The 57,063-nt window shown below is 39.0% G+C and carries 73 protein-coding genes and 2 other annotated features (1 of these 75 only partly in view); of the genes, 2 read left to right on the top strand and 71 right to left on the bottom strand.

Features of this window, described 5'->3' with window-relative positions; translation table 11 throughout:
- Positions 1-117, top strand: partial view of a polysaccharide deacetylase family sporulation protein PdaB gene (gene pdaB / locus DT250_RS25305; protein WP_000464700.1) — the 3' end only. The gene continues 648 nt to the left of window position 1, outside the view; 117 of the gene's 765 nt are visible here — the last part of the coding sequence; its start codon lies off the left edge, out of view; its stop codon occupies positions 115-117.
- A 127-nt stretch (positions 118-244) separates the two neighbouring features.
- Here pdaB and kbaA read toward each other — a convergent pair whose 3' ends face one another.
- Positions 245-856 carry a KinB signaling pathway activation protein KbaA gene (kbaA, locus tag DT250_RS25300; protein ID WP_149213885.1) on the bottom strand — a complete coding sequence of 204 codons (612 nt, stop codon included), beginning with the start codon at positions 854-856 and terminating at the stop codon, positions 245-247.
- A 139-nt stretch (positions 857-995) separates the two neighbouring features.
- Between kbaA and gerD the strand changes: the two genes are divergently transcribed.
- Positions 996-1,613, top strand: coding sequence for a spore germination protein GerD (gene gerD / locus DT250_RS25295; RefSeq protein WP_087983920.1), 618 nt, complete (start codon positions 996-998; stop codon positions 1,611-1,613).
- A 56-nt stretch (positions 1,614-1,669) separates the two neighbouring features.
- Here the strand turns inward: gerD and DT250_RS25290 are convergent, their stop codons facing one another.
- The 70 genes from DT250_RS25290 to ctsR all read right to left on the bottom strand — a co-directional run bounded on the left by DT250_RS25290 (position 1,670) and on the right by ctsR (position 56,842).
- Entirely contained in the window at positions 1,670-2,737 is a 1,068-nt protein-coding gene (locus DT250_RS25290; RefSeq protein WP_000256609.1) for an Mrp/NBP35 family ATP-binding protein, read from the bottom strand.
- Between the two features lie 143 nt (positions 2,738-2,880).
- Complete coding sequence (gene cwlD, locus DT250_RS25285; protein WP_000822446.1) at positions 2,881-3,594, bottom strand: N-acetylmuramoyl-L-alanine amidase CwlD; 714 nt, start codon at positions 3,592-3,594, stop codon at positions 2,881-2,883.
- 66 nt (positions 3,595-3,660) lie between these two features.
- Positions 3,661-4,089: a YbaK family protein gene (locus tag DT250_RS25280; RefSeq protein WP_001101006.1), complete on the bottom strand. Its 429-nt coding sequence runs from the start codon at positions 4,087-4,089 to the stop codon at positions 3,661-3,663.
- Between the two features lie 162 nt (positions 4,090-4,251).
- Positions 4,252-4,644 carry a 30S ribosomal protein S9 gene (gene rpsI / locus DT250_RS25275; RefSeq protein WP_000079986.1) on the bottom strand — a complete coding sequence of 131 codons (393 nt, stop codon included), beginning with the start codon at positions 4,642-4,644 and terminating at the stop codon, positions 4,252-4,254.
- Between the two features lie 21 nt (positions 4,645-4,665).
- Positions 4,666-5,103 carry a 50S ribosomal protein L13 gene (gene rplM, locus DT250_RS25270; protein WP_001260795.1) on the bottom strand — a complete coding sequence of 146 codons (438 nt, stop codon included), beginning with the start codon at positions 5,101-5,103 and terminating at the stop codon, positions 4,666-4,668.
- A gap of 152 nt (positions 5,104-5,255) precedes the next feature.
- Positions 5,256-5,999: a tRNA pseudouridine(38-40) synthase TruA gene (gene truA / locus DT250_RS25265; RefSeq protein WP_088061486.1), complete on the bottom strand. Its 744-nt coding sequence runs from the start codon at positions 5,997-5,999 to the stop codon at positions 5,256-5,258.
- A 14-nt stretch (positions 6,000-6,013) separates the two neighbouring features.
- The gene (locus DT250_RS25260) at positions 6,014-6,808 is read right to left on the bottom strand and encodes an energy-coupling factor transporter transmembrane component T family protein (RefSeq protein WP_087983922.1); all 795 of its coding nucleotides are present in this window, start codon (positions 6,806-6,808) and stop codon (positions 6,014-6,016) included.
- The gene (locus DT250_RS25255) at positions 6,796-7,677 is read right to left on the bottom strand and encodes an energy-coupling factor ABC transporter ATP-binding protein (RefSeq protein WP_149213884.1); all 882 of its coding nucleotides are present in this window, start codon (positions 7,675-7,677) and stop codon (positions 6,796-6,798) included. The genes DT250_RS25260 and DT250_RS25255 overlap by 13 nt, the downstream gene beginning before the upstream one ends.
- Entirely contained in the window at positions 7,653-8,495 is an 843-nt protein-coding gene (locus tag DT250_RS25250) for an energy-coupling factor ABC transporter ATP-binding protein (protein WP_137035281.1), read from the bottom strand. The genes DT250_RS25255 and DT250_RS25250 overlap by 25 nt, the downstream gene beginning before the upstream one ends.
- Positions 8,496-8,598: 103 nt before the next feature.
- Entirely contained in the window at positions 8,599-8,961 is a 363-nt protein-coding gene (rplQ, locus tag DT250_RS25245; protein ID WP_000331490.1) for a 50S ribosomal protein L17, read from the bottom strand.
- Between the two features lie 35 nt (positions 8,962-8,996).
- Positions 8,997-9,941 (bottom strand): DNA-directed RNA polymerase subunit alpha, encoded by a 945-nt coding sequence (locus DT250_RS25240; RefSeq protein WP_000569644.1) that lies wholly within the window; start codon positions 9,939-9,941, stop codon positions 8,997-8,999.
- Between the two features lie 180 nt (positions 9,942-10,121).
- Positions 10,122-10,511: a 30S ribosomal protein S11 gene (gene rpsK / locus DT250_RS25235; RefSeq protein ID WP_000101797.1), complete on the bottom strand. Its 390-nt coding sequence runs from the start codon at positions 10,509-10,511 to the stop codon at positions 10,122-10,124.
- A gap of 24 nt (positions 10,512-10,535) precedes the next feature.
- The gene (gene rpsM, locus DT250_RS25230; RefSeq protein WP_000090790.1) at positions 10,536-10,901 is read right to left on the bottom strand and encodes a 30S ribosomal protein S13; all 366 of its coding nucleotides are present in this window, start codon (positions 10,899-10,901) and stop codon (positions 10,536-10,538) included.
- 21 nt (positions 10,902-10,922) lie between these two features.
- Positions 10,923-11,036: a 50S ribosomal protein L36 gene (gene rpmJ / locus DT250_RS25225; protein WP_000868344.1), complete on the bottom strand. Its 114-nt coding sequence runs from the start codon at positions 11,034-11,036 to the stop codon at positions 10,923-10,925.
- Between the two features lie 35 nt (positions 11,037-11,071).
- A complete protein-coding gene (gene infA / locus DT250_RS25220) occupies positions 11,072-11,290 on the bottom strand; it encodes a translation initiation factor IF-1 (RefSeq protein ID WP_001029884.1) in 219 nt (72 codons plus the stop codon).
- Positions 11,291-11,358: 68 nt separating this feature from the next.
- Positions 11,359-12,105: a type I methionyl aminopeptidase gene (gene map / locus DT250_RS25215; protein WP_000582542.1), complete on the bottom strand. Its 747-nt coding sequence runs from the start codon at positions 12,103-12,105 to the stop codon at positions 11,359-11,361.
- Positions 12,105-12,755: an adenylate kinase gene (locus DT250_RS25210; protein ID WP_149213883.1), complete on the bottom strand. Its 651-nt coding sequence runs from the start codon at positions 12,753-12,755 to the stop codon at positions 12,105-12,107. The genes map and DT250_RS25210 overlap by 1 nt, the downstream gene beginning before the upstream one ends.
- A gap of 56 nt (positions 12,756-12,811) precedes the next feature.
- Entirely contained in the window at positions 12,812-14,113 is a 1,302-nt protein-coding gene (gene secY, locus DT250_RS25205; RefSeq protein ID WP_000490119.1) for a preprotein translocase subunit SecY, read from the bottom strand.
- Positions 14,113-14,553 (bottom strand): 50S ribosomal protein L15, encoded by a 441-nt coding sequence (gene rplO / locus DT250_RS25200; RefSeq protein WP_000766083.1) that lies wholly within the window; start codon positions 14,551-14,553, stop codon positions 14,113-14,115. Before rplO ends, secY begins: the two co-directional genes overlap by 1 nt.
- 33 nt (positions 14,554-14,586) lie before the next feature.
- Positions 14,587-14,769 (bottom strand): 50S ribosomal protein L30, encoded by a 183-nt coding sequence (gene rpmD / locus DT250_RS25195; protein ID WP_001085232.1) that lies wholly within the window; start codon positions 14,767-14,769, stop codon positions 14,587-14,589.
- A gap of 13 nt (positions 14,770-14,782) precedes the next feature.
- Complete coding sequence (gene rpsE / locus DT250_RS25190) at positions 14,783-15,283, bottom strand: 30S ribosomal protein S5 (protein WP_000554646.1); 501 nt, start codon at positions 15,281-15,283, stop codon at positions 14,783-14,785.
- A gap of 21 nt (positions 15,284-15,304) precedes the next feature.
- Positions 15,305-15,667: a 50S ribosomal protein L18 gene (gene rplR, locus DT250_RS25185; RefSeq protein WP_000628818.1), complete on the bottom strand. Its 363-nt coding sequence runs from the start codon at positions 15,665-15,667 to the stop codon at positions 15,305-15,307.
- A 31-nt stretch (positions 15,668-15,698) separates the two neighbouring features.
- Positions 15,699-16,238, bottom strand: a complete 540-nt coding sequence (gene rplF / locus DT250_RS25180) for a 50S ribosomal protein L6 (RefSeq protein ID WP_149213882.1) — start codon at positions 16,236-16,238, stop codon at positions 15,699-15,701.
- 32 nt (positions 16,239-16,270) lie between these two features.
- Entirely contained in the window at positions 16,271-16,669 is a 399-nt protein-coding gene (rpsH, locus tag DT250_RS25175) for a 30S ribosomal protein S8 (RefSeq protein ID WP_000245511.1), read from the bottom strand.
- Between the two features lie 29 nt (positions 16,670-16,698).
- Positions 16,699-16,884: a 30S ribosomal protein S14 gene (gene rpsN, locus DT250_RS25170; RefSeq protein ID WP_001085700.1), complete on the bottom strand. Its 186-nt coding sequence runs from the start codon at positions 16,882-16,884 to the stop codon at positions 16,699-16,701.
- 33 nt (positions 16,885-16,917) lie between these two features.
- Entirely contained in the window at positions 16,918-17,457 is a 540-nt protein-coding gene (gene rplE / locus DT250_RS25165; RefSeq protein WP_001080829.1) for a 50S ribosomal protein L5, read from the bottom strand.
- A 26-nt stretch (positions 17,458-17,483) separates the two neighbouring features.
- Positions 17,484-17,795 carry a 50S ribosomal protein L24 gene (gene rplX / locus DT250_RS25160; RefSeq protein ID WP_000558201.1) on the bottom strand — a complete coding sequence of 104 codons (312 nt, stop codon included), beginning with the start codon at positions 17,793-17,795 and terminating at the stop codon, positions 17,484-17,486.
- A 38-nt stretch (positions 17,796-17,833) separates the two neighbouring features.
- Entirely contained in the window at positions 17,834-18,202 is a 369-nt protein-coding gene (rplN, locus tag DT250_RS25155; protein WP_000615912.1) for a 50S ribosomal protein L14, read from the bottom strand.
- Between the two features lie 43 nt (positions 18,203-18,245).
- Positions 18,246-18,509, bottom strand: a complete 264-nt coding sequence (gene rpsQ / locus DT250_RS25150; RefSeq protein ID WP_000004106.1) for a 30S ribosomal protein S17 — start codon at positions 18,507-18,509, stop codon at positions 18,246-18,248.
- 20 nt (positions 18,510-18,529) lie between these two features.
- Positions 18,530-18,730, bottom strand: a complete 201-nt coding sequence (gene rpmC / locus DT250_RS25145; protein WP_000855718.1) for a 50S ribosomal protein L29 — start codon at positions 18,728-18,730, stop codon at positions 18,530-18,532.
- The gene (gene rplP / locus DT250_RS25140) at positions 18,720-19,154 is read right to left on the bottom strand and encodes a 50S ribosomal protein L16 (RefSeq protein ID WP_000928969.1); all 435 of its coding nucleotides are present in this window, start codon (positions 19,152-19,154) and stop codon (positions 18,720-18,722) included. Before rplP ends, rpmC begins: the two co-directional genes overlap by 11 nt.
- Before the next feature lies 1 nt (position 19,155).
- The gene (rpsC, locus tag DT250_RS25135; RefSeq protein ID WP_000529958.1) at positions 19,156-19,815 is read right to left on the bottom strand and encodes a 30S ribosomal protein S3; all 660 of its coding nucleotides are present in this window, start codon (positions 19,813-19,815) and stop codon (positions 19,156-19,158) included.
- Positions 19,816-19,818: 3 nt separating this feature from the next.
- Positions 19,819-20,160, bottom strand: a complete 342-nt coding sequence (gene rplV, locus DT250_RS25130) for a 50S ribosomal protein L22 (protein WP_001148024.1) — start codon at positions 20,158-20,160, stop codon at positions 19,819-19,821.
- Between the two features lie 17 nt (positions 20,161-20,177).
- Entirely contained in the window at positions 20,178-20,456 is a 279-nt protein-coding gene (gene rpsS / locus DT250_RS25125) for a 30S ribosomal protein S19 (protein WP_000124454.1), read from the bottom strand.
- A 60-nt stretch (positions 20,457-20,516) separates the two neighbouring features.
- Positions 20,517-21,347, bottom strand: a complete 831-nt coding sequence (gene rplB / locus DT250_RS25120; RefSeq protein ID WP_000511583.1) for a 50S ribosomal protein L2 — start codon at positions 21,345-21,347, stop codon at positions 20,517-20,519.
- A 28-nt stretch (positions 21,348-21,375) separates the two neighbouring features.
- On the bottom strand, positions 21,376-21,666 hold the full coding sequence (gene rplW, locus DT250_RS25115; RefSeq protein WP_001205558.1) for a 50S ribosomal protein L23: 291 nt from the start codon (positions 21,664-21,666) through the stop codon (positions 21,376-21,378).
- On the bottom strand, positions 21,666-22,289 hold the full coding sequence (rplD, locus tag DT250_RS25110) for a 50S ribosomal protein L4 (protein WP_001127258.1): 624 nt from the start codon (positions 22,287-22,289) through the stop codon (positions 21,666-21,668). Before rplD ends, rplW begins: the two co-directional genes overlap by 1 nt.
- A 25-nt stretch (positions 22,290-22,314) precedes the next feature.
- Positions 22,315-22,947: a 50S ribosomal protein L3 gene (gene rplC, locus DT250_RS25105; RefSeq protein WP_000160209.1), complete on the bottom strand. Its 633-nt coding sequence runs from the start codon at positions 22,945-22,947 to the stop codon at positions 22,315-22,317.
- A gap of 34 nt (positions 22,948-22,981) precedes the next feature.
- Positions 22,982-23,290: a 30S ribosomal protein S10 gene (rpsJ, locus tag DT250_RS25100; RefSeq protein ID WP_001040595.1), complete on the bottom strand. Its 309-nt coding sequence runs from the start codon at positions 23,288-23,290 to the stop codon at positions 22,982-22,984.
- 397 nt (positions 23,291-23,687) lie between these two features.
- Positions 23,688-24,875: an elongation factor Tu gene (gene tuf / locus DT250_RS25095; RefSeq protein WP_001029617.1), complete on the bottom strand. Its 1,188-nt coding sequence runs from the start codon at positions 24,873-24,875 to the stop codon at positions 23,688-23,690.
- A gap of 117 nt (positions 24,876-24,992) precedes the next feature.
- Complete coding sequence (gene fusA / locus DT250_RS25090; RefSeq protein ID WP_000196381.1) at positions 24,993-27,071, bottom strand: elongation factor G; 2,079 nt, start codon at positions 27,069-27,071, stop codon at positions 24,993-24,995.
- A 208-nt stretch (positions 27,072-27,279) separates the two neighbouring features.
- A complete protein-coding gene (gene rpsG, locus DT250_RS25085; RefSeq protein ID WP_001137489.1) occupies positions 27,280-27,750 on the bottom strand; it encodes a 30S ribosomal protein S7 in 471 nt (156 codons plus the stop codon).
- A gap of 29 nt (positions 27,751-27,779) precedes the next feature.
- Positions 27,780-28,202, bottom strand: coding sequence for a 30S ribosomal protein S12 (gene rpsL, locus DT250_RS25080; RefSeq protein WP_001142341.1), 423 nt, complete (start codon positions 28,200-28,202; stop codon positions 27,780-27,782).
- A gap of 114 nt (positions 28,203-28,316) precedes the next feature.
- On the bottom strand, positions 28,317-28,565 hold the full coding sequence (locus tag DT250_RS25075; RefSeq protein WP_000121828.1) for a 50S ribosomal protein L7ae-like protein: 249 nt from the start codon (positions 28,563-28,565) through the stop codon (positions 28,317-28,319).
- Positions 28,566-28,678: 113 nt separating this feature from the next.
- Positions 28,679-32,290, bottom strand: a complete 3,612-nt coding sequence (gene rpoC / locus DT250_RS25070) for a DNA-directed RNA polymerase subunit beta' (protein WP_000567950.1) — start codon at positions 32,288-32,290, stop codon at positions 28,679-28,681.
- 37 nt (positions 32,291-32,327) lie between these two features.
- On the bottom strand, positions 32,328-35,861 hold the full coding sequence (gene rpoB / locus DT250_RS25065; protein ID WP_000147550.1) for a DNA-directed RNA polymerase subunit beta: 3,534 nt from the start codon (positions 35,859-35,861) through the stop codon (positions 32,328-32,330).
- Between the two features lie 290 nt (positions 35,862-36,151).
- Positions 36,152-36,751, bottom strand: a complete 600-nt coding sequence (locus DT250_RS25060; RefSeq protein WP_048543031.1) for a class I SAM-dependent methyltransferase — start codon at positions 36,749-36,751, stop codon at positions 36,152-36,154.
- Positions 36,752-36,827: 76 nt separating this feature from the next.
- On the bottom strand, positions 36,828-37,187 hold the full coding sequence (gene rplL, locus DT250_RS25055; RefSeq protein ID WP_000159737.1) for a 50S ribosomal protein L7/L12: 360 nt from the start codon (positions 37,185-37,187) through the stop codon (positions 36,828-36,830).
- A gap of 67 nt (positions 37,188-37,254) precedes the next feature.
- Positions 37,255-37,755: a 50S ribosomal protein L10 gene (gene rplJ / locus DT250_RS25050; RefSeq protein WP_000048721.1), complete on the bottom strand. Its 501-nt coding sequence runs from the start codon at positions 37,753-37,755 to the stop codon at positions 37,255-37,257.
- A gap of 39 nt (positions 37,756-37,794) precedes the next feature.
- Positions 37,795-37,938: a sequence feature (ribosomal protein L10 leader region), on the bottom strand.
- A 49-nt stretch (positions 37,939-37,987) separates the two neighbouring features.
- On the bottom strand, positions 37,988-38,680 hold the full coding sequence (gene rplA, locus DT250_RS25045; protein WP_002096939.1) for a 50S ribosomal protein L1: 693 nt from the start codon (positions 38,678-38,680) through the stop codon (positions 37,988-37,990).
- A gap of 178 nt (positions 38,681-38,858) precedes the next feature.
- Complete coding sequence (gene rplK / locus DT250_RS25040; protein ID WP_001085872.1) at positions 38,859-39,284, bottom strand: 50S ribosomal protein L11; 426 nt, start codon at positions 39,282-39,284, stop codon at positions 38,859-38,861.
- Positions 39,285-39,451: 167 nt separating this feature from the next.
- Complete coding sequence (nusG, locus tag DT250_RS25035) at positions 39,452-39,985, bottom strand: transcription termination/antitermination protein NusG (RefSeq protein WP_000415794.1); 534 nt, start codon at positions 39,983-39,985, stop codon at positions 39,452-39,454.
- Between the two features lie 131 nt (positions 39,986-40,116).
- Positions 40,117-40,296: a preprotein translocase subunit SecE gene (gene secE, locus DT250_RS25030; protein ID WP_001241321.1), complete on the bottom strand. Its 180-nt coding sequence runs from the start codon at positions 40,294-40,296 to the stop codon at positions 40,117-40,119.
- A 32-nt stretch (positions 40,297-40,328) separates the two neighbouring features.
- Positions 40,329-40,475 (bottom strand): 50S ribosomal protein L33, encoded by a 147-nt coding sequence (gene rpmG, locus DT250_RS25025; protein WP_002070160.1) that lies wholly within the window; start codon positions 40,473-40,475, stop codon positions 40,329-40,331.
- A gap of 128 nt (positions 40,476-40,603) precedes the next feature.
- Positions 40,604-41,263: an RNA polymerase factor sigma-70 gene (locus tag DT250_RS25020; RefSeq protein WP_000387198.1), complete on the bottom strand. Its 660-nt coding sequence runs from the start codon at positions 41,261-41,263 to the stop codon at positions 40,604-40,606.
- A 67-nt stretch (positions 41,264-41,330) separates the two neighbouring features.
- Positions 41,331-41,843, bottom strand: a complete 513-nt coding sequence (locus tag DT250_RS25015; protein ID WP_000997888.1) for an NYN domain-containing protein — start codon at positions 41,841-41,843, stop codon at positions 41,331-41,333.
- A 3-nt stretch (positions 41,844-41,846) separates the two neighbouring features.
- On the bottom strand, positions 41,847-42,590 hold the full coding sequence (gene rlmB, locus DT250_RS25010) for a 23S rRNA (guanosine(2251)-2'-O)-methyltransferase RlmB (RefSeq protein ID WP_000093757.1): 744 nt from the start codon (positions 42,588-42,590) through the stop codon (positions 41,847-41,849).
- A complete protein-coding gene (locus DT250_RS25005; RefSeq protein WP_000564263.1) occupies positions 42,587-42,994 on the bottom strand; it encodes a Mini-ribonuclease 3 in 408 nt (135 codons plus the stop codon). The genes rlmB and DT250_RS25005 overlap by 4 nt, the downstream gene beginning before the upstream one ends.
- Positions 42,995-42,996: 2 nt before the next feature.
- Entirely contained in the window at positions 42,997-44,394 is a 1,398-nt protein-coding gene (gene cysS / locus DT250_RS25000; protein WP_000152265.1) for a cysteine--tRNA ligase, read from the bottom strand.
- Positions 44,375-45,040: a serine O-acetyltransferase gene (gene cysE / locus DT250_RS24995; RefSeq protein WP_088061478.1), complete on the bottom strand. Its 666-nt coding sequence runs from the start codon at positions 45,038-45,040 to the stop codon at positions 44,375-44,377. Before cysE ends, cysS begins: the two co-directional genes overlap by 20 nt.
- A 146-nt stretch (positions 45,041-45,186) precedes the next feature.
- Positions 45,187-45,433, bottom strand: a binding site (T-box leader).
- Between the two features lie 47 nt (positions 45,434-45,480).
- Positions 45,481-46,938: a glutamate--tRNA ligase gene (gene gltX, locus DT250_RS24990; RefSeq protein ID WP_088061476.1), complete on the bottom strand. Its 1,458-nt coding sequence runs from the start codon at positions 46,936-46,938 to the stop codon at positions 45,481-45,483.
- Positions 46,939-47,027: 89 nt separating this feature from the next.
- On the bottom strand, positions 47,028-47,504 hold the full coding sequence (gene ispF, locus DT250_RS24985) for a 2-C-methyl-D-erythritol 2,4-cyclodiphosphate synthase (protein ID WP_000488386.1): 477 nt from the start codon (positions 47,502-47,504) through the stop codon (positions 47,028-47,030).
- A 115-nt stretch (positions 47,505-47,619) separates the two neighbouring features.
- A complete protein-coding gene (ispD, locus tag DT250_RS24980) occupies positions 47,620-48,300 on the bottom strand; it encodes a 2-C-methyl-D-erythritol 4-phosphate cytidylyltransferase (protein ID WP_048562648.1) in 681 nt (226 codons plus the stop codon).
- Positions 48,301-48,316: 16 nt separating this feature from the next.
- Complete coding sequence (locus DT250_RS24975) at positions 48,317-49,420, bottom strand: PIN/TRAM domain-containing protein (protein WP_000919686.1); 1,104 nt, start codon at positions 49,418-49,420, stop codon at positions 48,317-48,319.
- Positions 49,421-49,581: 161 nt separating this feature from the next.
- Positions 49,582-50,655: a DNA integrity scanning diadenylate cyclase DisA gene (gene disA / locus DT250_RS24970; RefSeq protein WP_000392165.1), complete on the bottom strand. Its 1,074-nt coding sequence runs from the start codon at positions 50,653-50,655 to the stop codon at positions 49,582-49,584.
- Positions 50,656-50,658: 3 nt separating this feature from the next.
- Entirely contained in the window at positions 50,659-52,035 is a 1,377-nt protein-coding gene (radA, locus tag DT250_RS24965) for a DNA repair protein RadA (RefSeq protein WP_001085205.1), read from the bottom strand.
- A gap of 96 nt (positions 52,036-52,131) precedes the next feature.
- Positions 52,132-54,567, bottom strand: a complete 2,436-nt coding sequence (gene clpC / locus DT250_RS24960) for an ATP-dependent protease ATP-binding subunit ClpC (protein WP_149213881.1) — start codon at positions 54,565-54,567, stop codon at positions 52,132-52,134.
- A gap of 22 nt (positions 54,568-54,589) precedes the next feature.
- A complete protein-coding gene (locus tag DT250_RS24955; RefSeq protein WP_088061474.1) occupies positions 54,590-55,654 on the bottom strand; it encodes a protein-arginine kinase McsB in 1,065 nt (354 codons plus the stop codon).
- Positions 55,655-55,658: 4 nt separating this feature from the next.
- Positions 55,659-56,207: a protein-arginine kinase activator protein McsA gene (locus DT250_RS24950; RefSeq protein ID WP_088061472.1), complete on the bottom strand. Its 549-nt coding sequence runs from the start codon at positions 56,205-56,207 to the stop codon at positions 55,659-55,661.
- A gap of 173 nt (positions 56,208-56,380) precedes the next feature.
- The gene (gene ctsR / locus DT250_RS24945; protein ID WP_001244556.1) at positions 56,381-56,842 is read right to left on the bottom strand and encodes a transcriptional regulator CtsR; all 462 of its coding nucleotides are present in this window, start codon (positions 56,840-56,842) and stop codon (positions 56,381-56,383) included.
- Positions 56,843-57,063: the final 221 nt, after the last annotated feature.

The following is a 57,063-nucleotide window of genomic DNA, read 5'->3' as shown; positions in this document are numbered from 1 at the left end:
CAAACAAATAAAGCTTTACCACTGCTTCTGCAAAAATTAAAGAGTGACGGATATGAGCAAATATCGGTATCACAACTTATTTCTAACACAAGTACAAAAAGTAAAGATGTAAGGTAATTCTTTTCCCTCGTGCCTTCACACATAAAAAGCTCTACTACCTATCATTAAGGTAGTAGAGCTTTTTTCACCCCGATATTTATATTCGTACAACCACCCTGCATAAAAACTCAAAAATCTCTCTTACTTAAGCCGACTTACTCGCCTTTCCAATTAAACGATGTAATATAAGTAACTGATATGCATTACATAATAAAAGTGGTATCACCATTAAATACAACCAATCTGTGTCATTAATACGAAGCGCTGGTACCCACTCAAGAATTGTTACAACAACCATAAAGAACAAAGCGGGCACAAATGCCTTTCTATTCGTTTCTTTACTTTTTATGTAAGCAACAATCGCCCCAAACACAAATAATACACCTGCAACAAGTATATTATTCCCTAACGAAACTTCCCCATTTGCAATCAATACAGATCTTAAATACACGAAATCAAATAAAACGAATGCAATAAAGAAGAGCTGGACTGCATTCCATAAAGAAGGTGACCTGAACATCCCCAGTCCAAAACGATGGATTGTTAAATAGGCAAAGAACCCCATTTGACTTATAACACTAAAAATAAATCCTACACCCATCAACCAGAAGGAAACTGCTAAAATCTCCTCTCCGTCGAAATTTTGAAAAAATTTAGCGTACTTGTCCCACTCCAAAACAAACCCAATAATGACCGTGCTAATCCCACCTAGAAACAACGTCGTAAAAAACAGGCGTACCCACTTGCGGCTATTCACAACACATCCCCCATTATCCTTATATTTCTAATTAAATTGTATCAATGACAATTTCAAAAAGCTAGCCATGTTCATGTATAAATTCCTTAAAGATATTTATATTAAAAAGAGAGAACTGTGTTGAAAGGAGTTCCAACTTATGAAACGGATGCTGCTCGTTTTGACTTCTTCTTTTCTATTTCTTGTACTTGTAGCATGTGCACAAGGAAAAGAAGCAAAGTCCGAACTTGATTATGATCAAACGAAGAAAATGATTGTTGATATTTTAAAAACCGATCAAGGTAAGAAAGCCATTCAAGATGTGTTAACTGATGAAAAAATGAAACAAGCACTCATACTAGATGAAACAGTAGTAAAGAAAACGATTGAAGATGCAATGGTATCCGACAAAGGGCAACAATTCTGGGAAAAGCTCTTTAAAGACCCTGAGTTCTCATCGAAATTCGCTAAAAGTATGGGGAAAGAACAAACAACCTTAATGAAAACATTACTAAAAGACCCTGAATACCAAGCAGGCGTTATAGAAATTATGAAAAACCCTGAAGTAGAAAAAATAATGTTACAAACAATGAAGAGCAAAGAATACCGCCAATATTTACAACAAGTACTAACAGAAACTGCCGAAAGCCCACTCTTCCAAGCTAAGATGATTGATATTATTAGTAAAGGTGTACAAAAGGCCGAGAAAAGTGGATCTGATAAAAAAGAAGCAGGCGGTGAAGGTGGTTCCCAAGACGGTAAAAAGGAGCAACAGTAAAAATAATAATTATAATAATGAGTGGACAATATATGTATCGTCCACTCATTATTATTTTATTTTTGCGCGACAGCTATTTTATCAATTACTGTCTCAGCTATCGTACGATAAATAAGACCCGTCGTATGTGTATCTTCATATACTGAAGGCGCAAAGTCATCTTTATTCCAATCAGGTTGTTGAAGCGGGATTCGGCCAAGTACTTCTGTTTGAAGTTCTGTAGCTAATTTATCTCCTCCACCTCTTCCAAACACATATTCTTTTTCACCAGTTGTTTTACTTTCAAAATACGCCATATTTTCAACAACACCAAGAATACTATGTTCTGTACGTAAAGCCATGGCTCCAGCACGCGCTGCCACAAATGCCGCTGTTGGATGTGGCGTTGTTACAATAATCTCTTTACAAGCTGGCAACATTGAATGTAAGTCTAGCGCAACATCACCTGTACCCGGTGGTAAATCTAAAACTAAATAGTCTAAATCGCCCCACTCTACTTCTGTAAAGAAGTGATTTAACATTTTCCCAAGCATAGGGCCTCTCCAAATAACCGGTGCATTATCTTCTACAAAGAATCCCATTGAAATTACCTTTACACCTAGACGCTCCACTGGAATGATTCTATCTCCTCTTACAACAGGACGTTTTTCTATCCCCATCATATCCGGTACGCTAAAACCATAAATATCAGCATCAATGATACCAACCTTTTTACCTAGACGAGCTAAAGCAATAGCAAGGTTAACAGAAACTGTTGATTTTCCGACTCCACCTTTTCCACTCGCCACTGCTAAAAATGTTGTTTTTGAATTTGGTGACAATAAAGATTCAGTTTGCTCTTCTTCCTGTTCCGGTGCAAACTGAGCTAATTCCTCTTCTGTAAATTCTGCAAAGCGAAGCCCTACTGTTGCTGCTCCTAGTTCTTTTACTAACTTTACAATTCCAGATTGCAATTGCATTTGTTCCGCTGTACCGGTTTTTACAATTGCAATTTTAACACTTACATGTTCCTTCTCAGGCTTAACTGTTACCTCTTTAATTGCACCTGTTTCTTTTAACGTTTTATGTAAAAACGGATCTACAATCCCTTCTAACGCTTCCACTACTTGCTCTTTCGTTACCATAGTTAGCCCAGCCCCCTGTATGAAAAATAACGTAATGTTAATTAAATTTATCTCTCTTTATTTTTGAAATAAATGCGTTTACATTTCCAGTATAACATATTTTCGGAAAACTTCGTTAACGAGAGAAACTCAAAAAATCCTCCTTATTCTGGAGGATTCCCTTTTTCCGTGAAATAACGTAATATACCACGATATACTGCAGCCGCTACCTTTTGCTGATATTTCTCCGAATTTAACATATACCTTTCGTTTACATTCGATAAAAAGCCAGCTTCAATTAGAGCACCTGGTGTTTTCGCATACTTCAATAAATACACATGAGAAATTGTTTTAGCAGAACGATTCGTATTCTCTAAACTCGTTCTCAATTCAGCTTGTATAAATTTCGCTGCACGTTCATTTTCAACCGAAGAACGATAGTAGAACGTTTGTGCGCCTTTCGATCCACTACTAGTTAAAGCATTTAAATGAATGCTCGCAAAAAAGTCTACATCAGGCTTATTAATAATCTCTACACGCTTTTTTAAATCCTCTGCTTTACGTCTACTATATGATTTTGTATCTTTCTGAGCTAAATCATAATCTCCCTCACGTGTTAAAATAACTAGTGCACCTTGTTCTTGTAAATAATCTTGTACCTTCTTTGTAATTTCAAGCGTAATATCTTTTTCTATAATATCTTTTCCACCAACAGCCCCTCCGTCTGGCCCACCATGCCCAGCATCTAATACAATCACTTTCCCTGATAAGGGTAAATTCCAAGCTCGCCACGATTTTGTAATTTGAAATTCTTGTTTGACTAAAAAAAACAAAACAACCGCAGCGAGTGCAAAAGAGATAATTCGAATTCTCTTCATACCTTTCCTCCTCCAGCTAGTCCCTCTAATTACTTATATGGGACAAGAGGAAAGTTTATGCTTGTCTTAATGAAGCTTTAATCGATATCTTCTTTCACCTTTTTCATATCCTTCCTGCCACCATAAGCCGATAAACTGCTGGCAAGATTCAAAAAGTAATTCCTCATCTTGTAACTTAATTTCCCGCATAGTCATGCTCGTTAAAAATTGGAATAGTGTTTCCGTTAATTGTTGCTCTTCTTCTAAGGCTCTATATTTCACATCAAAGAATGATTCACCATAATAACCAAACTTACTGTATCTCGCTCCTAATAAATACGATTCTATCCCTAATTCAATACAGTAATCTTCATACTGACGATGAAGTTCCTGCATCTGAAAGGCATCCCTAATATTTGAACGTAATGTTTTTAATGATAATTCTCGCAGCATCTTCCGTTCATATTTCAACTGCTTTTCTTTTTGTTTTTCTTGTAAGCTGACAATGACATTCATAGTACTTATAAACCTCCCTAATACGTATTAGTCTAAACTTCTAAAGAAGAAGCATACGCGAGAGAATAGAACTAAAATATTCCAAACTACAAAAATTACAAAAGAGGAATGAAACATAAAAAAACCCCAACCAAAATGGTTGGGGTTTGTAGTTCGCAAAAATTAACGTTTTGAGAACTGAGGTGCACGACGTGCGCCTTTAAGACCGTATTTTTTACGCTCTTTCATACGTGCGTCACGAGTTAATAGACCTGCACGTTTTAGTGTTAGACGGTATTCTGGATCAGCTTTTAATAAAGCGCGAGAAATACCGTGACGAATAGCACCAGCTTGACCAGTGTATCCACCACCATTTACGTTTACAAGTACATCGTAGTTACCTAAAGTTTCTGTTGCAACTAGAGGTTGTTTCACTACTTCACGTAATGCAGCAAATGGGATATAGTTTTCAAAATCACGACCGTTAATGATAACGCGTCCTTCGCCTGGAACTAGGCGTACGCGCGCTACTGAACTCTTACGACGTCCAGTGCCATAGTATTGAACCTGTGCCAAAGTAAGCCCTCCTTTAATTGATTATCCGCGAAGTTCGTAAACTTCTGGTTTTTGTGCTTGGTGTGGATGCTCTGCTCCAGCATACACGTTTAATTTCTTAGATACTTGACGTCCTAAACGTCCTTTTGGAAGCATCCCTTTAATTGCAAGCTCTAACATTTGTACAGGGTAGTTTGTACGCATTTCTAGAGCTGTTCTTTGTTTAAGTCCACCTGGGTGGTTAGTGTGACGGTAGTAAATTTTATCGTTTAATTTATTACCTGTTAAATGAATTTTTTCAGCGTTAATAATAATTACATGATCACCCGTGTCAACGTGTGGTGTAAATGTAGGTTTGTTTTTACCGCGTAAAATAGATGCTACTTCAGTAGATAGGCGACCTAAAGTTTGACCTTCAGCATCAACCACATACCATTTACGCTCAACTTCGTTAGCTTTTGCCATAAAAGTCGTACGCATGTGTTTCCCTCCTCGTTATCTTTTCCATAGAAAAAATCTATTGTTTATCTTAAACACGATTTCCTTCCGGGGCTAATCGTGGTTTTAGAAACAATACCATATGTTATGATATACTTTTGAGTTTCTAATGTCAAGCAAATGTTACACCAGGATTAGTTGTTATAGTTTACCTGCCATAAGTAAAGTCCATGACCTGGAGCCATCTTTCCAGCAAACTGACGATTTTGTTTCGCTAAAATCTCTGGAATGCTATCAGGATCAAGCTTTCCTTGCCCTACGCTAAGTAACGTACCAACAATAATTCTGACCATATTATATAAAAATCCATTACCTACAAAACGAAAAATTAATTCATCGCCTTGCTCAATTAACTCAATTTCATAAATCGTTCGCACCTTATCTTTTTTGTCAGTTTTTGCCGAACAAAAAGAAGTGAAATCATGCGTTCCAATAAAATAAGGAATCGCTTTTCTTATAGAGCTTATTTCGAGCGGATATGGATATTGATATACGTAATTTCTACGGAATACATCCGCAGTCTTTGATAATAATACACGATAACGATATTCTTTTCTCTCGACACCGTAACGCGCATGAAATTCTTCTGTTTTTTTCTCTACCTGTCTGATAACAATATCATCTGGCAACATTGTGTTTAATGCATTACTCCATTGCCACTCTTCAAGAGACAACGGTGTATCAAAGTGTATGACTTGTCCTTTAGCGTGAACGGTAGAATCCGTTCTGCCCGATGCCTGAACACGAACAAGCGCTCCTTTATGCAATTTCTGCAAAGCTTTCTCAATCTCTTGTTGAACAGTACGATGCTGCGGCTGAATTTGATAACCACAAAAATGCATGCCATCATATGCAACCGTACATTTTATTCTATCCATTTCTCTATTCTCCATTACGATCGCACCCATGCCAAAATACAAGCTAAACAAAGTAAGCTTATTATCGTTACTGTATCACTTGTTTTCCAGCGTAGTTGCCTAAATTTAGTACGTCCTTCACCATTTTGATACCCACGTGCTTCCATAGCAATTGCTAAGTCCTCAGCACGCTTAAAAGCACTGATAAATAGAGGAACGAGTAGTGAGATAATAGCTTTCATCCTATCTTTTATCGGTCCTCCTGCGAAATCAATACCGCGTGAAGATTGTGCCTTCATTATTTTACTCGTTTCATCCATTAATGTCGGAATAAAACGAAGAGAAATTGACATCATTAATGCGATTTCATGAACAGGAACTTTTATACGTTTCAACGGCTTTAATAACGTCTCCAAACCATCTGTAATCTCAATAGGTGTCGTCGTTAACGTTAATAATGTCGTCATTAAAATAATAACGAAGAATCGTATAGAAATGTATATCCCTTGCTCTAATCCTTTTTCATGTATCGAAAACCAACCAAGCTGGAATAGTACTTCCCCTTCTTTATTTGTAAAAATATGCAGGAAAAATGTAAAAAGAAAAATCCATAGAATTGGTTTTAAGCCCGAAAGTACATAACGAATCGGCACTTTTGCAAAAAATAAAGCAATGAGTGCATATAAAAATAAAAATCCATATGAAATCGCATTATTTGCTAAGAAAACAACAAATACATATAAAAAGACAATCAGCAGCTTCGTACGTGGATCAAGTTGATGAATAAGAGACTTCCCTGGAATATACCTTCCAATAATCAACTGCTGCATGATTCATGACCACCTTTTCGTAACACCTGCACAACTTCATGAGTAAGATCCTCTAAAGATAAGGTAGCCTTTGGGATTGAAATGCCAAACTTCTCTTCAATTGCACGTTTATACTTTAAAGACATAGGAAGATCCACGCCAATTTTCTCTAGTTCATCAGCATGTGAAAATACTTCCTCTGCACTTCCTTGCAAAAAGACCGTTCCTTTATGCATGACTACAATCTGCTCCGCATACTTAGCAGCATCCTCCATATTATGTGTTACTAGGATAACTGTAAGACCTTTTTCCTTATGCAGCTTATAAAACATCTCCATAAGTTCATTCTGCCCTTTTGGATCTAGTCCTGCTGTAGGTTCATCTAATACAAGCACTTCGGGTTCCATCGCCAATACACCCGCTATCGCAACACGCCTCATTTGCCCACCACTTAACTCAAACGGTGAACGTATTAACAGTTCTGGCCCTAACCCTACAAGTTCAATTGCCTCTCTTGCCTTTTGCTTCGCTTCTTCTACAGATACCCCAAAATTAGTAGGGCCGAAACAAATATCCTTCTCCACAGTCTCTTCAAACAACTGATGTTCTGGGAATTGAAAGACAACCCCTACCTTTTTACGTAGTGGCTTTAGCTTTTTTTCTTTCTTTCCTGCCGAAATGAAATGTTCACCAATTTGAACTGTGCCATTCGTCGGCTGCAATAAACCATTTAAATGTTGAATCATCGTCGACTTACCTGAACCAGTATGACCGATAATGGCATAATAGCCCCCACTTGGAAACGACACGTCTACATCATAAAGTGCGCGTCTTTCAAATGGAGTTTTATATTGATAACGATGTTCTACTTTTTGGAATGTAATCTCCAAAGTTCGTTCACCAAGCTTTCCATTGTAAGATGCGTATTTTGCAAGAGAATTTCATTTCTTTTTAATAATTCTGCTATTTTCACTGAAAATGGTACATCTAATCCAATTTCTTGGAGCATATGAGAGGACTTGAAGATTTGCTTTGGAGTCCCTTCCTCTAATATTTCTCCCTTGTTTAAAATAATGACACGATCTGATTGTGCCGCTTCTTCTAAATCGTGCGTAATTGATAACACGGTAATACCTTTTTGATTAACAAGTTGTCTAACCGTTTCTACTACTTCACGTCTCCCTTGAGGATCCAACATTGACGTTGCTTCATCTAATATCAAAATAGATGGCTGAAGTGCTAAAACGCCTGCTATTGCCACTCGCTGCTTTTGCCCACCAGATAACGAATGAGGTTCATCATTAAGAAAATCTTCCATACGGACAAGTTTGAGAGCCTGATTTAATCTTTCTACCATTTGCTCTCTTGGCATTCCGATATTCTCTAAGCCAAAAACAACGTCGTCTTGCACTGTCGTTCCAACAAATTGATTGTCTGGATTTTGAAATACCATCCCAATTTGTTTTCGAACATCCCATACCGTTTCCTCTGATAAAACCATTGTATCATTTACTGTAATAGTCCCTGCTTCCGGCAAAAACAAACCATTCAATAATTTTGCAAGTGTAGACTTCCCTGAACCGTTTTGTCCAATAACAGATACCCATTCTCCCTCATACAAGGCAAATGAAACATCTTTTAATGCATAAGTGGCTGCCCCAGGATATTGAAATGATATATTTTCTGTCCGAAGTTTCTCTTTTTTCAATACAAGGCACCCTTTCCTTCGCCAAGTTAGCCTATTTTTATATTTAAAAAAAAGGGCCATGACCAGTTTCTTGAAAAGAACTGTCCTGCCCTTTTAATTATCATTATACTAACTCGATAATTACCATTGGTGCTGCGTCTCCGCGACGTGGACCAATTTTTGCAATACGAGTGTATCCGCCTTGGCGCTCAGCATAGCGTGGAGCTACATCAGCGAATAATTTTTGAAGTGCATCTTGACCAGTCTCAGCGTTAGCTACTTCATTGCGAATGAAAGCTGCTGCTTGACGACGAGCGTGAAGATCTCCGCGTTTACCTAAAGTGATCATTTTTTCCACTACAGAACGAAGTTCTTTTGCACGAGTTTCTGTCGTTTGGATGCGCTCGTTGATAATTAAATCAGTAGCTAAATCACGTAACATAGCTTTACGTTGCGCACTTGTACGGCCTAATTTTCTGTATGCCATTCGTAGTTCCCTCCTTTGTTGATGGGTTTAAATCCTCAGTCGTCTTTACGTAAACCTAAACCTAATTCCTCAAGCTTATGTTTAACTTCTTCTAAGGATTTACGTCCTAAGTTACGAACTTTCATCATATCTTCTTCTGTTTTGTTCGCAAGCTCTTGTACAGTATTAATTCCTGCACGTTTTAGGCAATTATAAGAACGAACAGAAAGATCTAGTTCTTCGATAGTCATCTCAAGAACTTTCTCTTTTTGATCTTCTTCCTTCTCAACCATAATCTCAGCATTTTGTGCTTCATCAGTTAAACCAACAAAGATATTTAAATGCTCAGTTAAGATTTTGGCACCTAAAGAGATAGCTTCTTTTGGCCCGATGCTTCCATCCGTCCATACATCAAGCGTAAGCTTATCATAATTAGCCACTTGTCCGACACGTGTCTTTTCCACTTGGTAAGTCACACGTGATACTGGAGTATAAATAGAATCAATAGGAATTACTCCTATTGGTTGATCTTCGCTTTTATTTGCATCAGCTGGCGTATACCCACGGCCACGCTTTGCAGTTAAACGCATGCGGAAATGCGCATTTTTTGCTAACGTTGCAATGTGTAAATCTGGATTTAAGATTTCTACATCACTATCGTGAGTAATATCAGCAGCTGTGACAATACCTTCGCCCTGCACATCAATTTCCAACGTCTTCTCTTCTTCAGAGTAGATTTTAAGAGCTAACTTTTTCAAGTTTAAGATGATCGTCGTAACGTCTTCTACTACGCCCTCAACTGTTGAAAATTCATGTAATACGCCATCGATTTGGATAGCAGTAACAGCGGCACCAGGGAGTGAGGATAAAAGAATACGACGTAAGGAGTTACCCAAAGTAGTACCATATCCACGCTCAAGCGGTTCAATTACGAATTTACCATATTTAGCATCTTCGTTAAGTTCAACCGTTTCGATTTTCGGCTTTTCGATTTCAATCATTAACTAAACCCTCCTTCAAAACGTCGAAACCCCGGTTAAACAAAGGGATACCCCCTGTCTAACCGAAAGTCCCCCTTAGGCAGTTCCCGATTGTGCACAACAAGCGATGTTTCTGTACGAAATTTCTCGATAATGCATCATATCCATTATAGACAAAAGGGAAAATTCTATACAGAAAAATTACACACGACGACGTTTTGGTGGACGACATCCATTATGAGGAACTGGAGTAACATCTCTAATTGCTGTTACTTCTAGACCTGCAGCTTGAAGAGCACGAATTGCAGCTTCACGACCAGCACCAGGACCTTTAACAGTAACCTCTAAAGTTTTTAAACCGTGCTCCATTGCAACTTTAGCAGCAGCTTCAGCAGCCATTTGCGCAGCGAATGGAGTAGACTTACGAGATCCACGGAAACCAAGTGCACCAGCACTAGACCAAGAAAGTGCGTTACCATGAGTATCTGTAAGTGTTACGATTGTGTTGTTGAAAGTAGAACGAATATGAGCTATACCAGCTTCAATATTCTTTTTCACACGTTTTTTACGAGTGTTTGTTTTACGTGCCATTGTTAGTTCAACCTCCTTTACTTATTATTTCTTTTTATTTGCTACTGTACGACGTGGACCTTTACGTGTACGAGCATTGTTTTTAGAGTTTTGACCACGAACTGGTAAACCACGACGGTGACGAAGACCACGGTAAGAACCGATCTCCATTAGACGTTTAATGTTAAGAGATACTTCACGACGAAGGTCTCCCTCAACTTTAATACGATCGATGATATCACGGATACGTCCTAGTTCGTCTTCCGTTAAATCACGAACTCGTGTTTCTGAAGAAATACCAGCTTCAGTTAGAATTTTTTCAGCAGTTGTGCGACCAATGCCGAATACGTAAGTTAAAGAAATAACAACGCGTTTGTCTCGAGGAATATCTACACCTGCGATACGTGCCATTCTGAATGCACCTCCTTCTGATTAACCTTGTTTTTGTTTATGTTTAGGGTTTTCACAAATAACCATTACTTTTCCACGTCTACGAATAACTTTACATTTTTCGCAGATTGGTTTAACTGACGGTCTTACTTTCATGTCTCGAACCTCCTTAAAGATTACGGAGTGCTATATTATTTAAAACGGTACGTAATACGACCACGATTTAAATCGTACGGAGATAATTCTACCGTAACTTTGTCTCCTGGTAAAATACGAATGAAGTTCATACGGATTTTACCAGAAACGTGAGCCAATACGACATGCCCATTCTCTAATTCTACTTTGAACATAGCATTTGGCAACGTTTCAAGAACGGTACCTTCGACTTCAATTACATCATCTTTAGCCATTCAATAGTTCTCCCTTCTTCAAATCAGTAACATTTTACACTGCTCTGAAATCCCGGAGAGCCAGCTACTTATAAAGTGGTAAGGATTTCGTATCCTGCTTCTGTAAGAGCAATCGTGTGCTCAAAGTGTGCACACCATTTACCATCTACCGTTACCACTGTCCAGTCATCAGATAGTGTTTTTACATATCGTCTTCCTTGATTCACCATCGGCTCAACACAGATGACCATTCCCGGCTTTAATCTAGGGCCTCTATTTGGTGGACCATAGTGCGGGATTTGAGGGTCCTCATGTAAGTCTTGCCCGATTCCGTGACCAACATACTCCCTAACGATCGAGAACCCATTCTCTTCAGCATGGGTTTGAACCGCATGTGAGATATTTGATAATCTTTCGCCTGGTTTTACTTGTTCTAGACCAAGATACAACGATTTTTCTGTGACATCAAGTAGCTTTTGAACAGATTCAGAAATGTTTCCAACTGGATACGTCCATGCAGAATCTCCATGGTACCCATTGTATTTCGCACCAATATCGATACTGATGATATCGCCCTCTTCGAGCTTGCGCTTCCCTGGAATTCCGTGTACAAGCTCTTCATTTACAGAAGCACATATGCTCCCCGGAAATCCGTTGTATCCTTTAAAAGATGGCGTAGCACCATATTTTCGAATCGTCTTTTCCGCTATTTGATCGAGCTCTTTCGTTGTAATTCCTGGAGTAATATGCTGTTTCAACTCTTGATGAGTTAAAGCAACGATCCTGCCAGCTTCTCGCATGATTTCTATCTCGCGAGGAGTTTTGCAGATGATCATTACGCTAAGCCTCCGATGAGAACATCGATATCAGCAAATACTTTATTGATATCTTGCTCACCATTAATGCTTTGTAAGTAACCAAGCTCCTCGTAGAAATCAAGCAAAGGTTTTGTTTGCTTAATATTTACATCTAAACGATTTGCCACAGTTTCTTCATTGTCATCAGAGCGTTGATATAATTCGCCACCACATTTATCGCACACATCAGCTTTTGCTGGTGGATTGAATTCTAAGTGGTAAGTCGCACCGCACTCTTTACAAATGCGACGGCCTGTAAGGCGTGTTAATAACAACCCTGAATCCACATTAATGTTTAAAACATAGTCGATTTTTTTACCAAGATCTTTCATAATCTCTTCAAGAGCTGATGCTTGTGCAATAGTTCGTGGGAAACCGTCTAGTAAGAAACCTCTTACGCAGTCTTCTTGACTTAAACGTTCACGAACGATTCCGATTGTAACTTCATCTGGAACAAGTGCACCTTTATCAATAAAAGATTTTGCTTGTAGACCCATTTCAGTTTCAGCCTTCATAGCTGCACGGAACATATCTCCTGTTGAAATGTGAGGGATGTTATACTTGGCAACAATCTGTTCGGCTTGTGTACCTTTACCAGCACCAGGAAGCCCCATTAAAATTAAGTTCATCCTTGTTCCCCCTCAGAGTACATGAGCATGTAGGGAAGACAATTCTTCCCACTTACTCATTGCTTGATAAACCCTTTGTAATGGCGTTTTACCAGTTGACTTTCTAGCTGCTTCATTGTTTCTAAAGCAACGCCGACAACGATTAACATACTCGTTCCACCAATCTGTGCAGATGGAGGAAGATTTCCCAATTTCGTAAAGATAACTGGTAAGATTGCAATCGCTGCTAGGAAAATTGATCCTACAAAGGTCAAACGATACAAGATTTTTGTTAGATACTGTTCCGTATTCTTACCCGGACGAATACCTGGAACATATCCACCTTGTTTGTTTAGATTCTCTGACATTTGCTCTGGATTAACCTGAACAAACGCATAGAAATATGTGAAGGCTACAATGAGCGCAACATATATGATCATTCCCACTGGGTGAGAATAGTTAAAGTTTGCAATGATCCACTGCGATACATCATGATTCGGGAAGAACTGTGCAATAGTTGGAGGCGTAATTAAGAATGAAACAGCAAAAATGACTGGAATAACACCCGCACTATTTACCTTAAGGGGTAAATGTGTGTTTTGTGCTCCAGCATGATTCCCATTCCCTCCTGTTACACGCTTCGCATATTGAATTGGGATCTTTCTAACAGCCTGTTGAATGAAAATAACACCAACAATAACCGCTAGCACAGCTAGTAAGATCAATGCAACTTTAACGATACTCATGAACAATTGATCTCCGATATTTTGAAACTGTTGTTGATACACTTGAGATATAACACTTGGGATCGCTGCGGCAATACCGCCAAAGATAAGGATGGAAATACCATTACCTACACCTTTAGCTGTAATCTGTTCACCTAACCACATTAAAAATGCAGTACCAGCAGTCAGTACCGTAGCAATGTATAAATAAGTGCTCCAACCAGGATTCAAAATTAATTGTCCACCTACCATACCGTTAAAACCAATTGACATACCAAACCCCTGAATAAACGCAAGAACAATTGTAAAGTAACGCGTGAATTGCGTTAGTTTACGACGGCCCATTTCACCTTGCTTCGACCATTCCGAAAATTTAGGAACAACATCCATCTGCAATAATTGCACGATGATGGATGCTGTAATATACGGCATGATTCCCATCGCGAAGATGGAGAAGTTTTTCAAGGCGCCACCGCCAAATGTATTTAGGATACCTAAGGCATTTAATTGATCTTGTGCTTTCAGTACGTCTCCATTTGTAAATGGCACTGGGATAAACGTGCCAATTCTGAATACGATTAACATCGCTAAAGTGAATAATATTTTACGTCTTATCTCAGCAACGCGCATAAAGTTGGAGATTGTACGAAACATTAGATCACCTCAACTGATCCGCCAGCTGCTTCAATTGCTTCTTTAGCACTTGAAGAGAACTTGTGCGCTTTAACAGTTAATTTTTTCTCTACTGCGCCGCTTGCAAGAATTTTAACACCGTCGTTTAACTTGCTGATAACGCCAGTTTCCAGCAATAATTCAGGTGTTACTTCTGTACCATCTTCAAAACGATTTAACGTTGATAAGTTTACAATAGTAAACTCTTTACGGTTAATGTTTGTGAAGCCGCGTTTTGGTAAACGACGGAATAATGGAGTTTGACCACCTTCGAAGCCAAGACGAACACCGCCACCAGAACGTGCGTTTTGTCCTTTATGACCTTTACCAGCAGTTTTACCGTTACCAGAACCGATACCACGACCGACACGGTTACGTACTTTACGAGAACCTTCTGCAGGTTTTAATTCATGAAGTTTCATTCCCAGGCACCTCCTTATATTAATGAGTTATCCTTAAGCTTCTGTTACAGTTATAAGGTGAGAAACTTTGTTGATCATACCAAGAATAGCAGGAGTTTCTTCCTTAACTACAGTTGAATTCAACTTTTTAAGACCTAAAGCTTCTACCGTCGCACGTTGATCTTGTGGACGACCAATTACACTACGAGTGAGGGTAATTTCTAACTTTTTCGCCATTTGTTTTCCCTCCTTAACCTAGTAGCTCTTCTACAGATTTACCGCGTAATTTTGCAACATCTTCAGCGCGCTTAAGTTCGCTTAATCCGTTCACAGTAGCGCGAATCATGTTGATTGGTGTGTTAGAACCAAGAGATTTCGAAAGAATATCTTGTACACCAGCTAATTCAAGTACCGCACGAACAGGTCCACCAGCAATAACACCAGTACCTTCAGCAGCAGGTTTTAAGAATACTTCACCAGCTCCAAAATGACCGTTGATTGTGTGTGGAATTGTTGTACCAACTAATGGTACAGCGATTAAGTTTTTCTTAGCGTCTTCGATAGCTTTGCGGATTGCGTCTGGTACCTCTTGTGCTTTACCAGTACCGAATCCAACATGACCGTTTTTATCGCCAACTACAACTAGTGCAGCAAAGCGGAAACGACGACCACCCTTAACAACTTTCGCGACACGATTTATCGTAACTACACGTTCTTCAAGTTCTAATTTACTTGGGTCAATGCGATGCATCAATTTTCCCTCCTTTGACCATTAAAATTGTAATCCAGCCTCACGAGCAGCCTCAGCTAGAGCTTTAACACGGCCATGGTATAAGTAACCACCGCGATCGAATACTACTTCTTTAACGCCTTTCTCTACAGCACGCTTAGCAACTGATTCTCCTACTTTCGTAGCAGCTTCAGTATTGCTAGTACCGTTAAGAGCAAGGTCTTTATCAAGAGTAGATGCACTTACTAACGTTACACCATTTACATCATCAATAACTTGAGCGTAAATATGTTGGTTAGAACGGAACACATTTAAACGTGGACGTTCTGCAGTACCAGTAAGTTTAGCACGTACACGTGCATGTCTTTTCTTACGAGTCGCATTTTTATCAGCTTTAGTGATCATTCTTGTCACTCCTTTCTCTCACCTAACGGGTTTACTTAGCAGTTTTACCTTCTTTACGACGAACAACTTCGCCTTCGTAACGAATACCTTTACCTTTATAAGGCTCAGGAGCACGTACAGCACGGATGTTAGCAGCAAATTCGCCAACACGTTGCTTGTCGATACCTTTGATTACGATTTTAGTTGGTACAGGTACTTCAACTTCAAGACCTGCTTCCGGAGTCATTTCTACTGGATGAGAATAACCTACGCTTAATACAAGTTTATCTCCTTGTTTTTGAGCACGGTAACCAACACCGACTAATTCAAGTCCGCGTGCGAAACCTGTAGTTACACCTTCAACCATGTTTCCGATTAAAGCACGAGTTGTACCGTGTAATGCACGGTGTTCCTTCTGTTCAGATGGACGCTCAACTGTTAGTGTATTTTCTTCAATTTTGATAGACATATCAGCATTGAATTTACGACTTAATTCACCTTTAGGGCCTTTTACTGCTACAGTATTGTCTTCTGCAATTGTAATAGTAACACCTGCAGGGATTTCAAGAATCTTTTTACCAATACGAGACATGTGGTCACACCTCCGTTCGTTTTAAATATATATTACCAAACGTATGCTACTACTTCTCCACCAGTTTGTAATTGACGAGCGTCTTTGTCTGTCATTACTCCCTTAGATGTAGAAACAAGAGCGATACCTAATCCGTTAAGTACACGTGGTACTTCATCAGCTTTAGCGTAAACGCGTAAGCCAGGTTTACTGATACGTTTTAATCCAGTGATTACACGTTCATTGTTTGCACCATATTTCAGGAAAATACGAAGGATACCTTGTTTGTTATCCTCGATGTATTCTACATCACGAATGAAACCTTCACGTTTTAAAAGTTCAGCGATCTCTTTTTTGATTTTAGAAGCAGGAACCTCTAATTTCTCATGACGTACCATGTTCGCATTACGGATGCGAGTAAGCATGTCTGCAATTGGATCTGTCATCACCATGTGTTTTACCTCCTTCCCATTTGTGGGTTTTACCAACTAGCTTTTTTAACACCAGGAATTTGACCTTTATATGCAAGTTCACGGAAACAAATACGGCAAAGCTTAAATTTGCGGTATACAGAATGCGGACGACCGCAGCGTTCGCAACGTGTATACTCTTGTACTTTAAACTTAGGAGTACGCTTTTGTTTCGCTATCATAGATTTTTTAGCCACGTTTTCGCCTCCTCTACTTAGCGTTGGTTTCCATTATTTTTGGAATGGCATACCGAATTGTGTTAAAAGTTCACGAGCTTCTTCATCAGTTTTCGCTGTAGTAACGATTACGATGTCCATACCGCGGACTTTGCTTACTTTATCATAATCGATCTCAGGGAAGATAAGTTGCTCTTTAACACCTAATGTGTAGTTCCCACGACCATCGAATGATTTCTTAGAAACACCACGGAAATCACGTACACGTGGTAAAGAAACTGATACTAATTTGTCGAAGAACTCATACATTTGCTCGCCGCGTAAAGTTACTTTCGCACCGATTGGCATACCTTCACGAAGACGGAAACCAGCGATTGATTTTTTAGCACGAGTTACAACAGGTTTTTGACCTGCGATTTGTGTTAATTCTTCTACTGCATTGTCTAAAGCTTTTGAGTTAGATACCGCGTCACCAACACCAGTGTTGATTACGATCTTTTCGATTTTCGGTACTTCCATCACAGATTTATAGTTAAACTTGCTCACTAGAGCAGGAGTAATTTCCTTTTGGAACTTCTCTTTAAGGCGATTCAATGAAGTGACCTCCTTTCTTAAGAAAATTATTTATCTAATAATTCACCAGATTTTTTTGCAATACGAACTTTTTTACCATCTTCTACTTTGAAGCCTACGCGAGTAGGTTCACCTGTTTTCGGATCTAAAACCATAACGTTAGAAACGTGAATAGGTGCTTCTTTAGTAATAATTCCACCTTGTGGATTTAATTGAGATGGCTTAGAGTGTTTTTTAACGATGTTAACACCCTCAACGATAACACGGTTTTGCTTTGGGAAAGCCACAAGGATAACGCCTTGTTTTCCTTTGTCTTTTCCAGTGATTACCTGTACTTTATCACCTTTTTTTACATGCATCTTAATTCTGCACCTCCTTAGCAAGGCAATACCTTAAATTATAGAACTTCTGGAGCTAAAGAAACGATCTTCATGAAGTTGCTATCACGTAATTCACGAGCTACTGGTCCGAAGATACGAGTACCACGTGGGCTCTTATCGTCTTTGATGATAACCGCTGCGTTTTCATCAAATTTGATATAAGAACCGTCCGGACGACGAGCTCCGCTCTTCGTACGTACCACTACTGCTTTAACAACGTCACCTTTTTTAACAACGCCACCTGGTGTTGCTTGTTTTACCGTAGCAACGATAATGTCACCAATGTTAGCATATTTACGACCAGAGCCGCCTAATACTTTAATTGTTAAAAGTTCACGTGCACCAGAGTTGTCAGCAACTTTCAAACGAGATTCTTGTTGGATCATGTTATGAAACCTCCCTTCGGACTAAAAATTCCGATTCGTCTATTTAGATAATAACCGCTTCTTCAACGATTTCAACTAAACGGAAACGCTTAGTAGCAGAAAGCGGGCGAGTTTCCATGATTTTAACGATATCGCCAAGTTTCGCTTGGTTTTGCTCATCATGGGCTTTGTACTTCTTAGAATACTTAACACGTTTTCCGTACAAGGAATGAGTTTTGTAAGTTTCAACTAAAACTGTAATCGTTTTGTCCATTTTGTCAGACACAACACGACCAGTATAAACTTTGCGTTGGTTACGTTCGCTCACTATGCAAACCTCCCCTCAATTTATCGATTAATTCCGATCTCTCTTTCACGAACTACAGTTTTCATACGAGCAATTGCTTTACGCACTTCACGAATGCGAGTTGGATTCTCTAATTGTCCTGTAGCAAGTTGGAAGCGAAGATTGAACAATTCTTCCTTTAAAGCTTTAACTTTTGTTTCGATTTCGGCAGTGGTTAATTCACGAATATCATTAGTTTTCATTAGATTCACCACCATTTTCTTCACGTTTTACGAATTTACATTTCACAGGTAACTTGTGAGCTGCAAGACGTAATGCTTCGCGTGCTACCTCTTCAGATACACCCGCGATTTCGAACATAATTTTCCCAGGTTTTACTACTGCTACCCAGCCTTCTGGTGCCCCTTTACCGGAACCCATACGTACTTCTAGAGGTTTTGCAGTGTAAGGTTTAGAAGGGAAAATTTTAATCCATACTTTACCGCCACGTTTCATGTAACGAGTCATTGCACGACGAGCAGCTTCGATTTGACGGTTTGTAATCCATGAAGCAGCTTGTGCTTGTAAACCGAATTCACCGAAAGCAATTTCAGTTCCACCTTTTGCACGACCACGCATTTTACCACGATGCTCTCTACGATATTTTACGCGTTTTGGCATTAACATATTATTTTCCTCCTTCCTCAGAAGCTTTCTTTTTTGTAGGAAGGACTTCTCCACGGTAGATCCATACTTTTACGCCTAATTTACCGTATGTTGTATCAGCTTCAACTGCTGCATAGTCAATATCAGCGCGAAGTGTATGAAGTGGAACAGTTCCTTCACTGTAAGATTCTGCACGAGCGATATCAGCTCCGCCAAGACGACCAGAAACCTGTGTTTTAATACCTTTAGCACCTGCACGCATAGCACGTTGAATAACTTGCTTTTGTGCACGACGGAATGATACACGGTTTTCTAATTGACGAGCGATGTTTTCGCCTACTAATTTAGCGTTAAGATCAGCTCTCTTAACTTCTAAAATGTTGATGTGTACACGCTTGCCTGTTAATTGGTTAAGAGCTTTACGAAGTGCTTCAACTTCAGTACCACCTTTACCAATTACCATACCAGGTTTTGCAGTGTGAATTGTAACATTTACACGATTTGCTGCACGTTCGATTTCTACTTTAGCAACAGCAGAATCTTTTAAGCGTACAGTAATGTACTCACGGATTTTGATGTCTTCATGTAGTAATGTAGCATAATCTTTCTCTGCGAACCAACGAGATTCCCAGTCACGGATAACGCCGACACGAAGACCAATTGGATTAACCTTTTGACCCATCGATTATCCCTCCTTCTTTTCTGATACCACAACTGTAATGTGGCTTGTGCGTTTGTTAATTTGGCTTGCACGACCCATTGCACGTGGACGGAAACGTTTCAACGTTGGACCTTCGTCAACGAAAACTTTTTCAACAACTAGGTTGTTAATATCCATCTCATAATTGTGCTCTGCATTTGCGATTGCAGATTTTAAAACTTTCTCTACAACTGGAGAAGCAGTTTTTGGTGTGTGGTTAAGGATAGCAATCGCTTCACCCACTTGCTTACCTCGGATTAAGTCTACTACTAAACGAACTTTACGAGGAGCAATACGAACTGTTCTCGCTACTGCTTTAGCTTGCATTGAAGTGCCTCCTCTCATTATCTTCTAGTTTTCTTATCGTCAGCAAGGTGACCTTTATACGTACGAGTTGGTGCGAATTCACCTAACTTATGGCCAACCATATCCTCAGTGATGTACACAGGTACGTGTTTACGACCATCATATACAGCGATTGTGTGTCCGATGAACTGAGGGAAGATTGTTGAACGGCGAGACCAAGTTTTAACAACTTGTTTTTGCTCAGATGCAACTAATTTTTCCATTTTGCTCATTAAGTGATCATCGACAAATGGTCCTTTTTTTAAGCTACGAGCCATTTTGGTGCCTCCCTTCGTGATTGGCGTACGGTTCTAGAAATGAACCGTACTACAATCCCATTATTTTTTACGACGACGAACGATGAATTTGTCAGACGCTTTGTTTTTCTTACGAGTCTTGAATCCAAGAGTTGGTTTACCCCATGGAGACATTGGAGACTTACGTCCGATTGGAGAACGTCCTTCACCACCACCGTGTGGGTGATCAACCGGGTTCATTACAGAACCACGAACTGTTGGGCGTTTACCTAACCAGCGAGAGCGACCTGCTTTACCGATTTTGATAAGTTCATGCTGTTCGTTACCTACTTGACCGATTGAAGCGCGACAAGCAGATAATACAAGACGTACTTCACCAGAAGTTAAACGTACAAGTACGTATTTACCTTCTTTACCAAGTACTTGAGCAGAAGTACCAGCAGAACGAACTAATTGTCCGCCACGACCAGGCTTAAGCTCGATATTATGAACAACAGTACCTACTGGAATGTTGATTAATGGTAATGCGTTACCGATTTTGATGTCAGCTTCTGGGCCAGACATAACTTCCATACCTACTTCTAAAGATTTAGGAGCAAGAATGTAACGTTTTTCACCGTCAACGTAGTTAATTAATGCGATATTCGCAGAGCGGTTTGGATCGTATTCGATCGTAGCAACGCGTCCTGGAATTCCATCTTTGTTACGCTTAAAGTCGATGATACGGTATTGACGCTTATGTCCGCCACCTTGATGACGTACAGTAATTTTACCTTGGTTATTACGACCAGCCTTCTTGCTTAAAGGAGCAAGTAATGACTTTTCTGGTCTGTCAGTCGTGATTTCAGCGAAATCATTCGTAGTCATATTACGACGACCGTTAGTAGTTGGATTATACTTTTTAATTCCCATCTCAATTTCCCTCCTTCTTTAGTAAGAATTAAACACCTTGGAAGATTTCGATTTCTTTGCTGTCAGCAGTTAGCTTAACGATTGCTTTACGACGACGGCTAGTAAAACCAGCGTGACGACCAACGCGTTTTGCTTTCGGCTTGTAGTTCATGATGTTCACTTTTTCTACTTTAACACCAAAGATCGCTTCAAGAGCATCTTTAACTTCTGTTTTATTAGATTTAACGTCCACATCGAACGTGTATTTTTTTTCAGCCATCATTTCCATAGAACGTTCAGTGATAACTGGGCGCTTAATGATATCACGAGGATCTCTCATTATGCAAGCACCTCCTCTACTTTTTCCACTGCCGCTTTTGTCATGATTAGCTTATCATGATGAAGCACGTCTAAAACGTTTACGCCATCAGCAGTGATTACTGTTACTCCAGGGATATTGCGAGCAGATAACTCTACAGATTCGTTTGCATCAGCAGTTACGATAAGAGCTTTCTTCTCAACAGTTAATCCTTTAAGTACTGCTAGCATGTCTTTTGTTTTTGGTGCATTTAACACTAGGTCTTCAAGAACTACAATGTTGTTCTCAACTACTTTAGTAGCTAATGCAGATTTGATTGCTAAACGACGAACCTTCTTAGGAAGTTTGTACGCATAGCTTCTTGGTGTAGGTCCGAATACCGTACCACCACCACGCCATTGAGGAGAGCGGATAGACCCTTGACGAGCACGTCCAGTTCCTTTTTGACGCCATGGTTTACGACCACCACCACGAACTTCAGAACGAGTTTTTACTTTGTGTGTACCTTGACGTAAAGATGCACGTTGCATCATTACAGCTTCGAAAAGTACAGCTTCATTTGGTTCGATACCGAAAATAGCTTCAGCTAATTCGATTTCACCAACCTGTGAACCAGTTTGGTTATATACAGTAACTTTTGGCATTGGAATTCCTCCTTCCTATTGTGAATTATTTGCTAACCTTCACAGCGCCTTGAACAACTACAAGAGATTTCTTAGCACCTGGAACGTTACCTTTTACTAGTAATAAGTTGCGCTCAGTGTCAACTTGAACGATTTCTAAGTTTTGGATAGTAACTTGGTCTCCACCCATACGTCCAGCAAGTTTTTTGCCTTTGAATACACGGTTCGGAGCAACTGGGCCCATTGAACCTGGACGACGGTGATAGCGAGAACCATGAGACATAGGTCCGCGAGATTGTCCGTGGCGTTTGATAACACCTTGGAAACCTTTACCTTTAGAAATTCCTGTTACGTCAACGATTTCACCTGCAGCGAAAACTTCAACTTTTACCTCTTGACCAACCTCTAATCCGTCCACGTCTGCATCGCGGATTTCGCGAATGAAGCGCTTAGGAGTTGTAGATGCTTTAGCAGTGTGGCCTTGTTCAGGTTTGTTAGTTAACTTTTCACGTTTATCTTCAAATCCTAACTGGATTGCATTGTAGCCATCAGTTTCAGTTGTTTTCTTTTGAAGAACAACGTTTGGATTAGCAGCGATAACTGTTACTGGGATTAACTCACCGTTCTCAGCAAATACTTGAGTCATACCGATCTTTCTTCCTAAGATTCCTTTGGTCATGAGTTACACCTCCTACATTTTTAAGTTATATGAATTATAGTTTGATTTCGATATCTACACCAGACGGTAAGTCTAAACGCATTAATGAATCTACTGTTTGTGGAGTAGGACTCACGATATCGATTAAACGTTTGTGTGTGCGCATTTCGAATTGCTCACGAGAATCTTTGTACTTATGAACAGCACGAAGAATTGTGTAAATAGTCTTCTCAGTTGGTAATGGGATCGGACCAGAAACTGTTGCCCCAGAACGCTTAGCTGTTTCTACAATTTTCTCAGCTGATTGATCAAGAATACGGTGATCATAAGCTTTTAAACGGATACGAATTTTTTCTTTTGCCATTATTTTCCCTCCTTCGTTCGCCTATTTCTAAAATAGACCTTCTCCATGGAAATTTCCCCACACCATGCCATGGCAAAGCGGCCGGGTGTGTCAGCAACCTTCCACTTCATCGCAGTCAAAGACCAACATTGTCTATTATACAATGTTATTCGTCTAGATGCAAGCATCTTTTTGTTTGCATCTGCTTTTCTCTACTTTTGCTATTATACATGGCACTTTAAAGAATTTCAAGTTTTCATCTCACAGAATCCGTTTTACAGTTTCTGGATTTTAGTTTATTGATTTTGTATTACTATAGAAGAAACTCGTCAAAACATAAAAAAATCATTTCATTCCTTATATAAATACAAACAAAAAACCAAGGGAAAATCCCTTGGTTTTTTTATATCAGTTAAGATTACTCAACGATAGTAGCAACTACACCGTAACCTACTGTACGTCCACCTTCACGAATAGAGAATTTAGTTCCCTCTTCGATAGCGATTGGAGCGATAAGTTCGATAGTCATTTCGATGTTGTCACCAGGCATTACCATTTCAGTACCTTCTGGTAATTGGATGATACCAGTTACGTCAGTTGTACGGAAGTAGAACTGAGGACGGTAGTTAGCGAAGAATGGAGTGTGACGTCCACCTTCTTCTTTAGATAATACGAAAACTTCAGCTTTGAATTTAGCGTGAGCTTTTACAGAGCCAGTTTTAGCAAGAACTTGTCCACGTTGGATGTCTTCACGAGCAACCCCACGAAGTAAAGCACCGATGTTGTCTCCAGCTTGAGCTTGGTCAAGAAGTTTACGGAACATCTCTACACCAGTTACAGTTGTAGAAGCATTTTCTTCAGCAAGACCGATGATTTCTACTACGTCACCAACTTTAACGATTCCGCGCTCTACACGACCAGTTGCAACTGTACCACGACCTGTGATAGAGAATACATCCTCGATAGGCATTAAGAATGGTTTGTCAGTTTCACGTTCTGGAGTTGGGATGTAAGCATCAACTTCAGTCATTAATTCAATGATTTTTGCTTCCCAATCAGCTTCTCCTTGAAGAGCTTTAAGAGCAGAACCTTTGATTACAGGAATATCGTCGCCTGGGAATCCGTATTCAGATAATAGGTCGCGAACTTCCATTTCTACTAATTCTAATAATTCTTCGTCGTCTACCATGTCGCATTTGTTTAAGAATACAACGATGTAAGGAACACCTACTTGACGAGAAAGAAGGATGTGCTCACGTGTTTGAGGCATTGGGCCATCAGCAGCAGATACTACTAAGATACCGCCGTCCATTTGAGCAGCACCAGTGATCATGTTTTTAACATAGTCAGCGTGACCTGGGCAGTCAACGTGTGCATAGTGACGAGTTTCAGTTTCGTACTCAACGTGTGCAGTTGAGATTGTGATTCCGCGCTCTCTTTCTTCTGGAGCAGCGTCGATTTGATCGTATCCGCGTGCTTCAGCACCACCAGCTTTTGCAAGAACTGTAGTGATCGCAGCAGTTAATGTAGTTTTACCATGGTCAACGTGGCCGATTGTACCGATGTTAACATGGGGTTTAGAACGTTCGAATTTAGCTTTAGCCATTCTAAATTCCTCCTTAGTTTATATAGGTTATTTTATATTTAGACTAGAAAGTGAAACTTACGTCCCACTTTCTAAGCTTACATAAGTAGTTATACTTGAACAATCGATAAAAATCAATTATTCACCTTTATTTTTTTTAATAATTTCTTCAGAAACAGACTTCGGTACTTCTTCATAATGATCAAATGTCATTGAGAATGTTCCGCGTCCTTGAGTGTTAGAACGTAATGCCGTTGCATAACCGAACATTTCAGAAAGTGGAACCATAGCGCGAACAACTTGTGCGTTACCGCGAGCTTCCATACCTTCTACACGTCCACGACGAGATGTTACGTCGCCCATAATGTCACCCATGTACTCTTCAGGAATTACAACTTCAACTTTCATCATTGGCTCAAGAATTACTGGGCTACATTTAGAAACCGCAGCTTTAAGTGCCATAGATGCAGCGATTTTGAACGCCATCTCAGATGAATCGACATCATGGTAAGATCCGTCAACTAACGCAGCTTTGATGTCAACTAGTGGATAACCAGCTAGTACACCATTTTTAAGTGAGTCTTCAAGACCCGCCCCAACAGCTGGGATGTATTCACGTGGAACTACACCGCCGACGATTTTGTTTTGGAATTCAAAACCTTTACCTTCTTCATTAGGTTCAAACTCAATCCAAACGTGACCGAATTGTCCACGACCACCAGATTGACGAGCGAACTTACCTTCAACTTTCGCAGCAGCGCGGAAAGTCTCACGGTATGCTACCTGAGGAGCACCAACGTTTGCTTCCACTTTGAATTCACGGCGCATACGGTCAACGATGATATCAAGGTGAAGTTCACCCATACCAGCGATGATTGTTTGGCCAGTTTCTTGGTCAGTGTGAGCACGGAATGTTGGATCTTCTTCAGAAAGCTTAGATAATGCTGTACCCATTTTATCTTGGTCAGCTTTAGATTTTGGTTCGATAGCTACAGAGATAACTGGCTCTGGGAATTCCATAGACTCAAGGATAACAAGACTCTTCTCATCACAAAGAGTATCACCAGTAGTAGTATCTTTTAAACCTACAGCAGCAGCGATATCACCAGCGTAAACTGTTGAAATCTCTTCACGGCTGTTAGCGTGCATTTGTAGGATACGACCTACACGCTCACGCTTACCTTTAGTTGAGTTTTTCACGTATGATCCAGAGTTTAACACACCAGAATACACACGGAAGAACGTTAACTTACCAACATAAGGGTCAGTCATGATTTTGAATGCTAAAGCTGCGAATGGTTCTTCATCGCTAGACTTACGTTCGATTTCTTCATCTGTATCCGGAAGAGTACCTTTAATAGCTGGTACGTCTAATGGAGATGGTAGGTAGTCGATAACTGCGTCTAACAGAATTTGAACACCTTTATTTTTGAATGCAGAACCACAGATTACTGGGAAGAATTCTACAGAAGTTGTAGCCTTACGGATACCAGCTTTAAGCTCTTCTACAGTGATTTCTTCACCTTCTAGGTACTTCATCATCATTTCTTCATCAAGCTCAGCTACCGCTTCAATAAGTTTTCCACGGTATTCTGCAGCTAATTCTTTATGCTCTTCAGGAATTTCAACACGCTCGATGTCTGTTCCTAAATCGTTACCGTACATGTAAGCACATTCTTCAACAAGGTCAATGATACCATTGAACTCATCTTCAGCACCGATTGGTAACTGAATTGGGTGTGCGTTTGCTTGTAAACGATCGTGGATTGTTCCTACAGAGTATAAGAAATCCGCACCAATCTTATCCATTTTGTTAACGAATACGATACGAGGTACACCGTAAGTAGTAGCCTGACGCCAAACAGTTTCTGTTTGTGGTTCTACACCAGATTGTGCATCAAGTACTGCTACCGCACCATCAAGTACGCGTAAAGAACGTTCTACTTCTACTGTGAAGTCTACGTGTCCTGGAGTGTCAATGATGTTTACACGGTGACCTTTCCATTGAGCTGTAGTTGCAGCAGAAGTAATTGTGATACCACGCTCTTGCTCTTGCTCCATCCAGTCCATCTGAGATGCACCTTCATGAGTTTCACCGATTTTATGAATACGTCCTGTATAATACAGAATACGCTCAGTTGCTGTTGTTTTACCAGCATCGATGTGAGCCATGATACCAATATTACGAGTGTTTTCTAAAGAGAACTCTCTTGTCATTTGGTGTCTTGCTCCTTCCATATATGGATTGGATTTTTTTATTTTAAGTAGCAAAAAAGCCACTTTATATTGTTACACATGTCAGTATGTCCAGTACCCTCATTATGTAAAACGAGCGCCCAACGAAAGGGAGAGGCATTCTCCCTCTCCACACTTCCATAAGCGACAAATAAAGCGGTTTATGCTTACATTTATTTTACGTTGAATCCTACCAACGGTAATGAGCAAATGCTTTGTTAGCTTCTGCCATTTTATGAGTGTCTTCACGTTTCTTAACAGATGCACCAGCATTGTTAGCTGCATCTAAGATTTCGTAAGCTAGACGCTCTTCCATAGTTTTTTCACCACGAAGACGAGCATAGTTTACTAACCAGCGAAGACCTAAAGTTGTACGGCGTTCTGGACGAACCTCAACTGGAACTTGGTAGTTAGCACCACCAACACGACGAGCACGTACTTCAAGAACAGGCATGATGTTCTTAAGAGCTTGCTCGAATACTTCCATAGGGTCTTTATCTGAACGTTCACGAACGATATCGAAAGCGTTATAAAGAATTGTTTGAGATTTACCTTTTTTACCGTCAACCATCATTTTGTTGATAAGGCGTGTTACTAGCTTAGACTTGTACATTGGATCTGGTAACACGTCACGTTTCGCAACAGGTCCTTTACGAGGCATATTGAGTTCCTCCTTTCATTATAAGTTTATTATTTTTTAGCAGGTTTTGGTCGCTTAGTACCATATTTAGAACGTCCTTGCATACGTTTGTCAACACCAGCTGTATCAAGCGCACCACGAACGATGTGGTAACGTACCCCTGGTAAATCCTTTACTCGACCACCGCGAATTAATACTACGCTATGCTCTTGTAGGTTATGACCGATACCTGGGATGTAAGCTGTAACCTCGATACCGTTTGTTAAACGTACACGAGCGTATTTACGTAACGCTGAGTTAGGTTTCTTTGGAGTCATTGTACCAACACGAGTACATACACCACGTTTTTGAGGTGCAGAGATATCAGTTGATTTTTTCTTTAAAGAGTTGAACCCTTTGTTTAACGCAGGTGATTTAGATTTCCATACTTTATCAGTACGACCATTTCTCACTAATTGGTTAATAGTAGGCATTTGATTATCCTCCCTTCGCATGTTTGTATGACCACATATCCAGGTGGTTCATTATTAGTTGAAAACAAAGTTTTTGCAAGGAAGAGCAAATGCTCTCTCCTCACAAAAACAGTTTTAACTTATTATTCCTATTGCTGAAGCTCCCACTTGAATCCCCGAAACTTTTCCAAGCTTACGAACTGATTCAACTTTGGTTATGGGTATGTTATGTTGCAAGGCGGTACGAATGATCATATGGGTTAACCGCATATCAGCATCTTCCGCAATAACAACTTCTTTAACTATACCATTTTTGATTGCCTCCAATGTGCGTTTATGACCAACGACTACATTTTCAGCATTTGACACTTTTTGATAAGACATATAAATATCCTCCAAAGCATCGTTCAGGAGCAACCTTGATTATAGTAACATTTTGACTCATACAATGTCAACTAGGATTAACTGTTTTTATACAAAATTTACGACGGAAAATTTTACTGTTCCACATAAACTTCATCGTTTTCTACATTCATGTCACCTTGTGTTGTTTTTACAAGATCCACTTTGCGATAACGATTCATACCTGTTCCAGCAGGAACAAGTTTACCGATAATAACATTTTCTTTCAATCCTAGAAGCTCATCGCGTTTACCCTTAATCGCTGCATCAGTTAAGACACGTGTCGTTTCTTGGAACGATGCTGCAGATAAGAATGAATCAGTTTCAAGTGAAGCTTTTGTAATACCAAGTAGAACAGGTCTAGCCGTTGCTGGTTGTTTACCTTTCAGTAACACTTTCGCATTCGCATCAGTAAACTGATGGATATCTAGTAGTGTTCCTGGTAATACATCTGTTTCACCCGCATCACTTACACGAACTTTACGTAACATTTGACGTACCATTACTTCTACGTGTTTGTCACCAATTTCTACCCCTTGCATACGGTATACTTTTTGAACTTCACGTAGTAAGTATTCTTGAACCGCCGTAATGTCCGTTACTTTTAGTAATTCTTTCGGATCAATAGAACCTTCTGTTAACTCTTTACCGTGGCTAATTGGCTGTCCTAGAGTTACTTTCAGACGCGCACCGTAAGGAATAGCATACGTACGAGCTTCAACTTCACCCTGTACAACTACTTCTTGGCGATCTTTAACATCGTTAATCGCTGCGATAACACCATCGATTTCACTGATAACTGCCTGACCTTTCGGGTTACGAGCTTCGAAGATCTCTTGGATACGAGGTAAACCTTGAGTGATATCATCTCCGGCAACCCCACCTGTATGGAACGTACGCATCGTTAACTGTGTACCTGGCTCACCGATAGATTGAGCTGCGATAATACCTACCGCTTCTCCTACTTCTACGTCTGTTCCAGTTGCTAAGTTTCGACCGTAACACTTCTTACATACACCGTGGCGAGTGTTACACGTGAACGCTGAACGAATGTTTACAGTTTCAACACCCGAATTTTCAACGATATGCGCGATATCTTCAGTAATTAGTTGGTTTTCACTAACTAATACTTCACCTGTTTCAGGATGTTTTACAGTTTTTCTTGCAAAACGTCCAACAAGACGATCATATAATGACTCAATTACTTCATTACCCTCTTTAATCGCACCAATTAATAGACCACGATCTGTTCCACAATCATCTTCACGGACAATTACATCTTGTGCAACGTCTACAAGACGACGTGTTAAGTAACCAGAATCGGCAGTTTTAAGTGCTGTATCGGCAAGACCTTTACGCGCACCATGCGTAGAGATGAAGTACTCAAGTACTGTTAAACCTTCACGGAAACTTGATTTAATTGGAAGTTCGATAATACGACCAGATGGATTGGCCATCAGACCACGCATACCAGCAAGCTGAGTAAAGTTCGATGCGTTACCACGGGCACCTGAATCACTCATCATGAAGATTGGGTTGCGTTTATTCAAGGATTTCATCAGTTTTCCTTGGATAACATCTTTTGCATTACTCCAAATAGAGATAACGCGATCGTAACGTTCTTCTTCCGTGATTAAACCGCGACGGAATTGTTTAATTACATTATCTACTTTTGCTTGTGCTTCATGGAGAATTTCATCTTTTTCGCCTAATACAAGAATGTCAGATACCCCAACTGTAATACCAGCTTTTGTAGAGTACTTAAATCCTAAGTTTTTCATGCGGTCAAGCATGCGAGATGTTTCCGTAATTTGGAAACGTTTGAATACTTCCGCAATGATGTTACCAAGGATCTTCTTGCTAAATGGCGCCACTTCTTCGCGACTAGCAATAATTTCTTTAATGTTCGCACCTTTTTCAACGAAATATTCCGCTGGTGTTTCTTTTTCAAGGTTTGAGTTTGTTGGTTCATTAATATAAGGGAACGACTCTGGTAAGATTTCGTTAAATATTAATTTACCAACTGTTGTTAATAGAAGCTTACTCTTTTGCTCTTCAGTAAACGTTACATTATTTACCGAACTTGCAGCAACTGCAACACGTGTGTGCAGATGTACATATCCATTTTGGTATGCAAGTATTGCTTCGTTTGCATCTTTGAAGACCATACCTTCACCGATTGCGCCTTCACGCTCAAGTGTTAAGTAGTAGTTACCTAATACCATATCCTGAGATGGAGTAACAACTGGTTTTCCGTCTTTTGGATTCAAGATGTTTTGTGCCGCTAACATAAGAATACGAGCTTCTGCTTGTGCCTCTGATGATAACGGTACGTGAACTGCCATTTGGTCACCGTCAAAGTCCGCGTTGTATGCAGTACATACAAGTGGGTGAAGACGAATTGCGCGACCTTCTACTAATGTAGGTTCAAACGCCTGGATACCAAGACGGTGAAGTGTTGGTGCGCGGTTTAGAAGTACTGGATGCTCTTTGATCACAGATTCTAAAACGTCCCAAACTTCAGGTTGTACACGCTCAATTTTACGTTTAGCACTCTTAATGTTGTGTGCTAAACCTTTTCCAACTAACTCTTTCATAACGAAAGGCTTAAACAATTCAAGCGCCATTTCTTTCGGTAATCCACATTGGTACATCTTTAAGTTCGGTCCTACAACGATTACAGAACGGCCAGAGTAGTCAACACGTTTACCTAATAAGTTTTGACGGAAACGTCCTTGTTTACCTTTAAGCATGTGAGATAGTGATTTTAATGGACGGTTACCCGGTCCAGTAACTGGACGGCCACGGCGACCATTATCGATTAATGCGTCTACAGCTTCTTGTAACATACGTTTTTCGTTTTGAACGATGATGCTTGGTGCACCTAAGTCCAATAGACGTTTTAAACGATTATTACGGTTAATTACACGACGGTATAAGTCGTTTAAGTCAGAAGTAGCAAAACGTCCACCATCCAACTGTACCATTGGGCGTAGTTCTGGCGGGATAACTGGAAGAACATCTAGGATCATCCAAGATGGGTGATTTCCAGAGTTACGGAATGCTTCTAATACTTCTAGACGTTTAATAGCACGAGTACGGCGTTGTCCTTGCGCTGTTTTTAATTCTTCTTTTAAGAAGTCTACTTCTTTATCTAAATCGATGTCTTGTAGTAGCTTTTTAATCGCTTCCGCACCCATAGCAGCTTGGAATGTGCTACCATATCGATCACGATATGCACGGTATTCTTTTTCAGAAAGTAATTGCTTCTTATCAAGTGGTGTATCTCCACTTTCTGTTACAACATAAGAAGCGAAATAAATTACTTCTTCAAGCGCGCGAGGGGACATGTCTAAGACAAGTCCCATGCGGCTCGGGATACCTTTGAAATACCAAATATGAGATACAGGAGCAGCTAATTCGATATGACCCATACGTTCACGACGAACTTTTGCACGCGTTACTTCAACGCCACATCGATCACAAACTACACCTTTATAACGTACACGTTTGTATTTTCCGCAATGACATTCCCAGTCCTTTTGTGGTCCGAAAATACGCTCACAGAACAAGCCATCTTTTTCAGGCTTTAACGTACGATAGTTAATTGTTTCTGGTTTCTTAACTTCACCGTATGACCAAGAACGAATCTTGTCAGGTGAAGCAAGTCCAATCTTCATATATTCAAAGTTATTTACATCTATCAAGGGGCCTACCTCCCTTTTAGTCTACAGGTTATCCCAATTATTCTTTAGTTGTCTCAACTTCGACATTCAATTTATCTGCTGATTGATGATCATCGTCATCTTCTGTATCACGCATTTCAATTTCTTTATCGTCGCTAGACATCATTTTAACGTCCATACCTAAACTTTGCAGCTCTTTAATCAATACTTTGAATGATTCAGGAACGCCTGGTTCTGGAACATTTTCGCCTTTAACAATTGCTTCATACGTCTTAACACGTCCAACAACATCATCAGACTTCACTGTTAAGATTTCTTGAAGAGTATAAGCAGCACCGTAAGCTTCAAGTGCCCAAACCTCCATCTCACCGAAACGCTGTCCACCGAACTGAGCTTTACCTCCAAGAGGCTGCTGCGTTACAAGTGAGTATGGTCCAGTAGAACGAGCATGAAGTTTATCGTCAACCATGTGCGCAAGTTTGATCATATACATGACACCAACAGATACGCGGTTATCGAATGGTTCACCAGTGCGTCCGTCATACAGGATTGTTTTCGCGTCATTTGCCATACCAGCTTCTTCAATCGTGCCCCAAACATCTTCCTCACGAGCACCATCGAATACTGGTGTTGCAATGTGAATACCAAGGTATCTTGCTGCCATACCAAGATGAAGCTCTAATACCTGACCGATATTCATACGAGATGGTACCCCTAATGGGTTTAACATGATATCGATTGGCGTACCGTCTGGTAAGTAAGGCATATCTTCTTCTGGTAAAATACGAGAGATAACACCTTTGTTACCGTGACGTCCGGCCATCTTGTCACCTTCAGAGATTTTACGTTTTTGAACGATATATGCACGTACAAGTTGATTCACGCCTGGTGGCAATTCATCGCCATCTTCACGGTTGAATACTTTTACGTCTAAGATAATACCGCCACCACCGTGTGGTACACGTAGTGATGTATCACGTACTTCACGTGCTTTTTCTCCAAAGATAGCATGTAATAGACGTTCTTCAGCTGTTAATTCTGTTACACCTTTAGGTGTTACTTTACCAACAAGTAAATCTCCATCTTTTACTTCCGCACCAACGCGAATGATACCGCGCTCGTCAAGGTTGCGTAATGCATCTTCCCCAACGTTTGGAATGTCACGTGTAATTTCTTCTGGTCCAAGCTTCGTATCACGAGCTTCTGACTCATATTCTTCAATATGAATGGAAGTGTACACATCATCTTTTACAAGGCGCTCACTCATAATGATCGCATCCTCGTAGTTATAACCGTCCCAAGTCATAAAGCCAACAAGCACGTTACGTCCAAGTGCTAGTTCACCTAATTCCATAGAAGGACCATCCGCAAGAATCTCACCTTTTACAACTTCATTTCCAACACTTACGATTGGACGTTGGTTGTAGCAAGTTCCTTGGTTAGAACGAATGAATTTTTGCATTTTGTAGCGATCTAAGTCGCCTTTTACTGTTTGACCGTCAACTTCTACATAGCGACGTACCCAAACTTCACGTGCTTCTACGCGTTCAACAACACCAGGATGTTTACAGATTACTGCAGCACCTGAGTCTTTTGCTGATACGTACTCCATACCTGTACCTACAATCGGAGATTCCGGATTCATTAACGGAACCGCCTGACGTTGCATGTTCGCTCCCATAAGTGCGCGGTTAGAGTCATCGTTTTCTAAGAACGGAATACAAGCTGTCGCTGCCGACACTACTTGTTTTGGAGATACATCCATGTAGTCGATGCGTTCTTTATTTGTGACAATGTTTTCACCACGGAAACGAGCTACGATATCTTCGCTAAGGAATTCTCCTTCTTCAGATAATTTCATATTCGCTTGGGCTACAACATAATTATCTTCTTCATCTGCTGTTAAGTAATCAACCTGCCCTGTTACAAGACCAGATTCTGGATCAACACGACGGTATGGTGTTTCAATGAAACCAAACTCATTTACTTTCGCGAACGATGATAATGAGTTAATCAAACCGATGTTTGGTCCCTCTGGTGTTTCAATCGGACACATACGACCATAGTGAGAGTAGTGAACGTCACGTACTTCAAAGCCTGCACGCTCACGCGTTAAACCACCGGGTCCTAATGCAGATAGTCTTCGTTTGTGAGTTAACTCTGCTAATGGGTTTGTTTGATCCATGAACTGAGATAACTGAGAACTTCCGAAGAACTCTTTAATAGATGCAATAACCGGGCGAATGTTAATTAACGCTTGTGGTGTAATTGCATTTGTATCTTGAATCGACATTCTCTCACGAACAACACGTTCCATACGAGAAAGACCGATACGGAATTGATTTTGTAATAGTTCTCCAACAGAACGCAGACGACGGTTTCCTAAATGGTCGATATCATCTGTATCCCCCACTTTGTATAGTAGGTTGAAGAAGTAACTGATAGAAGCAAGGATATCACCTGGTGTGATGTGTTTTACATCACGAGTAATATTTGCATTACCAATTACATTAATTACGCGTTCGCCTTCTGACTCAGGAGCATAAATCTTAATAGATTGCAGCTCAACATCGCCTTCTACCACTCCACCCATTGGTTTCGCTGTTTTGAATCCAATGTTTTTCTCTAAGTAAGGTAAAATGCGATCAAGTGTACGACGATCTAAGATTGTTCCTTCCGCCGCTAAAATTTCACCAGTTTCTGGATCCACTAATGTTTCAGCTAAACGTTGATTAAACAATCTGTTTTTAATGTGTAACTTCTTGTTGATCTTATAGCGACCTACATTTGCTAAATCGTAGCGCTTTGGATCGAAGAAACGAGACACAAGTAAGCTCTTAGCATTTTCTACTGTTGGTGGTTCACCAGGACGTAGACGCTCATAAATTTCAAGCAATGCTTTTTCTGTGCTATCTGTGTTGTCTTTTTCTAATGTGTTGCTTAAGTATTCGTTATCACCTAAAAGCTCGGTGATTTCTTGATCAGAGCCAAACCCTAATGCGCGTAACAAAACAGTTACAGGAAGTTTACGCGTACGGTCAATACGCACATATACAACATCCTTAGCATCTGTCTCATACTCTAACCAAGCTCCGCGGTTTGGAATTACAGTAGCAGTAAAACCACGTTTTCCGTTTTTATCCACTTTGCCACTATAGTATACGCTTGGAGAGCGAACTAACTGGGAAACGATAACACGTTCTGCACCGTTAATTACGAATGTTCCAGTCTCTGTCATGAGTGGGAAATCTCCCATGAACACATCTTGTTCTTTTACTTCACCAGTTTCCTTGTTGATTAGACGCACTTTTACACGAAGTGGTGCTGCATACGTCACATCACGCTCTTTGCATTCGTCTACAGAGTATTTAGGTTCACCTAAGCTGTAGTCGATAAATTCAAGCGATAGATTTCCCGTAAAGTCTTCGATCGGAGAAATGTCCTGGAACATTTCTCGCAAACCCTCATCAAGAAACCACTGATAAGAAGAGGTTTGAATTTCGATAAGATTTGGTAACTCTAATACTTCACTAATACGGGCATAACTTCTTCGTTGGCGGTGGCGTCCGTATTGAACTAGTTGACCTGTCAACTGCTTCACCCCTCAAATCATGAGTATTATAAATGCACAAAAAAATTTGTGCAAAATCACAAATAAATACAACTACTGCTATTAGCGTAGTTTTTTCTCTTAAAGATAAATACGTTGAGTCTTTCTACCTGCTCAAAAAAGAAAAATGGCTTCTATAAGAAAACCATCATTCTGTTTCATAATCTGCTGATTTTACTATCTTTTCCAAGAGAAACAAAAATATACATCTTTCTCAACGCAGAAAATCATATATTGGCATTGTATAATGTTAACATAGCCAAAAATAACCGTCAACGTTTTTTTGATTTTATGATATAATATCCTTTTTTCTTTTCTACAACTTCGACTTCAGAAAATACTTCCTCTAGTTTCTTCAGTGCAGATGGTGCACCTTGCTTCTTTTGAATAACAATCCACAACTCTCCACCTGGAACTAAATACTCTACAGCCTTTTCTAAAATCTCATGCACGATATCTTTACCTGCACGAATTGGAGGATTAGATAGAATAGCAGCATACATACCATCTACATTTTCATAGACGCTACTTTGAAAAATGCGTACATTTCCAATTCTATTGTTAGCGGCATTTTCTTTCGCAAGCTCAAGCGCCCTTTCATTCACATCCACCATGTGAACTTTACGGTCTTGAAACTCTTTCGCCAACGATAAACCAATTGGTCCATATCCACAACCTACGTCTAATATATCACCTTTAATATCTGGCACTTGAAACGCTTCAATTAAAAGACGAGAACCAAAGTCCACTTCGTTTTTCGAGAACACCCCACGGTCAGATAAGAAAGTAAATTGAGATCCACGAAGTGTAAATTCCCATCGTTTACGATCACTTTTACTAGAAGGGTCGTTAGAAAAATAATGGTCTGCCATATGGCCACCTCTTTTCTTTACAGTTAAAAAAAAAGCTCGCATGAGAGCGAGCTTTTTTTAAAGCATCAAAAGTTAATTACTTAACTTCTACAGCAGCGCCAACTTCTTCAAGTTTAGCTTTCATTTCTTCAGCTTCCTCTTTAGAAACGCCTTCTTTGATTGCTTTTGGAGTGTTGTCAACTAATTCTTTAGCTTCTTTTAAGCCAAGACCAGTGATTTCACGTACAGCTTTGATAACTTTGATTTTTTGAGCGCCAGCACTTGCAAGTACTACGTCAAATTCAGTTTTCTCAGCAGCAGCTTCACCAGCGCCACCAGCTACAGCTACAGGAGCAGCAGCAGTTACGCCGAATTCTTCCTCGATAGCTTTTACTAAGTCGTTAAGTTCTAATACAGTCATAGATTTAACTGCTTCAATGATTTGTTCTTTAGTCATTGTAAATATCCTCCCTTAAATAGGTTTGTATTGTTTTATAGATAACAAGTAATTATCTTTTAAAAAATTAAGCGCCTTGCTCTTCCTTTTGTTCTGCAACTGCTTTAGTAGCAAGTGCAAGGTTACGGATTGGAGCTTGAAGAACGCTAAGAAGCATAGAAAGTAAGCCTTCACGTGATGGAAGAGTAGCGATAGCTTTAACCTCATCAAGTGTTACAAGTTTACCTTCGATTACACCAGCTTTAATTTCTAAAGCTTCATGTTTTGTAGCGAAGTCGTTTAATACTTTCGCAGGAGCAACTACATCCTCGTTACTGAACGCGATTGCGTTTGGTCCTGTTAAGAATTCGTTTAACTCAGCCATTTCAGCAGACTCTGCAGCACGACGAGTTAAAGAGTTTTTGTAAACTTTGAACTCAACGCCAGCTTCACGTAAGTTTTTACGTAATTCTGTTACTTCAGAAACTGTTAAACCACGGTAGTCAACAACGATTGTAGATTTACTTTCGCGAAGTTTGTCCGCGATTTCAGTTACAACTTGTTGTTTAGTTTCGATTACTTTGCTCATGTTATTACACCTCCTGTAGATTATATAGAAGATGTACCGAAAGTGCACTAAAAACCTCCATGCCCAACTTGTAGACATGGAGGCATATAGTCACAGAAAAAAATTCCGTTTCGTATATTAACACCTAGGTAGGAAATTAAGTCTATTGACACCTACTGTCTACGGTACACTAATTAAATTCACAACATAAATGATTATATAAAAACTTCTTTATGAAGTCAACTTCCAAATTTTACGCTAATGTAGAAACGTCTACACGTACGCCAGGTCCCATTGTAGAAGCAACTGTTACGTTCTTCATGTAAGTACCTTTTGCAGCAGCTGGCTTAACTTTTTGTAAAGTGTCAGCAATTGTTCCGAAGTTTTCTACTAATTTAGCATCTTCGAAAGATACTTTACCGATTGGAACGTGGATGTTACCAGCTTTATCAACGCGGTATTCAACTTTACCAGCTTTGATTTCGTTAACAGCTTTAGTTACATCGAAAGTAACTGTTCCAGTTTTAGGGTTTGGCATTAAACCTTTAGGTCCTAATACGCGACCAAGTTTACCAACTTCACCCATCATGTCAGGAGTTGCTACTACTACATCGAAATCGAACCAACCTTGTTGGATTTTACCGATGTAATCAGCATCGCCTACGAAGTCAGCTCCAGCAGCTTCAGCTTCTTTAGCCTTTTCACCTTTAGCGAATACTAATACACGTTGTACTTTACCAGTACCGTGTGGAAGAACAACTGCACCACGGATTTGTTGGTCAGCTTTCTTAGGGTCAACACCTAAACGGAATGCAACTTCTACAGTCGCATCAAATTTAGCTGTGTTTGTTTTCTTTACTAATTCTACTGCTTCTGTTGCAGAGTAAGCAGTTGCACGATCAACAAGCTTTGCAGCTTCTACGTACTTTTTACCTCTTTTAGCCATTTTTATTTCCTCCTCGAATGTGGTTTTAGCGGAATAACCTCCCACGTTTACGCTTATTTTCAGGTATAACCTGAGGATGCGCGCCATCCATTTATTTAAAAACGATAATCATTTACGATAATAAAGGTTGCGAATTGGAATTCCAGACCCGCAACCTTTTTAAAAAAAACAAATCGAATTAGTCTTCGATAACGATGCCCATACTGCGTGCAGTACCTTCAACCATACGCATTGCAGCTTCTACACTAGCAGCGTTTAGGTCAGGCATTTTAGTTTCAGCGATTTCGCGTACTTTATCACGCTTAACAGTTGCCACTTTATTACGGTTTGGTTCACCAGAACCAGACTCAATACCAGCTACTTTCTTAAGAAGAACAGCAGCAGGAGGAGTTTTAGTAATGAAAGTGAATGAACGGTCCTCAAATACCGTAATTTCAACAGGGATGATAAGACCAGCTTGATCAGCTGTACGAGCGTTAAACTCTTTACAGAAGCCCATGATGTTAACACCTGCTTGTCCTAATGCTGGACCAACTGGTGGAGCTGGGTTAGCTTTACCTGCAGGAATTTGAAGCTTTACCATTTTAATTACCTTTTTAGCCACGAGACACACCTCCTTAAGTCCGTGATGTGGTCAATTGGACAGTGATTTGCCCTCCCACGTCATATTTTATCTGTAAGGATAAAATCTTTCAAAAAACGTCTCCGATAACGAAGACGTACTGACTTAAAAGATATTATCACTTTTTACAATTCATTTCAAGTTTCATTTTATAATTTTTCAATTTGATGGAAGTCAAGCTCAACTGGAGTCTCGCGACCAAACATGTCCACAAGCACGCTAACCTTTTTCTTCTCCACATCAATTTCTTCAATAGCACCTGTATAATCTGCGAATGGCCCCTCATTTACACGCACTGTCTCATGAAGTTCAAAGTCGAAATCAACCACTTCGTTGTCCATTCCCATATGCTTCATAATGGTAACCACTTCCTCTTCTAATAGAGGTGATGGTTTAGATCCAGAACCAGAAGAACCAACGAACCCAGTTACACCTGGCGTGTTACGTACAACATACCAAGAGTCATCAGTCATGATTAATTCTACTAATACATAACCTGGGAACACTTTTCTTTTCATTAATTTTTCTTTACCGTTTTTCATTTCTACTTCTACTTCTTCCGGGACAACAACACGGAAAATTTTATCTTGCATACCCATTGATTCTACACGTTTCTCTAGGTTTGCTTTTACTTTATTTTCATATCCAGAATAAGTATGGACAACATACCAACTTTTTTCCATTCATTTAGGACGAGCGTCCTTCCCTCCCTGACGTACATTTTTTTGCGCAAATGAAAAAACCCGTTCACCGGGCCTTTACACAGTTCTTATAAATAACATTATATCATGGATAAGTGCTTCTTATTCAAGAATTAACCAAGAATTAACCGAATTAAAGAAGAAATGCCCATATCAACCACTGCGAAGAAAATCGCAAAGAAGACAACTGTAGCGATAACAGTCGCTGTTGAACGGAGTAATTCATCTTTTTTAGGCCAACTTACTTTTTTCATTTCGCGACCTACATCGCCGAAAAAGTTCGTTAAACGCATCTACGGGACCTCCAGTGTATTATTTCAATTATTTATTTTGTTTCCTTGTGAACTGTATGCTGATTGCATGTTTTACAAAACTTCTTTATTTCAAGTCGCTCTACTGAGCTCGTATCTTTCATCGTAGAGTAGTTTCGATTTTTACACTCTTCACATGAGAGTACAACTTTTTTCCTCATTAGTTACACCAACCTTGTAACATTATGTCCCTAAAAATGTATCATACAACAAAAGACAATGTCAATGACATGCCTTTTGCACTCTCTACAAAAAGAAAACAGGTGATTTTTTACACCTGTAGCATTTGTTATGAATTTAAAGTGGTACTCTCTCTCATTTCCATATATCGTTCCAATTTCCGCTTCACCCTCTGTAAAGCGTTATCAATAGATTTCACATGTCTATTTAACTGTTCCGAAATCTCTTGATAAGAACGACCATCTAGATATAAAGAAAGCACTTTTCTTTCTAAATCGCTTAATAATTCAGATATTTTAGATTCTATGTCTGTATATTCTTCCTGACTTATAATCATTTCTTCAGGATCCGTTACCTTCGCTTCCGAAATAACATCTAATAATGTCCGATCAGATTCCTCATCATAAATCGGCTTATCTAAAGACACATATGAATTTAACGGAATATGTTTTTGCCTTGTTGCTGTTTTAATAGCGGTAATAATTTGCCGAGTGATACACAGTTCAGCAAATGCTTTGAATGAAGACAGCTTGTCCTCTTTATAATCACGAATCGCTTTAAACAATCCAATCATACCTTCTTGAACAATATCTTCTCGATCGGCACCCACTAAGAAATAAGATCTCGATTTCGCGCGAACAAAGTTCTTATATTTGTGAATCAAATATTCTAGAGCGTCAGTATTACCTTTTCGAACTAACTCAACGATTGCCTCATCCTCTAAATCACGAAATGTAACGTCGCCTACACTTACGAAGCCTGCTTCCACCTTGATCCCTCCGACCGCTATTTATTTAGCAATATTATACAGTAAAAAGATAAAGAGCGTCAATGCTTCAACGCTCTCCTCTTCTTAATTTTTCTAATTTTTCTGTAATATCTTTACTAAATATTTTTCGCATGGCGGGTTGCTTTTCTTTTGTGTCTTGTGTACGCCTTCTTACTTGTTGCTCCATCGCTTGTACTTCCAACTCCAATTCACGTGCAGATTTCCGAAGAGCACCTTGCGCAAATATAACCCATTGTTCCGTATAATCAGAAGTCGCAACATATATTTGCGTATTTATATTTCTAAGCTCAATCGCAAGCTGCTCTATCTTTTCATCTGCAGTTTGATTCTTCCTCGTGAATATGACTTCCACACGCGATTGTTTCATCTTTTTTTCAATACCTTGGACTGTATAAGCATCAAAAACTATCATTACCTTTGTACCTGTGTATCCTTGGTAATCCGCCATCTTATCAATCAGTGCATCTCTTGATGATTGCAAATCTACATCCCGTAGTTTCTTCAAGTCTCCCCAAGCTCCGATAATGTTGTAACCGTCAACGATTAAAATATCGTTCATTTTTTATTTACCAATTTCGTGACGCTTACGATATACCTCATACATTAACAAACTTGCGGCTACTGAAGCATTTAAGGATGTAACTTTACCGACCATCGGTAAAGTAATTAAGAAATCACATTTTTCACCAATAATACGACTCATACCTTTTCCTTCACTTCCAATTACTAATCCAATTGGCATTTTACCATCTAAATTACGGTAATCCGTTTTCCCTTTTGCATCTGTACCAGCAATCCAAAGTCCACGTTCTTTTAATTCATCGATTGTACGAGATAAATTCGTTACACGTGCAACAGGAATATATTCAATTGCTCCAGTCGATGCTTTCGCAACTGATGCAGTAAGTCCCACAGCTCTTCTTTTCGGAATAATAATTCCATGAGCTCCTGTTGCATCCGCAGTACGCATAATAGAACCTAGGTTATGCGGGTCTTCGATTTCATCTAAAATTAAGAAGAACGGATCTTCGTTACGCTTCTCTGCCACTTTAAATAGATCTTCTAGCTCAGCATATTGATATGCAGCCACTTGAGCAATTACACCTTGATGGTTCCCCTCAACTAACTGGTCTAACTTCTTCTTTGGTGCATGTTGTAAAATAATCTTATTTTCTTTCGCTAGTGCTAGTACAATTTGTATTTGTCCTTTGGCAGCACCTTCCGCGATCCAAATTTTATTAATATCTCTTCCTGAGCGTAACGCTTCAATTACAGGGTTACGTCCGATAATATATTCACTACTCATGATGATGTGCCCCCTTCCTTTTCTTCTAAAACAGCAATTGCCTTATATACAATTTCGTCTAATCTTTCACGATTATTTAATAAGTGATGATAGCCAATTAGCGCTTCAAAGGCTGTACTATATCGATATGTTTGTACATCAGTATTTTTCGGGACAGTACCTGAATTTGCATTACGCCCTCTTCTTAGTACCGCCTCTTCTTCCTCTGTTAAAAATGCTGTCTCTAATAAATGATAAACAACTTTCGCCTGCGCTTTTGCCGAAACAAAGCTTGTCCCTAATCGATGCAATTGATTAGGACGAACTTTCCCTTTTTGAAGTAGGTGATAGCGGATATATTGTTCATATACCGCATCACCCATATATGCTAACGCTAAGCTGTTTAATTGCTTTGCATCAATCATTCTTATCCTCTTTTCCATCTTGTACCTTGAGCGGTATCTTCTAAAATAATATTACGGTCTTTTAAATCATCGCGAATTTGATCCGATAACGCAAAATCACGATTTTTACGAGCTTCAATGCGCTTTTGAATAAGTACCTCAATTTCTTCATCAAGCAACTCTTCTTGCGCTAATTCTAACCCTAAAATATCAAATAATGTTTCAAGTTGTTTTACGTATGCTTCAATTACAACTGTAGACGTATGTTCTTCCAGTAAATATTGATTTGCATGATTTGCTACATTATATAACTCAGTGATTGCATTAGCAGTGTTGAAGTCATCATTCATTGCTTCTTCAAATGCAGTCTGGAATTTTTCCAGTTCCGCTAACCATTTCTCATTATGATCTGTTAAATCAGTACTACTTTCCATACGGTGTTTTAAATTACCGTAAGCCGTTTTAATTCTTTCCAGTCCGTTATTTGTACTTTGTAGTAAATCTTCACTGAAATTAATTGGGTGACGGTAATGTACCGATAGCATAAAGAATCTAATTAGCTGTGGATCATATTGCTTAATGATATCGTGAACTAAAATGAAGTTCCCCAGTGACTTAGACATCTTCTCATTATTAATATTAATATATCCATTGTGCATCCAATAACGTGCAAATGTTTTTCCTGTTAATGCCTCAGACTGCGCAATTTCATTCTCATGATGAGGAAATGCCAAGTCTTGACCACCAGCATGAATATCGATTGTATCTCCTAAGTATTTACGCGCCATTGCTGAGCATTCAATATGCCAGCCTGGACGACCTTTCCCCCAAGGGCTTTCCCAGAAGATTTCTCCTTCTTTCGCAGCTTTCCATAGAGCAAAATCAAGAGGATCTTGTTTCTTTTCTCCTACTTCAATGCGTGCACCGTGACGTAAGTCGGCGATTGGTTGATGCGATAATTTACCGTATCCTTCAAATTCCTTCGTTCTAAAGTACACATCACCTTCTGATTCATATGCATATCCTTTATTCACAAGTTCTTGAATAAATTCAATAATGATATCCATATTTTCCGTTACACGCGGATGAACTGTTGCATGTTTGCAACCTAGTGCCGTTACATCTTCAAAATACGCTTCAACGAAACGGTCAGCAATTGTCGGCACATCTTCACCTAATTCATTTGCTGCTTTAATTAATTTATCATCTACGTCAGTAAAGTTAGATACATACTGCACATCATACCCTTTATATTCTAAATAACGGCGTACCGTATCAAATACCATAGGTGGTCTTGCATTCCCAATGTGAATATAGTTATAAACTGTAGGTCCACACACATACATCTTTACCTTATTTTCTTCTAATGGAGTAAACTCTTCCTTTTGACGCGTTAACGTATTATAAATGTGAATAGTCATTTTTATCCTTCCTTTCTACCTTTGCTTCAAGTTGTTTTTTCAATTTATCAAGTTCTACTTCCATGACCTTTAACTTATCAAAAATTGGGTCTGGAAGGTCAGAATGATTTAATTCTTGACCGATCTTTACTCCATTTTGAATAACGACTCGGCCAGGTATACCTACAACTGTAGAATGTGCAGGCACTTCTTTTAATACGACAGACCCTGCTCCAATTTTAGAATTCTCTCCAACTGTAATAGAACCTAGTACTTTAGCACCTGTTGCAATTAATACATTATCCTGAATTGTAGGGTGCCTCTTCCCCTTTTCTTTACCCGTACCACCTAATGTAACACCTTGATAGATCGTTACATTATCACCAATCTCGCACGTTTCTCCAATTACAACCCCCATTCCATGGTCTATGAAAAAACGACGACCAATTGTTGCTCCTGGATGAATCTCAATACCGGTAAAAAAACGACTAACTTGTGAGATCCAACGTGCAATAAAGAAGAAATTCTTTTTATAAAAAGCATGTGCAATTCGATGGGCCCAAACTGCATGTAATCCAGAGTAAGTCAAAATGACTTCGAAATAACTTCTTGCCGCTGGATCCTGTTCAAAAACGACTTCAATATCTTCCCGAAGCCTCTTAAACATCGACGCTCCCTCCCCTTTATGGGCTGCTTTTTCGAGTGAACTAACTCCCTTAACTCCCTACTTATCCCCCTAAATCTTTATACACGGGGATAAAACTTATACTCATACCCATTTTTACGGTATAAAAAAGACGCCTCTGTCATATTGACAGAGACGCCTTATAAGCGCGGTTCCACTCTGTTTAGGCTAAAGAAAGCCTCAAACTCATCTATGATAACGGTGTACACCGCTTCTGCTTACTTTACGCCCTAAGACGTTTCACAAAACAATTCGCTGTTCAGCAGAAGACTCGAAGGGGCATTTCAAAAATCCGCTTATAAACCACTTCCAGCCTAAAGGTGGTTCTCTCTGTAAAAAGCCTGATTTTCTACTTCTCCTTCTCGTCGCTTTTCCTTATTAGGTTTTAAGTATACTTATTATATTTCTAAATCTAGAAAATGTTAACCAATTACTTTTTGAAGACGATTTAAAACTTTTTCTTTTCCAAGAAGTGCAATAGCATTAGGAAGCTCTGGGCCATGTGTTTGACCAGTAGTTGCAACACGGATTGGCATAAATAAGTTTTTACCTTTATGACCTGTTTCCTTTTGCACTGCTTTAATAGCCGCCTTAATTGCTGCTGGTTCCATCGCTTCTAGTGCTTCTACTTGACCCGCAAATGCACGAAGTACTTCTGGTACTTGTTCACCTTTTAATACTTCTTGTCCTTCTTCTTCATAATCAACATGATCTTTGAAGAACATTTCAGAAAGCTCTACAATTTCAGCTCCAAAACTCATTTGTTCATGATATAACGCAATTACATCACGAATCCAAGCTTGTTCTTGTTCGCTTAAAGTTTCACCTATACGTCCAGCTTTCACTAGATGCGGTAAGCTTAATTCTACCACCGTATCTAAATCTTGCTTTTTCATATATTGGTTGTTCATCCATTTTAGTTTTTGAGAATCAAATAATGCAGGTGATTTTGATAAACGAGCTGCATCGAACATTTTGATAAATTCTTCTTGAGAGAAGATTTCTTCTTCTCCTACTGGCGACCAACCTAGTAGTGCAATAAAGTTAAAGATCGCTTCTGGAAGATATCCAAGCTCTTTATATTGCTCAATAAATTGAATAATAGATTCATCACGCTTACTTAACTTTTTACGGCTTTCGTTTACAATTAAAGTCATATGACCAAATTGCGGAATATCCCAACCGAAAGCTTCGTAAATCATCATTTGTTTTGGCGTATTTGAAATATGATCATCACCACGAAGTACATGTGTAATCTCCATTAAGTGATCATCTACTGCTACCGCAAAGTTATAAGTTGGAATTCCATCTTTTTTCACGATAACGAAATCACCGAAATCATTTGAATGGAATGCAACTTCATCTTTTACGATATCTTTAAACGTGTAGTCGCGATCAACCGGTACACGGAAACGAATACTCGGAATGCGGCCTTCAGCCTCAAATCCCTTCATTTGCTCCTCAGTTAAATCACGGTGGTTTCCAGCATAACGCGGTGTTTCACCACGAGAGATTTGTCCTTCACGCTCTGCTTCTAGCTCTTCTTCTGTCATATAACATTTGTAAGCTAAACCGCGTTCTAATAAATCTTCATATAATTTTTTATAAATATCTAAACGCTCTGTTTGACGATATGGTCCAAATTCACCACCAACATCAACACCTTCATCCCAGTCCATACCGAGCCATTTCAAGTATTTTAATTGGCTTTCTTCTCCACCAGCAACATTACGTTTCACATCAGTATCTTCAATACGAATAATAAACTTACCATCTTGATGACGAGCAAATAAATAATTAAATAATGCCGTACGCGCATTTCCGATATGTAAGTGTCCTGTTGGACTTGGCGCATAGCGCACTCTCACTTGCTTTTCCATAATTGGTACACCTTCCATTCTTAATGTCAACACATTCTATAATTGTACACCAAAAAAATGTGATTATCCATCTTACGAATTAAAAACCATTATTTTTTCTGTAATAAAACAACTGCTTGAGAAGCAATTCCTTCTTCTCTACCTGTAAATCCTAATTTTTCTGTTGTTGTTGCTTTTACATTGATATTGTCAATAGACGTTTCTAATAGTTCACTAATACGTTTACGCATACTTTCAATATGCGGTGCCATCTTTGGCTTTTGAGCAATAATTGTACAATCTAGATTCCCTAACTCGTAACCTTGTTCACGTACAAATTCCCAAACTTTTTGCAGCAATACAGCTGAATCAGCATCTTTAAAAGCAGGATCTGTATCAGGGAAATGCTTTCCAATATCCCCAGCTGCAATTGCACCTAAACATGCATCCGCAATCGTATGTAACAATACGTCTGCATCTGAATGACCAATTAATCCTTTCTCATGAGGAATTGTAATTCCACCAATAATTAACGGTCTACCTTCCGCAAACTCATGTACATCAAAACCTTGTCCAATTCGAAACATTTTTTACATCCTCCTCAAGCTAAACTACAGAGCTTTATGATTCTATATTATATCGCTATCCTTATAAAGAAAAGCCCGGCTGTTGCCGAGCTTTTTTTCGCTATAATCATCACTTTCATTTCTTTTGAACATGAAGGAAACTTTCAGCAATTAATAAATCCTCTGGAGTCGTCACTTTAATATTATAGTAACTCCCCTCTACTACACCTACTTGCTTCCCGATACGTTCTACGAGGCTTGCATCATCTGTACCAAGGAAACAACCCTGTTTTGCACTTCTATGAGCTTCTAACAAAAGAGAAACAGCGAACCCTTGTGGGGTTTGTACAGCTTTGAGCTGAGATCTTTCTACCGTTTCGACAACGATACCCTGCTCTACTTTCTTAACTGTATCTTTCACTGGTACCGCACAAATGGACGCTCCATATTTTTCCGCTGCAGTTAATACATCTTGAATCACTTTGTTCGTTACAAATGGACGCGCGCCGTCATGTACAAGAACATACTCAACATCACTAGTATGCTGAATGGCGTTATATACACTATCTTGTCTTTCGGCTCCGCCCTGAATAAATTGTACTGGCTTTTCAATTGGATACTTCTGCATTAATTCTTCAAAATACGGACGTTCTTCTTCGTTAATTGCCATAATAATACTTTTGCACGCTTTATCTTTTTCAAAAGCACGTAACGTATGCACAATAATCGGTACTTCATTAATAAGTAAGAACAACTTATTTTTACCAGCACCCATCCGCTTACCTTGACCAGCTGCTGGAATAATTAATGTATACATATTAATAATCCTCTACTTATAATGCTTTTTCTAATAATTTACGTTTGGCGAAAATCATACGCCCAGCCGATGTTTGTAACACACTAGTAACAAGCACATTGAGTTGTGAACCTACATATTCTCTACCATCTTCTACTACAATCATCGTGCCATCATCTAAATATGCAACACCTTGATTTTGTTCTTTTCCATCTTTGACAACATAAACACTCAGTTCTTCACCTGGGAGTACAACAGGTTTAATTGCATTAGCTAAATCGTTAATATTTAACACCGTTACCCCTTGTAATTCAGAAACTTTGTTTAAATTGAAATCATTCGTTACTACCGTTCCACCAGTGATTTTCGCCAACTTTACAAGTTTGCTATCCACTTCTTGAATATCATCGAAATCGCCTTCATAAATTTCTACCGGAATCGGCATCTCTTTTTGAATACGATTTAAAATATCTAATCCTCTGCGACCACGATTACGCTTTAAAGCATCAGAAGAATCGGCAATGTGCTGAAGTTCTTCTAACACGAATTGTGGAATCACAATTGTTCCTTCTAAAAACTTTGTTTGGCAAATATCAGCAATACGCCCATCGATAATTACACTCGTATCGAGAATTTTCCAATGAGTTGTAGATTCTTCTACCTCAGTTTCTTCGTTCTCACTATTATTATTTTTCTTCTTCCCACGTTGTGGTAATGTAAATAATCCTAGCAATTCATTCCTCTTTTTAAACCCTACTTGGAATCCTAAATATCCAAGTAAAAGAGTAAAGAACACTTGCAACACTGTGCTAATAACTGGAATTGTAAATTCACGAATTGGTATTAAAATTAAATATGCAACAATAAGACCAGAGATTAACCCTAATGTACCAAATAAAACATCCGCTACAGGCGCCTTTACAAGAGCCTCTTCAATATGCTTAATAAGTTGAACAATATAATCTACAAGCCAAAATGTTGTTAAAAATAAAATAATTGCACCAATAATTGCACGAACATACGATCCTTCCAATAAAGGAACGGCACCGATGTCTAATACATTAATAACTTTTGGGATTAAGTAAATCCCTAACGCTCCGCCAATTACTAGAAAGAAGAGCTGTACAATCCGTTTTAACATCCAACCACCTCCTACTCATTATTAACCATTGTTTCGCTAATCAAAACGCCGAATGCAAAAGCGGACGTGTTTTTTTTATAAATAGTTTTATTTACCAATATACCATATCTTATACCAAAAATGTTCTAGTGTCGTTATATTATGGAATCAATGTAATATTCTTAATTGTGTCTACTCATATAGAGATGCTCTTGGATTCTTTTTAAGCCTTCTCGTATTTTCTTCGCCCTTACTTCTCCAATTCCTTCCACATCATCCAATTCATTAATAGTTGCTCGACAAACACCTTGCAAAGTCTTAAATCGATTAATTAAATTTTCAATGATAAGTGGCGGAACGCGCGAAATTTTGCTTGTGATTCGGTATCCTCTCGGCGTCACACTTTCTTCTAAACTCATTTGTCCTGGATAGCCAAGCAATTTAACTAAATCGCTATCCTCTAGAAGTTGTGTATTCGCAAGATCTTGTAACTTTTTCAAAATTTGATGATGGTCTTGTGTTTTTTCTTGATAATAATCTTTAATTAATAACGCTGCCTCTGCCTCTAAATCAGCTAGTAGTTCTGTAAGTTGTAAACGAATTAACCTACCTTCCGTTCCTAACTCATGAATATAGCTCAATATTTCATTTTTAATCCGCAGTACCATTTCAACACTATGTAACACATGAACCACCTCGGACATTGTAACGACTTCTTCAAATTCTAGAATGCCCAAATTCGTAATACCATCATTCCATACAGCCTTATATTTTTCTAACGTTTGAATAGCTTGGTTTGCCTTTGTTAAAATAACACCTATATCCTTTAGTGTATAACGTAAATTCCCTTGATATAGTGTAATTACGTTACGTCTTTGTGAAATAGCCACAACGAGACTACCTGTCTGCTTTGCTACACGCTCTGCCGTCCGGTGGCGCATACCTGTTTCAATAGAATCAATAGATGCCTCTGGAACTAACTGTGCATTTGCAATTAAAATTTTACTTCCAGTTTCATTTAAAATAAGTGCCCCATCCATTTTTGCTAATTCGTATAAACTAGCAGGAGAGAATGCACAATTAATGTGAAATCCCCCATCAACAATACTTTTAATTTGTTCATTATATCCAAGAACAATTAGTCCCCCTGTTTGTGCGCGAAGCACATTATCTATCCCTTCGCGCAGTGGTGTTCCTGGGGCCACGAGCTGTAAAATATTAATCATACTTTTGACACGTTGCTTGTTTTCTTCCATAGCCTAGCCTCCTAATGTCAAACGAAGCGCTTCCCCTAAATTAGATACACCTACTACTTCAATCCCATCCGGAATTGTCCATCCTCCCAAATTTTTTCTAGGAATAATAGCACGTTGAAATCCTAATTTAGCTGCTTCTTGTACACGTTGTTCAATTCTTGATACTCTTCTTATTTCTCCAGTTAATCCTACTTCTCCTATTACTGCATCAGTTGGTGTCGTAGATTTATCTCTAAAACTCGAAGCAATACTTAAAGCCACAGCTAAATCAATTGCTGGTTCATCTAATTTCAAACCACCTGCTACTTTTAAATATGCGTCTTGGTTTTGCAATAATAAACCTGTTCTTTTTTCTAGCACTGCCATAATAAGCGATACACGGTTATGATCAATTCCCGTCGCCATTCTTCGAGGGTTTCCAAAACTAGTAGGGGAGATTAATGCTTGTATTTCTACTAAAACCGGTCTTGTTCCTTCCATTGAGGCAACTACTGTTGATCCTGCGACTCCAACGGGTCTTTCCTCAAGAAAAATTTCAGAAGGGTTTAAGACTTCCGCAAGACCGAGCTCTTTCATTTCAAAAATACCCATTTCATTCGTGGAGCCAAAACGATTCTTCACAGCTCGCAAAATACGATATGTATGATGACGATCTCCTTCAAAGTAAAGAACTGCATCGACCATATGTTCTAACATACGAGGTCCTGCAATTGCCCCCTCTTTTGTTACATGTCCGACGATAAAAATAGGAATTCCTTTCGTTTTTGCAAGTTTCATTAATTCCGCTGTACATTCACGTACTTGCGCTACACTTCCTGGGGCTGACGTCACTTCAGGTAAATGTATCGTTTGAATAGAGTCAATAACAACAAAAGCTGGATTCATTTCTTCAATGTGCGCTGCAATTCGCTGTAGATCAGTTTCTGCTACAACAAATAGATTACTACCCTTTACATGCAAACGATCTGCACGAAGTTTAATCTGCTTTGCTGACTCCTCACCCGATATGTATAGTACATCATATGAAGAATCTGCTAATTGCGATGAAATTTGTAATAACAATGTTGATTTCCCAATCCCAGGGTCTCCACCAATAAGTACTAAGGATCCATCTACAATCCCACCACCAAGTACACGGTTAAACTCTTGAAATTTCGTTTCAATACGTGCCTCAGATTTTGTTTCTACTTCTGTTAGGCGTCTTGGTTTTGTTACTTCCGATTGAATTGCATTGGCATAATTAAGGCGTCTTGATGATACAACCGGTTCCATCTCTTCAACAAGCGTATTCCATTGACCACAACCAGGGCATTTCCCCATATATTTTGGTGACTGATAACCACACTCTTGACATGTGAATTTTGTTTTCTTTTTAGCCATATCGTTTTATATTTCACTTCACTTTCATCTATAAACAGTTTATCCTTCTCGTACAAGAAAGAGGGCTATCTCGTAGCCCTCTTAGTTTGTCTATACTTATTTTACCTTTTCAGCACTATGAATGACAAATGATTCCCCTTCAATATCAAAGATAACTTTTTGTCCTTTCTCAATAGCACCTTTTAAAAGTTCTTCCGATAGTCTATCTTCTACATGTTTCTGAATTGCTCTACGAAGCGGACGAGCACCGTATTCTCGGTCAAATCCTTTATCAGCAATGGCTGAAATCGCTCCTTCTGTTAAATGCAATTCAATCTCTTGCTCTTTTAAGCGCTTCACTAACTGATTCACCATAAGTGTTACAATCTCTTGAATATGTTTTTTCTCAAGCATATGGAACACGATAATTTCATCAATACGGTTTAAGAATTCTGGACGAAATGCCTTTTTCAGTTCATCCATTACTTTACCTTTCATATCTGAATAATCGCGGCTCTCATCTTGTACGTTAAATCCAAGATGTTTATTACGTTTTAACGCATCTGCACCAACGTTAGATGTCATAATAACAATTGTATTACGGAAATCAACTGTACGCCCTTTGGAATCCGTTAAGCGACCATCTTCTAATACTTGTAGTAAAATGTTAAACACATCAGGATGAGCTTTCTCTACTTCATCTAATAGGACAACTGAATATGGCTTACGGCGAACCTTTTCTGTTAATTGTCCACCTTCTTCATATCCAACATATCCTGGAGGAGATCCAACTAAACGAGAAGTCGAATGCTTCTCCATGTACTCAGACATATCGATGCGAATCATTGCATCCTCATCACCGAACATAGATTCTGCTAATGCTCTTGCTAGTTCTGTTTTACCTACACCTGTTGGTCCTAAGAAAATAAATGAACCAATCGGACGTTTCGGATCTTTCAATCCTGCTCTAGCACGACGAACAGCTTTCGCTACAGCTACTACCGCTTCATCTTGACCAATAACACGGTTGTGAAGAATGGATTCTAAGTTTAATAATTTATCAGTCTCTGTTTGTGCAAGTTTAGAAACCGGTATACGAGTCCACGTAGAAACGACATTTGCAATATCTTCTACTGTCACTTCTGAGTTTTCTTTTCCTTGTTGCTCTTTCCATTGACGCTTCGTATCTTCTAACTTTTCACGTAAGCGTTGTTCCATATCACGTAAGGAAGCAGCTTTTTCAAATTCTTGACTTTGCACAGCTGCATCTTTTTCTTTTCTAATTTCCTCAAGTTTTACTTCAAGCTCTTTTAGATTTGGTGGTGTTGTATAAGAGCGTAAGCGAACCTTTGAAGCAGCTTCATCAATTAAATCAATTGCTTTATCTGGTAAGAAACGATCTGTAATATAGCGGTCTGAAAGCTTTACAGCTGCATCAATTGCATCATCTGTAATAGATACACGGTGATGCGCTTCGTAACGATCACGTAAACCTTTCAATATTTGAGTTGATTCGTCTAAACTTGGCTCATCAACGTGAATTGGTTGGAAACGTCTTTCTAAAGCCGCGTCTTTTTCAATATATTTACGATATTCATCTAAGGTTGTCGCCCCAATACATTGTAACTCTCCGCGTGCTAAAGATGGTTTTAAAATGTTAGATGCATCAATTGCACCTTCTGCTCCACCTGCACCAATTAATGTATGAAGTTCATCAATAAATAGAATAATGTTTCCAGCTTGACGGATTTCATCCATAACTTTCTTTAAACGATCTTCAAATTCACCACGATATTTCGTTCCAGCTACAACTGTACCCATATCTAGTGTCATAACACGCTTATCTCTTAATGTTTCAGGAACTTCATTATTTACAATTTGTTGTGCTAATCCTTCTGCAATTGCCGTTTTACCTACACCAGGTTCTCCAATTAATACAGGATTGTTTTTTGTTCTACGGCTTAAAACTTCAATTACACGTTGAATTTCTTTACCACGACCGATAACAGGATCTAGACGATTTTCACGTGCAACAACTGTTAAATCACGTGCTAAGCTATCCAGTGTCGGTGTATTTGCATTCGTTGAAGAACCACCTTGGTGACCTGAACTTGCTTCATTACTTCCAAGGAGTTGCAATACTTGTTGTCTTGCCTTATTTAGGCTAACACCTAAGTTATTTAAAACACGTGCTGCTACACCTTCACCTTCACGGATTAAACCAAGTAAGATATGTTCTGTTCCAACGTAAGAATGACCTAATTTACGAGCTTCATCCATAGACAACTCAATAACCTTTTTAGCACGCGGTGTATAATGTACAGTTTGAGAAGCTTCTGTTCCGCGTCCAATTAACGCTTCTACCTCTTTTTGAACCTTCTCTGGACTTAATCCAAGAGCAATTAACGCTTTTGCTGCAATTCCTTCCCCTTCGCGTACAAGCCCAAGTAAAATGTGTTCTGTTCCAATATTATTATGCCCAATACGAATTGCTTCCTCTTGAGATAAAGCTAATACTTTCTGTGCTCTTTCTGTAAATCTTCCAAACATCATAGAAATCGCCTCCTACTTGCGCTTAGTTTTTTTCAATACGTAATCGCTCACGGATTAAGGTTGCTCTTCGATAATCTCTTTCTTCTGGTCCTAAAGGTCCGCCTGCATATTGTTGTAAAATGCCTGGTTGTGTAAGAACCATTAGCTCAGTCAAAATATTTCTCGATACACCTTTTATATATCCTAAATCAATACCAAGTCGTACATCTGATAAGCAAGTGGCCGCTTCTGCAGATTGAATTAACCGACTGTTTGCTAGTATGCCATAAGAGCGATAAACCTTATCTTCAAGCTCAATACTTGAATTTTGTACAATTAATTCTCTAGCTATTTTTTCTTGCTGTATGATTTGTTGAATGACACTTTTTAAATCTGCAATAATATCTTCTTCAGATTTTCCTAGCGTCATTTGATTTGACACTTGAAATATATTACCTAACGCTTCGCTACCTTCACCGTATATTCCTCTTACTACTAACCCTAATTTTTGAATTACTTGTATAATGCGGCTAATTCTTTTCGTTAAAACGAGTCCCGGTAAGTGAATCATTACGGAAGCCCTCAATCCTGTACCAACGTTAGTAGGGCAGCTCGTTATATATCCAAGTGATTCATCAAAAGCATATTCAACCTCTTCCTCTATCCAATTATCTATTTGATTGGCACTTTGAATAGCCTCTGATAACTGTAACCCTGAAAATAAGCACTGTATCCTAATGTGGTCTTCTTCATTAAGCATAACACTAATATGTTCGCTTTCTGATAATAGACATGCTCCATATTCTGTTCCTGCAAGGTTAGGACTAATTAAATGCTTTTCAACTAATACTCTCCTTTGAAGAGGCGTTAATTCATTCATTTTTAATAGTTCAAACTCTCCAAAAGGTTCTACCGTTTTATTTATAAATTCCTTTTTAAATAATTCATGAATCTGTCTAGCTTCTTCTTCGTTTTGCATAGTAGAGAATTGATATTTTTTAAAATTACGAGCCAAACGAATTCGACTACTTAAAACAATATCAGAATCAGGGCCATCCCCCTTCATCCATGGACTAATCGCTTCATTCATAATTTTGTCCAGTGACATAGAACTATTCCCCCTCTCTATGCTCACTAAGCTGATTTTCAAGACCTCGAATATCATCCCTTACCTCAGCAGCTTTCTCAAACTCCTCTTTCTGTACGTATTGTTTCAGAATGAGTTTTAGTTCATCTAATTCTTTCTTTAAGTGAAGATTTCCTTCTATACGTTCCGGAATTTTTCCACAATGATCTGTATGTCCGCCGTGCAGACGTTTTAATAATGGCTTTAAATGTTCCTTAAATGTATCGTAACAAGAAGCACATCCAAACCGTCCCACCTTTGTAAATTGCTCATATGTCATCTTACAATCTGGACACCTTAATATACTTGTATTCGAAAGCCCGTTTTGTCCTTCTTCAAACATTGTTGATTCACCGTGTAATAACCCAGCAAATAAATCATGGAATGAAAAGTTAGACTGCGGTGATTGAAAGAAAGACGTATAGCCACTTTGTTCTGCACATTGCTCACAAAGATGAACTTCCGTCTTCTTTTCGTTGATTACTTTTGTATAATGTAAAGTTGCTGGTCTTATATTACAGTTTTGACAAGTCATCACTATCCCCACCTTTACAATAGGAACGATCTATCTGATAGTAATTTTCATACATTACTAGATTGTTCACTTTCCTTTACTTGTTTAAATAAAAGTGCGTGTTCTTTTTTCAAAACCTCTACAATATTTAACTGCCTTATCTCTTAGTTATTATTCTTTTACAAAAGCTATATTTATTTATATTTCAGTGTTCTTAACATTGCGCATAATATTCGAGCCCTAAGTTCATCTCGAGAAGGAACATCCATTGATAATACAGAACGATCTAGTACACTTAACATAAGTTTAGCTTCACGATTTGTTATGATTCCCTCTTCTATTAAACGTATAATCATACTCTCTGCATTCCCTTGCGCAACGCTATGATCAATCATATGAAGCATTTGATCAATCATGTCTATATCGTCATGCAGTTTGACTTTTATAATGCGAATGTAACCTCCTCCACCACGTTTACTTTCTACTACAAATCCTCTTTCTATCGTAAAACGGGTATTGATTACATAATTGATTTGAGATGGTACGCACTCGAATCGATCCGCAATCTCATTTCTTTTGATTTCAATCACATTATTATTACTTAAGTCAATAACTTGCTTTAGATATTGCTCAATGATATCAGATATATTTCTCATTTATCCGCCACCTTTATTGACTTTGACTATCTTTGACTTTAATTATATACGTATTAATAAAATTTGCAACTCTTTTGCTTATTCACTATCCTAGCCACATTCCCCTGTATTTAATCAAAATAATAATTATTTAAACACATTTTTTAATTACTATGGATTATAAAAGAAAATACGAAAAAACACGAGTCATTTGACTCGTGTTTAGTTGCTTGGCGACGTCC

Source organism: Bacillus sp. AR2-1, assembly GCF_008368755.1.
Lineage (GTDB): Bacteria > Bacillota > Bacilli > Bacillales > Bacillaceae_G > Bacillus_A > Bacillus_A wiedmannii.
This window is presented reverse-complemented; position numbering and strand designations above follow the sequence as displayed.

Coding starts and splice junctions, on each gene's coding strand:
- rplO (WP_000766083.1), bottom strand. CDS start 14,553: ATGAAACTTCATGAATTAAAACCTGCAGAAGGTTCTCGTAAAGTACGT.
- rplQ (WP_000331490.1), bottom strand. CDS start 8,961: ATGGCATACAGAAAATTAGGCCGTACAAGTGCGCAACGTAAAGCTATG.
- rpsS (WP_000124454.1), bottom strand. CDS start 20,456: ATGGCTCGTAGCTTAAAAAAAGGACCATTTGTCGATGATCACTTAATG.
- rpsM (WP_000090790.1), bottom strand. CDS start 10,901: ATGGCACGTATCGCAGGTGTAGATATTCCTCGAGACAAACGCGTTGTT.
- rlmB (WP_000093757.1), bottom strand. CDS start 42,590: ATGAGTAGTGAATATATTATCGGACGTAACCCTGTAATTGAAGCGTTA.
- rplB (WP_000511583.1), bottom strand. CDS start 21,347: ATGGGAATTAAAAAGTATAATCCAACTACTAACGGTCGTCGTAATATG.
- rplR (WP_000628818.1), bottom strand. CDS start 15,667: ATGATCACTAAAGCTGATAAAAATGCGACTCGTAAGAAAAGACATGCA.
- ctsR (WP_001244556.1), bottom strand. CDS start 56,842: ATGAGAAATATATCTGATATCATTGAGCAATATCTAAAGCAAGTTATT.
- rplA (WP_002096939.1), bottom strand. CDS start 38,680: ATGGCTAAAAGAGGTAAAAAGTACGTAGAAGCTGCAAAGCTTGTTGAT.
- rplC (WP_000160209.1), bottom strand. CDS start 22,947: ATGACCAAAGGAATCTTAGGAAGAAAGATCGGTATGACTCAAGTATTT.
- DT250_RS24955 (WP_088061474.1), bottom strand. CDS start 55,654: ATGTCACTGGACAAAATTATGAATGAAGCGATTAGTCCATGGATGAAG.
- cwlD (WP_000822446.1), bottom strand. CDS start 3,594: ATGAAGAGAATTCGAATTATCTCTTTTGCACTCGCTGCGGTTGTTTTG.
- rplM (WP_001260795.1), bottom strand. CDS start 5,103: ATGCGTACGACTTTTATGGCAAAAGCTAACGAAGTTGAGCGTAAATGG.
- rplD (WP_001127258.1), bottom strand. CDS start 22,289: ATGCCAAAAGTTACTGTATATAACCAAACTGGTTCACAGGTTGGTGAA.
- radA (WP_001085205.1), bottom strand. CDS start 52,035: ATGGCTAAAAAGAAAACAAAATTCACATGTCAAGAGTGTGGTTATCAG.
- fusA (WP_000196381.1), bottom strand. CDS start 27,071: ATGACAAGAGAGTTCTCTTTAGAAAACACTCGTAATATTGGTATCATG.
- DT250_RS25240 (WP_000569644.1), bottom strand. CDS start 9,941: ATGATTGAAATCGAAAAGCCGAAAATCGAAACGGTTGAACTTAACGAA.
- DT250_RS25210 (WP_149213883.1), bottom strand. CDS start 12,755: ATGAACTTAATTTTAATGGGGCTTCCTGGTGCTGGTAAAGGTACACAA.
- rpsH (WP_000245511.1), bottom strand. CDS start 16,669: ATGGTGATGACAGATCCAATTGCAGACATGCTTACTCGCATCCGTAAT.
- rpsG (WP_001137489.1), bottom strand. CDS start 27,750: ATGCCTCGTAAAGGACCTGTTGCGAAACGTGACGTGTTACCAGATCCA.
- nusG (WP_000415794.1), bottom strand. CDS start 39,985: ATGGAAAAAAGTTGGTATGTTGTCCATACTTATTCTGGATATGAAAAT.
- tuf (WP_001029617.1), bottom strand. CDS start 24,875: ATGGCTAAAGCTAAATTCGAACGTTCTAAACCCCATGTTAACATCGGT.
- cysE (WP_088061478.1), bottom strand. CDS start 45,040: ATGTTTAAGAGGCTTCGGGAAGATATTGAAGTCGTTTTTGAACAGGAT.
- rplL (WP_000159737.1), bottom strand. CDS start 37,187: ATGACTAAAGAACAAATCATTGAAGCAGTTAAATCTATGACTGTATTA.
- rpmG (WP_002070160.1), bottom strand. CDS start 40,475: ATGAGGAAAAAAGTTGTACTCTCATGTGAAGAGTGTAAAAATCGAAAC.
- DT250_RS25290 (WP_000256609.1), bottom strand. CDS start 2,737: ATGGTAACGAAAGAGCAAGTAGTGGAAGCGTTAGAAGGGATTGTAGAT.
- gltX (WP_088061476.1), bottom strand. CDS start 46,938: ATGGAAAAGCAAGTGAGAGTGCGCTATGCGCCAAGTCCAACAGGACAC.
- disA (WP_000392165.1), bottom strand. CDS start 50,655: ATGGAAGAAAACAAGCAACGTGTCAAAAGTATGATTAATATTTTACAG.
- truA (WP_088061486.1), bottom strand. CDS start 5,999: ATGGATAGAATAAAATGTACGGTTGCATATGATGGCATGCATTTTTGT.
- DT250_RS25005 (WP_000564263.1), bottom strand. CDS start 42,994: ATGATTGATGCAAAGCAATTAAACAGCTTAGCGTTAGCATATATGGGT.
- DT250_RS24975 (WP_000919686.1), bottom strand. CDS start 49,420: ATGTTAAAACGGATTGTACAGCTCTTCTTTCTAGTAATTGGCGGAGCG.
- rplF (WP_149213882.1), bottom strand. CDS start 16,238: ATGTCTCGTATTGGTAAAAAGATTCTTGAAATCCCTGCAGGTGTTACT.
- infA (WP_001029884.1), bottom strand. CDS start 11,290: ATGGCTAAAGATGATGTAATTGAAGTCGAAGGTACCGTTCTTGAAACG.
- DT250_RS25060 (WP_048543031.1), bottom strand. CDS start 36,751: ATGGCAGACCATTATTTTTCTAACGACCCTTCTAGTAAAAGTGATCGT.
- rpmC (WP_000855718.1), bottom strand. CDS start 18,730: ATGAAAACTAATGATATTCGTGAATTAACCACTGCCGAAATCGAAACA.
- DT250_RS25015 (WP_000997888.1), bottom strand. CDS start 41,843: ATGAACGATATTTTAATCGTTGACGGTTACAACATTATCGGAGCTTGG.
- rplV (WP_001148024.1), bottom strand. CDS start 20,160: ATGCAAGCTAAAGCAGTAGCGAGAACAGTTCGTATTGCTCCTCGTAAA.
- rpsL (WP_001142341.1), bottom strand. CDS start 28,202: ATGCCTACTATTAACCAATTAGTGAGAAATGGTCGTACTGATAAAGTA.
- DT250_RS25075 (WP_000121828.1), bottom strand. CDS start 28,565: ATGTCTTATCAAAAAGTGTCAAATGCTGAAAATGTAGTCGTTGGTCAT.
- rpsJ (WP_001040595.1), bottom strand. CDS start 23,290: ATGGCAAAAGAAAAAATTCGTATCCGTTTAAAAGCTTATGATCACCGT.
- secY (WP_000490119.1), bottom strand. CDS start 14,113: ATGTTTCGTACAATCTCCAACTTTATGCGCGTTGCTGAGATAAGACGT.
- secE (WP_001241321.1), bottom strand. CDS start 40,296: ATGCGTTTAACGAACTTTTTCGGCGATGTAGGTCGCGAAATGAAAAAA.
- rplX (WP_000558201.1), bottom strand. CDS start 17,795: ATGCATGTAAAAAAAGGTGATAAAGTACAGGTAATCACTGGAAAAGAC.
- rpmJ (WP_000868344.1), bottom strand. CDS start 11,036: ATGAAAGTAAGACCGTCAGTTAAACCAATCTGCGAAAAATGTAAAGTT.
- rpsC (WP_000529958.1), bottom strand. CDS start 19,815: ATGGGTCAAAAGGTTAATCCAATTGGTCTTCGTGTCGGCGTTATCCGT.
- ispF (WP_000488386.1), bottom strand. CDS start 47,504: ATGTTTCGAATTGGACAAGGTTTTGATGTACATGAGTTTGCGGAAGGT.
- DT250_RS25280 (WP_001101006.1), bottom strand. CDS start 4,089: ATGAATGTCATTGTCAGCTTACAAGAAAAACAAAAAGAAAAGCAGTTG.
- cysS (WP_000152265.1), bottom strand. CDS start 44,394: ATGACTATTCACATTTATAATACGTTAACGCGTCAAAAGGAAGAGTTT.
- ispD (WP_048562648.1), bottom strand. CDS start 48,300: ATGTATACATTAATTATTCCAGCAGCTGGTCAAGGTAAGCGGATGGGT.
- DT250_RS24950 (WP_088061472.1), bottom strand. CDS start 56,207: ATGACTTGTCAAAACTGTAATATAAGACCAGCAACTTTACATTATACA.
- map (WP_000582542.1), bottom strand. CDS start 12,105: ATGATCATCTGCAAAACTCCTCGCGAGATAGAAATCATGCGAGAAGCT.
- clpC (WP_149213881.1), bottom strand. CDS start 54,567: ATGATGTTTGGAAGATTTACAGAAAGAGCACAGAAAGTATTAGCTTTA.
- rplJ (WP_000048721.1), bottom strand. CDS start 37,755: ATGAGCAAAGTAATCGAAACTAAACAACAAGTTGTAACTGAAATCGCG.
- rplN (WP_000615912.1), bottom strand. CDS start 18,202: ATGATCCAACAAGAATCTCGTTTGAAAGTTGCTGACAACTCTGGTGCA.
- rpsE (WP_000554646.1), bottom strand. CDS start 15,283: ATGCATCGCATTGACCCAAGTAAATTAGAACTTGAAGAACGTGTAGTT.
- rplW (WP_001205558.1), bottom strand. CDS start 21,666: ATGAGAGATCCTCGTGATATCATTAAGCGCCCAGTTATCACTGAACGT.
- DT250_RS25260 (WP_087983922.1), bottom strand. CDS start 6,808: ATGCAGCAGTTGATTATTGGAAGGTATATTCCAGGGAAGTCTCTTATT.
- rpmD (WP_001085232.1), bottom strand. CDS start 14,769: ATGGCGAAAAAGTTAGAAATTACCCTCACTCGTAGTGTAATTGGTCGT.
- gerD (WP_087983920.1), top strand. CDS start 996: ATGAAACGGATGCTGCTCGTTTTGACTTCTTCTTTTCTATTTCTTGTA.
- rplP (WP_000928969.1), bottom strand. CDS start 19,154: ATGTTAATGCCAAAACGCGTAAAATATCGTAGAGAGCATCGTGGTAAA.
- rpsK (WP_000101797.1), bottom strand. CDS start 10,511: ATGGCACGTAAAACAAACACTCGTAAAAAACGTGTGAAAAAGAATATT.